At 69.0% G+C, this 48,334-nt stretch carries 21 protein-coding genes and 3 pseudogenes (1 of these 24 only partly in view); 12 read left to right on the top strand and 12 right to left on the bottom strand.

All coding sequences use genetic code 11. From position 1 onward, the window contains the following. Window positions 1–237: 237 nt before the first annotated feature. The 7 genes and pseudogenes from A7X12_RS15335 to A7X12_RS15310 form a co-directional block, all read right to left on the bottom strand. A complete protein-coding gene (locus A7X12_RS15335; RefSeq protein ID WP_064312444.1) occupies window positions 238–1,215 on the bottom strand; it encodes an ExeA family protein in 978 nt (325 codons plus the stop codon). Between the two features lie 10 nt (window positions 1,216–1,225). Continuing rightward, window positions 1,226–2,863 (bottom strand): annotated as a pseudogene (locus A7X12_RS15330) (IS481 family transposase); the annotation flags it as partial. Beyond that, window positions 2,856–3,445: pseudogene (locus A7X12_RS15325) on the bottom strand (recombinase family protein). The pseudogenes A7X12_RS15325 and A7X12_RS15330, both read right to left, overlap by 8 nt. Window positions 3,446–3,636: 191 nt before the next feature. Then, window positions 3,637–5,061, bottom strand: coding sequence for an aspartyl protease family protein (locus tag A7X12_RS15320; RefSeq protein WP_064312443.1), 1,425 nt, complete (start codon window positions 5,059–5,061; stop codon window positions 3,637–3,639). A gap of 65 nt (window positions 5,062–5,126) precedes the next feature. Further along, window positions 5,127–5,477 (bottom strand): hypothetical protein, encoded by a 351-nt coding sequence (locus tag A7X12_RS25615; RefSeq protein ID WP_157105614.1) that lies wholly within the window; start codon window positions 5,475–5,477, stop codon window positions 5,127–5,129. 43 nt (window positions 5,478–5,520) lie between these two features. Next, window positions 5,521–7,668, bottom strand: a complete 2,148-nt coding sequence (locus tag A7X12_RS15315) for a peptidase domain-containing ABC transporter (protein ID WP_064312442.1) — start codon at window positions 7,666–7,668, stop codon at window positions 5,521–5,523. Next, a complete protein-coding gene (locus tag A7X12_RS15310) occupies window positions 7,665–8,966 on the bottom strand; it encodes an HlyD family secretion protein (protein ID WP_198162043.1) in 1,302 nt (433 codons plus the stop codon). Before A7X12_RS15310 ends, A7X12_RS15315 begins: the two co-directional genes overlap by 4 nt. A 627-nt stretch (window positions 8,967–9,593) precedes the next feature. On the opposite strand from A7X12_RS15310, the pseudogene A7X12_RS25610 reads away from it, so the two are divergent. From A7X12_RS25610 to A7X12_RS15290, 4 genes and pseudogenes are all read left to right on the top strand, one after another. Then, window positions 9,594–10,165, top strand: a pseudogene (locus tag A7X12_RS25610) (integrase core domain-containing protein); the annotation flags it as partial. Window positions 10,166–10,472: 307 nt separating this feature from the next. After that, window positions 10,473–11,315: a SapC family protein gene (locus A7X12_RS15300; RefSeq protein ID WP_064312439.1), complete on the top strand. Its 843-nt coding sequence runs from the start codon at window positions 10,473–10,475 to the stop codon at window positions 11,313–11,315. Window positions 11,316–11,543: 228 nt separating this feature from the next. Then, the gene (locus A7X12_RS15295) at window positions 11,544–29,876 is read left to right on the top strand and encodes an autotransporter outer membrane beta-barrel domain-containing protein (protein WP_198162042.1); all 18,333 of its coding nucleotides are present in this window, start codon (window positions 11,544–11,546) and stop codon (window positions 29,874–29,876) included. Between the two features lie 76 nt (window positions 29,877–29,952). Then, the gene (locus A7X12_RS15290) at window positions 29,953–35,685 is read left to right on the top strand and encodes a hypothetical protein (protein ID WP_064312437.1); all 5,733 of its coding nucleotides are present in this window, start codon (window positions 29,953–29,955) and stop codon (window positions 35,683–35,685) included. 360 nt (window positions 35,686–36,045) lie between these two features. On the opposite strand, the gene A7X12_RS15285 is transcribed toward A7X12_RS15290, so the two are convergent. Continuing rightward, a complete protein-coding gene (locus A7X12_RS15285; protein ID WP_064312436.1) occupies window positions 36,046–36,684 on the bottom strand; it encodes a TetR/AcrR family transcriptional regulator in 639 nt (212 codons plus the stop codon). 137 nt (window positions 36,685–36,821) lie between these two features. Between A7X12_RS15285 and A7X12_RS15280 the strand changes: the two genes are divergently transcribed. The 4 genes from A7X12_RS15280 (at window position 36,822) to A7X12_RS15265 (ending at window position 39,627) form a co-directional block, all read left to right on the top strand. Next, window positions 36,822–38,048, top strand: coding sequence for an FAD-dependent oxidoreductase (locus A7X12_RS15280; RefSeq protein ID WP_064312435.1), 1,227 nt, complete (start codon window positions 36,822–36,824; stop codon window positions 38,046–38,048). After that, window positions 38,045–38,962: a sugar phosphate isomerase/epimerase family protein gene (locus A7X12_RS15275; protein ID WP_064312434.1), complete on the top strand. Its 918-nt coding sequence runs from the start codon at window positions 38,045–38,047 to the stop codon at window positions 38,960–38,962. Before A7X12_RS15280 ends, A7X12_RS15275 begins: the two co-directional genes overlap by 4 nt. Further along, window positions 38,955–39,356: a C-glycoside deglycosidase beta subunit domain-containing protein gene (locus A7X12_RS15270; RefSeq protein WP_064312433.1), complete on the top strand. Its 402-nt coding sequence runs from the start codon at window positions 38,955–38,957 to the stop codon at window positions 39,354–39,356. Before A7X12_RS15275 ends, A7X12_RS15270 begins: the two co-directional genes overlap by 8 nt. A 76-nt stretch (window positions 39,357–39,432) precedes the next feature. Continuing rightward, complete coding sequence (locus A7X12_RS15265; RefSeq protein WP_064312432.1) at window positions 39,433–39,627, top strand: hypothetical protein; 195 nt, start codon at window positions 39,433–39,435, stop codon at window positions 39,625–39,627. Window positions 39,628–39,636: 9 nt separating this feature from the next. Here the strand turns inward: A7X12_RS15265 and A7X12_RS15260 are convergent, their stop codons facing one another. From A7X12_RS15260 to A7X12_RS15245, 4 genes are all read right to left on the bottom strand, one after another. Then, on the bottom strand, window positions 39,637–40,542 hold the full coding sequence (locus A7X12_RS15260; RefSeq protein WP_064312431.1) for a LysR family transcriptional regulator: 906 nt from the start codon (window positions 40,540–40,542) through the stop codon (window positions 39,637–39,639). 76 nt (window positions 40,543–40,618) lie between these two features. Next, on the bottom strand, window positions 40,619–42,253 hold the full coding sequence (locus tag A7X12_RS15255) for a GMC family oxidoreductase (protein ID WP_064312430.1): 1,635 nt from the start codon (window positions 42,251–42,253) through the stop codon (window positions 40,619–40,621). A gap of 13 nt (window positions 42,254–42,266) precedes the next feature. After that, complete coding sequence (locus tag A7X12_RS15250; RefSeq protein ID WP_084445521.1) at window positions 42,267–43,457, bottom strand: MFS transporter; 1,191 nt, start codon at window positions 43,455–43,457, stop codon at window positions 42,267–42,269. Continuing rightward, on the bottom strand, window positions 43,454–44,593 hold the full coding sequence (locus A7X12_RS15245; protein WP_064312429.1) for a Gfo/Idh/MocA family protein: 1,140 nt from the start codon (window positions 44,591–44,593) through the stop codon (window positions 43,454–43,456). Before A7X12_RS15245 ends, A7X12_RS15250 begins: the two co-directional genes overlap by 4 nt. A 477-nt stretch (window positions 44,594–45,070) precedes the next feature. Between A7X12_RS15245 and A7X12_RS15240 the strand changes: the two genes are divergently transcribed. The 4 genes in view from A7X12_RS15240 to A7X12_RS15225 are tightly spaced (at most 10 nt apart) and all read left to right on the top strand, a layout consistent with a single transcriptional unit that may run on beyond the window. Further along, window positions 45,071–46,087, top strand: a complete 1,017-nt coding sequence (locus A7X12_RS15240; RefSeq protein WP_084445517.1) for a sugar phosphate isomerase/epimerase family protein — start codon at window positions 45,071–45,073, stop codon at window positions 46,085–46,087. Next, window positions 46,087–46,497, top strand: coding sequence for a C-glycoside deglycosidase beta subunit domain-containing protein (locus tag A7X12_RS15235; RefSeq protein ID WP_064312428.1), 411 nt, complete (start codon window positions 46,087–46,089; stop codon window positions 46,495–46,497). Before A7X12_RS15240 ends, A7X12_RS15235 begins: the two co-directional genes overlap by 1 nt. Continuing rightward, window positions 46,484–47,599, top strand: coding sequence for an FAD-dependent oxidoreductase (locus A7X12_RS15230; RefSeq protein ID WP_064312427.1), 1,116 nt, complete (start codon window positions 46,484–46,486; stop codon window positions 47,597–47,599). Before A7X12_RS15235 ends, A7X12_RS15230 begins: the two co-directional genes overlap by 14 nt. A 10-nt stretch (window positions 47,600–47,609) precedes the next feature. Beyond that, on the top strand, window positions 47,610–48,334 hold the 5' portion of the coding sequence (locus A7X12_RS15225; RefSeq protein ID WP_064312426.1) for a VOC family protein. The gene runs 178 nt beyond the window's last position; the window shows 725 of its 903 coding nt (coding positions 1–725); its start codon is at window positions 47,610–47,612; its stop codon lies off the right edge, out of view.

Here is a 48,334-nt window from a genome sequence, read left to right as displayed (position 1 = left end):
TGACGGACGCCTATGAATCACACGACAACCGAAAAGGGAATCCCTCGCGATTCCGCCCATCGTGAAGATGCTCTAGCAGCCTTTGCTCGCAATCAGAGCCGTTTTTTGCTCGAATTATCTGACAGTGGAGCGGCGCGTCTGCTCACGCTCTTTGACACTGGACTTGCAATCATCCCGCCGTGCTCGCAATCGGAGCGGCCTGCTCGCGCTTTGCGCCAATGAGAACTGGACCGTCGATCATAAAGGGACGCCGGCTTCGCGCAGCTGCTCTGTCAGCTCGCGGGTATGCTCGGGATCAAGCATGCCTGCGAGGAACGCCCGGACATCGGACGGCCGGGCACCCAGGTGGCTGGCGAGCAGGCCGGCGTCGTACCCGTTGCGCGTCAGCGTCGGCTCCAGATCGTCGATCGCGCGCGACAGCACCTGTTCGACGATCTCAACGGTGATCGGTTTGGTGTCGAAGCGAAACCCCTGCTCGAAGGCGAGCGTCAGGTGCATCTCGATCTGCAGCGGTGTTCGTAGCCGATCGGCGATGAGGTCGATCGCGTCGTCCTCCATCAGCTCCGATAGCTTCACGCCCTCGGCAGCGCAGGCACCCAGCAGCCAGGTGACGTAGTCACGCCGTTCCGCCCCGATGCCCTCATAGTCGAAGATCGTGGTGCGGTACCCGATCTCCTCCATCTGCGGGCGCCGCAGGTCGTTGCGCAACCGCGGATGACCCACCAGCAGGACGGACAGCAGCACGCCGGCGTCGGCTACTACCTCCATCAATCGCTTGAGGCCGGTGAGCGTCTTGTGGTGGAGGTCATGTGCCTCGTCGACCACCAGCACGATCGGCCGCTTGCCCTTGCGCATCAAGTCGCGGAGATCGCGTTCGCGCCGCTCCGCCTGCTTGGGAATCTTCACCTGTGCACGATCGCCAGGGGACAGGTCATAGAACAGCGCCTCGATCAGCGAGGACAGCGACGTGCGCTTCTTGTCGACCGCGAGCGACTTGGCCACAGCCACCCTGCCGGCTCTGGCAAGTTCATCCTCGATCCGGCGCAACAGATGGGTTTTGCCCGAGCCGACCAATCCTGAAACCACGATCAGCCTGCCGGTCTGGACGGCGGCACAGACCTGACGGACGATGGTGCGCTGGTGCTCCGTCTCGAAGTTGCCCGCCCCCTGGAAGGGGCGGGCGAGCCCATAGGTGGATTGCACATCTGCCAGCATCAACCTTCCTTCGCGCGTGAAACCGATCGCGGACGCGATCGGCGATCGTGGTTTTGTCGAGCGTTTCGCCCAGCAGGGTGTCTATGAACGCGCGATCTTCCTCGGGCAGCGCCCCGAGCGGGTGGCGGAGTTGCTCGACGATCGCCCGTCGCGCAGCAAGGCTCGACGCATACGTCGTCTCAACGACGGGTTCGGGGAACGGCATTCTACGAACCGCAAGACCTGCGGTGGACCGTGGCAGCGACGGCAACGGCCGATCGCCGCCCGTGACCGTCGCGCGAGGCAAGCCGAGCTGGTCGGCAAGGCGCACGACCTTGTCCAGCCGCTCCTCGGCCCGGCTCTTCTGATATTTCCGGTAGCGATACAGCGGTATCGCGCCGCGCGATGGCTCGAAAGGGCCGAACCGCTTGCCGTCATGTTCGATGAACAGAGCTTGGTCAAACAGCCCCCACAGCACCGTGACCGTCTCACCGGCGAGATGTGGCTCGACCTCGTAGGAGGCGCCTTCGACCGAGATGGTCGCATCGCCGCCGACGGTGCGATGCTCCGGCTCGCGCACAAAGGCGCAGAACCGCTCCCATGAGCACATCGCCCGCACGCCCTCAGCAGGGAGATGCCGCAGCCAATCCTCGATGCGGGCATGCGGTTCGGAGCGGTGATCGGCGTTGTTGTAGGTGACGAGCGCGCGGCGCAACCACTGGTTCGCCTCGGCTTCATCCTTGGGCTTGTGGAAATGGTAGAGGGTTTCGTGCACTTCCTTGATCGTACGGAACGGCCGCTAGACCTTGCCTTTCGCGCGCGCCGCAGTGTGCCGATCGCCAGGCTTGGGCGGCAGATGGGTTTGGACGCGGACGCCGAGACTTCCCATCACCGATTGAAAAACGCGCGAGCGGCTGACCGGACCGTTGTCCATATATATGGTGATGGGCAGCCCCTGGAACGGCAGCTCGGGCTCAGGCTTGGCGGCGAAGGCGTTGAACAGAAAGCGCAGCGCCGATTCCGCATCCTCGCCGTAGACGCAGCGATATTCCTGATAGACGACGCCCGACCGGTCATCGACGACGGAGAACAGCATCAACGTCGGTTTGCCACGGCCTTGCTCGGCCCAGAGCGGCGCCTCGACCTGCTTCAGATCCGAAGGGCTCATATCGAAATGCCACAATTCGTTCGCGCGCCGCGCTTGGAAGCGAACTGCGGCCCCGGGCCTTGTAACACGGGCCGAGTCCAGTCCGGATGACCGCAGCAGCCGGTCGATCGTCGCGCGTTTCAATAGGCCTGGTGGCACCTTCACCAATCCCTCTGGCGTCTCGACACCCTCTGTTTCGAGGAATTGGATGGCGCGCGCCGCGGAAACATGGCGGCCCTTGTTGTTCGTGGTCCTGATCTTCAGCGCAGCGATGATATCGGCGTACCGCTCCATCTCCGCCTGCGGCGCGACACGCGTCTTGCCGTGATCGCTGCGTCGGATCGCCTTCGGTCGGTTCAGTTCGCGCAAGGCGCGGTACATGGTGGTGATCGAGATCCCATAGGCAGACGCCGCGCGGGCGACGATCTCCGAGCGACCAGGATCGCGAGGGGACAGAAGCGACAATCGTCGGGACAAGTCGACCAGCGCCTCACTGGGCGGCCGCTTCGCCCGATCAGGCATGTGCGGTTGCAGACTCCTGTGCGGCAGGGCCGCGCTTGCCAGCGTATCGGTAGAGCGTGGCTACGGAAACGCCCATACGCTTCGCGATATCACGGACTGGCAGCGACCCGTCTGCCATCATCGCGCGGGCGGCCGCCACGTCGCCGGCACGCATTACCGGCGGCCGCCCGCCTTTCCGCCCCTGACGCCGTGCCTCGATCAGCCCCGCGGTTGTCCCTCGCGGATCAACGCGCGCTCGAACTGTGCGATGGCGCCGAACACATGGAAGGTCAGCATGCCGCCGGGGGTCGTGGTGTCGATGCTCTAGGTCAGCGACACGAACCCGACCTGGCTGCGCTCAAGCTCCTCGGCCGTCGCGATCAGCTTCTTCAGCGACCGCGCGAGGCGATCCAACTTCCACACGACCAGCGTGTCGCCGGCGCGCAGAACGTCGTCCAGGATGCGCTTGAGTTCGGGGCGATCATCCCGCGCGCCCGATGCCTTTTCGGTGAAGACCTTCTCGCAGCCGGCGCGGCGCAGCGCCTCGAGCTGAAGCTCGGGGTTCTGATCACTGGTACTGACCCTGGCATAACCAACCCGCATCGCCCGATCTTCTCTAAACTCGTCGCGAGCATAGCGTTTTGCGACGCTGGTTTCCAGAACAGTTTTGATAAACTGGCAGCGTCGGAAATGCGTCGCACTCGGTCCAGCACGCCACACGCGTCAGAAACGTTCGTTTATTGAAAGCCGATTTCACCGACGTGTGCTGGGTCAAAATCCAGTATCTCCGCGAGCTAATGGCTCCCCGGGGTCACAACACCTGGAAGTGCTGCGGCGCGCTTCATGCGCGCGACGTCCTTCCAGAAATTCGCCACCCCCGGTGCATTGAGCACCACCGAACAAGCCTTCGCCGTTTCGGCGCCAGGTTCGCCCTGGCAACGAGCGAAAGCCTCGGTAACGTCGCCCACGCCCGTAGGTTCGACTATCGGCAGCGTCCCCTCTGGGAAGGCCTTATCACGAACGCCGGGGAGCGCCATGAAGTCTTGTGCGACAATCGTGATCGTCGGTCCTCCGCATACACCCACCCGAACCGACGTACCTGCAGGCGGACTTATGGAGTCATACACGCCGTCCAGAGACGCTATGGTTCTGCCATTTAGCGAACAGATCCGGTCGCCGGCTTTGAGGCCAGAAGCCGCAGCTGGCGAATTCAGCATCAGGTGTGTGATCAGTAGCCCGTTCCCGTCCTCGCGATACTGGATTCCCACGCGCGGGCGGTAGATGACCTTGGGTGCCCGATCCGGCCCATAAAAAAGCATTGCGCGATTGCCGATGTCGAGCACGAAATTCGAACGCCGGAGCACTCCTAACCCTATTGATGTTGAAATATTGTCTCTCGTGAGCGGTCCAGATTCCGTATCTATATTCGCGATTACGGGGCCAAACGGACGCGTCCCTACGCTCAAAGCAGGGATGGCGGCCAATCCTTTTATTGTTGCGCCGCCATCTCCAGTGCCGCGAATGTCGCTACGCTCCTTACCCGCACAGCGTTGGAGTTCGGGCCTCTCGGGAACTATGTGCATGTCGCTGTCAGTGCCGCTGTCGAGCACAGCTTTGACGGCAACGTCGCAGATTGTCGCATCCAACGTGAGGAGCCTCGACCGTTCATCTAACGCTAAACTGATCACGCTTGTAGTTTTTGGGAGATCGCCGCCTAGGATGAAGCGGGCTCGATGATGCTCCCAATCTACTTGAAGTGTAACGCCTGATAGGAGGTTCAGGCCAATCGACACCCCCACCCTCGAATCCCGCTGCAAGCGCATATCGGTTACAGTGACAGGCTGGTTCGTGAGGACGATGCCGCCGAGCACGAACGAGCCTACCTGTCCTCGAGCAAAATGGGCGGTCCCGCCATAGGCACGTGCTGTGACGACGTGATCACCTGTCTTCTCCTCATCCGCCAAGAGCTTCGACGAAATCAAGGCCACTCCTGGGAGCGTCGATCCGGTGTCGATATCAGCGAAGGTCGCATGGCCGTTCACGGTTACCGGAATGATGATCCCGTCCTCCTCAGCCCCCGCCAGTTGTATCCATTGTGTTGCCTTGCCCGCGTCGAAGCTAAAACCAGCCTTTGGTTCCTGCTGTTGCTGCGCGGACGCAACGAAAGGGAAAATAGCGATAGCAAACATGCCGCTGGTAAGAAGGTACTCAAGCCTCATCTGACCCAACCATTTGCAAAGCGGCGGGCGGTGGTAGGCCGCCCGCACAAAACAGAAAGACGTTATCAGTCGGGAGAGTTGCCCGATTTGGTTTGGCCGCTATCGCGGTCATTTTGATCTTGAAGGCGGCGTGCTTCCGAGTCCCAGTCGGTGCCGCCGCCGCCGCCGCCGCTGCTGCCACCACCGCCTGAGCTTCCGCCCCAGGTAATGGTTCCCGTGACGGTCCCGCCACTAGGTGGGAAACCGCCGGTGGTCCCTACCGAAACCGATCCGCCGCCGCCGCTATAGACGGTCACGCCGCCACCACTGCTGCCGCCGGTGCCGACAGTGCCAGGGCCGGTGGGTTGAGGCCGGGGGCTTGAGGTCTGGCCGCCGGACACAAAGCCGATTTCGTCCATCGAAAGTTCGCGAAGCATAGTGATATCCTTCTTTCAGACTGATGAAATTCCTTGGTGACGTTCAGGCGGCATTGATCAGATCATGCTCTCCTCCTCCCTGCTCTATCGGTGGGGCCGTTGCGATCCGCCCTTGCTCGAGGACGAGCACGCGATCAGCATTGGCGATGGTGGATTGTCGGTGTGCGACGACCACGCAGGTGATCCCCATTCCCTTGAGTGAAGCATTGACCTTGGCTTCGGTCGGCCCATCCAGATGCGCAGTGGCCTTGTCCATGACGAGAAGCCTCGGCGAGCGATACAAGGCGCGCGCCAGCAGAACGCGCTGCTTCTGGCCGCCTGAAAGCGCGGAGCCCATGTCACCGACCAGCGATTCATACCCCATCGGCATGGTCGCTATGTCGTCATGAATTACTGCCAGCCGGGCCGCTTCCACGACTCGTTCCAGATCAATCTCGGGATCGAAGAAGGAGATATTCTCCGCGATCGAGCCGGCAAAAAGCTGGTCGTCCTGCATGACCGAGGACACCTGCTCGCGATAGCCGCCGAGCATCGCCGGCGTCAGGCGCTTGCCATTGACCAGAACATGGCCTTCGCTCGGCTGGGCGAGCCCCAGGAGCATCTTCAGCAACGTCGTCTTGCCGCTTCCCGACGCACCGACAATTGCGACGGTTTCACCGTGATGAATGGAAAGATCGATACCTCGGAGGATCTCCGGATCTCCGGCGGCATACGCGAACCGGACACCCTCGAACGCGATCGTTTCGATAGCACCAAGGCCGCCCGCCAATGGCTGTGGCTCAGGCGCGGTCAACGCGATGTCGCCGATCCGGCCGAGCTGCACATCGAGCATGCGATAATCGATGACGCGCCCCACCACGTTCAGGCTCGAGGCCAGGAACTGCTGTTTATAGGCGGCGAAGGCCATGATCATGCCGACAGTGAAGGCGTTGGCGATGCTCAGACGGATGGCGAGATAGACGAATAGGATGTTCTCAAGCACAACAATTGTGCCGTTCGCGGCTCCGAAAATGGCCTGCATCCGCGCAATCCTGACGCCAGCATTAACTACCTGCACCCTGCGCGTCTGCCATACGCGCAGCCGCTCGCTCTCGCGCCCGAACAGACGAATGGGTACAATTCCGCGGATTGTTTCGATAAGTACCGACTGTTCTGCGGCTTGCGCTTGGATGATGTTGATATTGCCTGCCTTGAGTGCGCCGAACCAGGCAAGACGCATGAGGATGTATATCCCCAGGGCGCAAAGGGTAACCAGGCTAAGCATCGGCGAATACAGAAACATGAGCGCCAGGGTCAACACCGATAGGCAGGCGTCGATTACAGCTTGAATAAGCCCTCCGCCCAGCAGGTCCGTGATTGGCTGGACTGCGTTGAAGCGCGTGAGGACATCGCCGACCGTGCGCCGCTCGAACCAAGGCACGGGTAAGCGCGCCATATGCCGGAAGAGATTGGAAGCGAGACGGTAGCCGAGTTCATTCGACAGTCCCACCACGGACCAGGAACGAACGAGAGCGGTTACCTGGCTCAGTACCGCAACTGCGCCGAAGCCGAGCGCCAATGCCGCAAGGAAGTCCAGATCCTGCGCCGGGATTACGCTGTCGATGCCGATCTGAAGGTAGAAGGGCGCCGCCAGCACAAACATTTCGATCAGGAACGACAGCACTAGGATACGTCCCAATGCCGGCGCCAGACCTGAGGCATTGGTCCATAGCTGCCAGAATGCCAGTCGGGCACGCTCTCGGCGGCGCTCGAAAGCAATAGCGGGCCGCAACTCGATAACCACGCCGGTGAAGAGCCGAGAAAGCTCCTCGCCGGTCACGGCGCGCACCCCGAGCGCCGGATCGTTGAGCAGATAGCGGGTCATCCCGCCGCGCCGTTTGATCGCGGTCAGCACGACGAAATGATTGAGGCCCCAGTGCAGGATTGCTGGCAGCGCGACCTCTCGCAGGTCCTCCGGGTCCGCGCGCAACGGCCTCGCGTCAAGTTTCAATTTGTCCGCGACCTGCAATAGCGTCGCGAGCGTCATGCCCTTTATGCTCGCGCCAAATCGTACACGCAGCGACAGCATGTCGATTTCGTGCCCATAATGGCCAGCAACCATGGCGAGGCATGCAAGGCCGCACTCCGCCGCCTCATCTTGATAGACCATCGGCACGCCGCGCCGCCCAAGCAGGAGCCCGATGTCGCTCATGCCCGCGACTGCACCGCGCGGATTGGTTCGAGGAGCCAGTCCAGGAAGCTGCGGCGATCGAGCGCGATGTCGGCCTGAAGCGTCATCCCAGGCTCCAGAGGCATATCCTGGCCAAACGCGCTGATACGCTGCTGATCCAAACGGACACGCAATGTGTAGACAGGTTCGCCGAACTTGAGCGCCGAGTCCACTTCCTCAGGCGCCAACGCCGAGCGCGAGATAGCAATGATCCGACCGCTAAAGGTGCCAAAGCGCTGATAGGGAAAGGCGTCGTAGCGCAGGCGAACGCTCTGCCCGACACGCGCCAAACCGATTGCTCGGCTAGGTGCGAACAGCGTGACCTCCATTCGGCTGTCCAAGGGCACGATCGCCAACAACGGCAACCGCCCGTCGCTTGTGCGGCCAGCGACCGCCTGAAGCGCGGTAACACGCCCACCCACGGGCGCGGTAATTACAAAGCCTCGCGCGCTCTCGGCGTCGATGCGGCGCCCATCCAGATCTGCAAGCGATCGTCGGAATTCAGCATCGCGCGTCGAATGGTCGCCAGGCAATTTCGACAGTTCCGCCTGCGCAGTGCCACGCCGCTCCGACAGTTGCGACATCTGCTGAACCGTGGCTTGGTATTGGGCAGCCGCACCCAACCACGCCTGTCGGCGGCGCTCCTGCTCCGTCTGCGAGACGAAGCCCTTGGCGCCAAGCGCACCTAGCACCTCGAACGAGCGCTTCGTTGATTCTACGGCGGCTTTCTGGAACTCGATCTGCGTCCCAAGCTGAGCCTTCTCTTCATCCAGATCCTTTATTAGACGTGCCAAGCGTACCTGCTCAGCTGCAGCGCGGGCATCCTCGTTGACAATCTGGCGTCGAATAGCATCTGCTTGCTGTCCCAAGGATGCGGCATGCGCGTCGCTCGGCAGGCTACCATCAGAAAGCGGTTGCTCTACCCTAACTCGAGCCAAAGCCTGTCCAGCACGGACATAATCGCCTTCCTTCACGCCTAGCCAGAGAATGCGCCCCGGCCGCTCCGCATAGACTTTCGAGAGCGCACCCGCGGTAACGACCTGCCCAATAACATGCTCGGTGCGCGCATAGCGTCCGACCGCAACCCATGTGACGAGCACACACCCTATAAATGCCAATAATAATGTGATCAGCGTTAGGGAGGGCGCTCGTGTAATCACCACGTCTCCTTCGAGACGATACGCATACTTAATCGCCTCAGCGCGAAAAAGCGTCGAGCTGCCTACTGCGCTTCCCGTTCTGAAATTTTTCGGGGCGAAAGTATATTCATCAGACTTCAAGTCCGAATTGGGTTGGGCGCCACCGCTGTTGTTACTCGCGCAATCCATATCAGACGCAACGCAATGACGCACGAGAATCCCCTAACCCGGACCCTTCTTAAGGACTCACTTGCTGTTCAAATACATACAAGAACATCCTTTTATGTACCAAAGTTTGCAGGTCGTTTCACCCCTGTCAAGATGCTTGGTCGGGAGGGACAACATTGAACGCCAGTCTCCGGTTGCCTGCGATTGGTCGCCAGACCCGGGCCGACTTATGCTCGATCACGTGTTTGATCCTGTGCACACCCGGCATCGAGGGCCTGCCCGACTTTATGGATGCTTGGCACCGGATCAATCAGTCAGCCGCCCGCCCAACATTCGTGCTTTCATCGCGGTCACGCTTGACCCGAGCACGCCAGCGAGCTGACCGACCAGCCTCGCGGAGCTGGCGTCCCCGTATGATCGACCGTCCCATTCTCATTGCCACAAAGCGTGAGCAGGCAATTCTGATTGCGAGTACGGTCGGATGATCGCAAGTCCAGTGTCAACGAGCGTGAGCAGCCGCGCCGCTCCGGTGCCAGATAATGAGCAGAAATCGGCTCTGATTGCGAGCAATGGCTGCTAGGATTGCAGGCGCCTACAGTTAAGCTTCACCTGCTTCACCCATTTGCCGGCAGCCGGATGCTGCGACCTGCTCCGGCAGGAGGGCATGGCGGTAGGCCGGCTGCATGTCGCCACGCTGATGAAGCGGATGGGACTGGAGGCACTGTACCGCCGGCCGAACACGTCGAAGCCGGCACCCGAGAACAAGGTCTATCCCTATCTGCTGCGCAATCTAGCGGCGACCCGGCCGAACCAGGTCTGAGCGAGCGGCATCATCTATGTGCCGATGGCGCGCGGTTTCGTGTACCTCGTCGCCATCGTTGACTGGTTCAGCCGACGGGCGCTGGCGTGGCGGCTATCAATCTCGCTCGATGCTACGTTCTGCGTCGAGGCGCTGGAGGGGGCGCTGGCGCGACAATGTGTTCGTGGAGCGCCTCTGGCGCTCGGTGAAATACGAGGAGGTCTACCTCCGCGCCTACATCTCCGTCCCCGAGGCTCGCGCTGGTATCGGCCGCTATCCCGGCTTCTACAATGCCGTCAGACCACACTCCACGCTTGGCGGTCGCACGCCGGACCAGATATACTTCGACCAGCCGCTTCTCGCAGCGGCATGAGCAACCAGCGGCCATCCACTTATCTAAGCCGCGAGTCTGTGCAGACCAACCGAGCCGCCTCTCGCGGAACGCGGCTAGAAAACTAGGGGCTATTCGATCATTCGGCTGCTGCAGGTGCACACGAGTTTCAACAGAGTGCAAATGCTAATCCCCTCAATGGCATAAAATGGGAATCTTCAGAAAGTTTTCGCCGATTTAACCATAAGTTCGGCAGGGCGCCTAAAATGGGAGGAGCAGGGTTTACGGGTCCCGCAGCGCCTCCAAGGTGCCAGCGGGATCATGGAACTGCAGCCATCCAGTTGCGATCATGGGCTGCCAGCACGCGATCGCAGGCTTCGAGCTGGAAAAACGATCAAGCGCCGGGGTTCCGATGAAAAGTGCTACGAAGACCAAGAAGCCGCCTACCGAAGAGCAGGGCGCGCAGGTGAATGGCGCTATGCCGCTTTATGATGCTCCTCAAGCTGTACACAGTGTGACGCATCGCGAAATTTCGGTTCGTACGGGTGAGGGTAGCTTCTCTTTTGCAGAAAAAGCACCGATCATCGAAGTGACCGTGGATGAATTTGAGCGTGCGGCACTCGACTTTCCGATTGTTTTTGTGGGTGAAAGTCTCCAGCCTTTTGTCATCATGGGCCTTGAAGCCGATCAAAATCAGTTCGTCAGCGCGGGGAGCTATCGTCCGGGGGTGTATGTTCCTGCTTACCTGCGTCGCCATCCGTTCGTCTTTGCCCGGGATGAGGGTAGCGATGCCCTGATCCTGTGCCTCGACCATGCTTCCGACCGCGTGGTGAAGGCAGGTGATACCGGGGCCATGCCGTTGTTCGACGGCGGCGAGCCGACGGCGCTTACCCGGCAAGCACTCCAGTTTTGCGAGAACTATGAAGCAGCGCGTGCGCGCACGTTGGTTCTCATCGGGCTGCTGCGCGAACTCGATCTGCTTGAGGCGCGTCAGGCGACTCGCGCGGGTGCCGAAGGCGAGGACGCTACGCTGCTGCTCGAATATCAGACAATCGATGTAGCGAAGCTTGATGCGCTGGATCCGGATGGCTTCCAGCGGCTGCGCGCAGCCGGTGCGCTACCAGCAATCTACGCGCAGCTTGCTTCTCAGGCCAATTGGCAGGTGCTTGCGGTGACGCGCCCGGCTGCGTGAAACTCGATCGGAACTTTACTTCCTGCGGATCAATACCGCGGCTGTAAGTTAATCCTATAAAGCATTGAAAATTGAGAATTATGCCGCGCGGACCTAACGCGCGCGGCGTAGCCGATACAAACTAGGCGTGTGCGTGGTCGTCCCGTCGGGGATGGCCTGCGCCCTCGTGGGCCGCGCCTGCCGATTTGGGGGAAAACGGTGGTAGCAGCAGTTGGTGGGGCGCCCGGAGTGCACTTCGGACGCACGGCGGTCGTCAAGTCTTGGCGCTCGGGCACGTCGGTCGCAGCCGTTGCTGCGGCTCTCATGTTGAGCGGCTATGCATCGGCGCCCGCCGCCGCCGGGCAGTCCACCCCAACGCCTTCTCCAGCGCCGACGCCGACGCCTGCGCCGCCCCCTGCGATCGTGCTGCCGCCGGTTGGGTCGCAGGTGCTTAATCCGGCGACGGGAGTCTACGAGACTGTCACCCAGGTCCAGCCGCCGATGATGGTGACGACGGACCAGAACAACGTGATCGTCGTCGCCAACCAGGTCGGCCAGACGTTCAGCGTCACCGACGACAGCGGCACCACCAACTACACCGTCACGGCCGTGACGCTCGACAGCAACGGCCGCACCACCGCCGTCGACCTCACCAACGCAGCCGACGGCAAGGTCAGCACGACCGACATCGTGACCTCCATCGCGCCCGCCACGGACGCGACGAGCGCCGACCCGGTCAGCTTCCCGTCCGCGGGCAGCGGCGAGCGCCTGTATCGATACGTCTCCCGGGGCGGCAATGGCGGCAACGGCCATATCGGCGCGCTGTTCATCAAGGCCGGCAACGGCGGCGGGGGCGCGAATGGCGGCGCGGTCAACCAGACGCTCAATACGAGCTATGGCGACATCGTCTCGCATGGCGCCAACACCGCCGGCGTGATCGTCCAGAGCATCGGCGGCGATGGCGGCAAGGGCGGCAACGGCTATCTCGGCTCGAACGGCGGACGCGGCGGTACGGCCGGGGTGGGCGGCAATGTCGACTTCACCAGCAACGCGAAGGTCACGACCGACGGCACCAAGAGCTACGGCATTCTCGTCACCAGCTCGAGCGGCAAGGGCGGCAATGGCGGCAGCGGCTTCCTGTCGAGCGGCGGCAGCGGCGGCGGTTCGCCGGGCCGCGGCGGCAACGCGACCGCCACCAACAACGGCCAGGTCGCCACGGCCGGCGACGGCTCGGTCGGCATCTATGCACAGAGCCTGGGCGGCTCCGCCGGCAACGGCGGCGGCAGCCTGGGCATCGTCGCATCGGCCGGCGGCGGCAGCTTCGGCGGCATCGGCGGCAATGCCCAGGTCAACCAGAACGGCGCGGTGCAGACGGGCGGCGTCGGTTCGCACGGCGTCTATGCACAATCCATCGGCGGTTCGGGCGGCGACGGCGGCGGCGGCGGCGGCCTGTTCGCCAGCGGCAGCAACGGCGGCGCGGGCGGCGCCGGCGGCACGGCCATCATCACGGCCGGCAGCGCCTCCTCGACCTGGACCCAGGGCGATTATTCGCATGGCCTGTTCGCCCAATCGGTGGGCGGCGGCGGCGGCAATGGCGGTGTCACCGCCGGCGCCATCGCGCTCGGCAGCACCGGCAGCCAGGGCAGCAACGCCGGGACGGTGCGCATTACCGCCGCGGACGGCGCCTATGTCCAGACCGACGGCCTCGGTTCCTACGGGATCATGGCCCAGTCGATCGGCGGCGGCGGCGGCAGCGCCGGCGTCACGGCGGGGCTTGCGAGCCTCGGCGGCGGCGGCGCGGGCGGTGGCAATGGCGGCAGCGTGACGGTGGATACCGGCGCGACGATCGTTACCAACGGCATCGACGGCAAGGGCATTTTCGCGCAGTCGGTGGGCGGCGGCGGCGGCTCCGCATCGGGCACGGGCGGCCTCGTCTCGCTGGGCGGATCGGGTGCCGGCGGCGGCGACGGCGGTAGCGTCAACGTGACGCAGTCGGGCGCCGGGTCGATCACCACCAACAAGGACTGGGCCGACGCGGTCTTCGCCCAGTCGGTCGGCGGGGGCGGCGGCAACGGCTCGGGCGCGGCGGGCCTGGCAGCACTGGGCGGCAGCGGCGGCAGCGGCGGACGCGGCGGCCTTGTCTCGATATCCAATGCCGGCGAGCTGCGCACCCGCGGCAACGACGCGCGCGGCATCTTCGCCCAATCGGTGGGCGGCGGCGGCGGCAATGGCGGCAGCGGTGGCGGGATCGTCGGCATCGGCGGCAGCGGCGCGGGCACCAGCCCGGGCGGCACGGTCGCCGTCGACAACGCTGGCGCGATCTTCACGCGCGGCATCAATTCCACCGGCATCGTCGCGCAGTCGATCGGCGGCGGCGGCGGCAATGGCGGCACCTCGTCCGGCCTGATTTCGATCGGCGGCGGCGGCGGCGGCGGCGGTGCGGGCGGCGCGGTCAGCGTCGCCAACAGCGGGACGATCACCACCAGCGGCAAGAATGCGCTTGGCATCATCGCCCAATCGGTGGGCGGCGGCGGCGGCAATGGCGGCACCAGCGGCGGCGTCCTCGCGATCGGCGGCGCAGGCGGCGACGGTGGCGTCGGCGGCAAGGTCAACGTCAACCAGACCGGTCTCGTCTCGACCTCGGGCGACGATGCGATCGGCATCTTCGCGCAGTCGATCGGCGGCGGCGGCGGCAATGGTGGCGGCGCGGTTTCGGCCGGTGCCTTCGTCAGCGCTGCCTTTGGTGGCTCGGGCGGCGGCGGCGGCGCGGCAGGCGCGGTCTGCGTCAACACCGACCCCAGCTGCTCGGTCGCTTCCTCCAGTGCGGGCGCGGCCTATATCCAGACCTTCGGCGACCGTTCGACCGGGCTGTTCGCCCAGTCGGTGGGCGGCGGTGGCGGCAATGGCGGCTTCGCAATTTCGTCCTCGGTCGGAATCGGCGCATCGGCGTCGATGTCGTTCGGCGGTTCCGGCGGCGCGGGCGGCAGTGCCGACAAGGTGGTGATCGGCCTGCAGGGCAGCATCGCGACCGCAGGCAAGCTCTCCAACGGCATCTTCGCGAGCTCGGTGGGCGGCGGCGGCGGCAATGGCGGCTTCTCGGTGGCGGCCAATGCGTCGCTCGGCGGCGCGATGTCGATGAGCTATGGCGGCGCCGGCGGCGTCGGCGGCGCCGGCAATCTGGTGACGATCAACAGCGCGACCGACATCACCACGGGCGACGACCAGTCGCGCGGCATCTTTGCCCAGTCGATCGGCGGCGGCGGCGGCAACGGCGGCTTTGCCGCCAGCGCCGGGCTGGGCGGCCTGGGCGGCGTGACCAGCACGTTCGGCGGCGCCGGCGGCGCAGGCTCGGACGGTGCGGCGGTCAACGTCGCCTCGGTGGGCGCCATCGCGACCAAGGGGACCCAGTCCGACGCGATCTTTGCCGAGAGCATCGGCGGTGGCGGCGGCAATGGCGGCTTTGCGGTCGGCCTGGCCGGGGGCGGCGTCGCGGGTGCGGCCTTCACCTTTGGCGGCGGCGGCGGCAATGGCGGCAAGGCCGGCATCGTCACCGTATCGTCGCAGGGCGCGCTCTCGACGGACGGGCTCGACGCCAAGGGTATCTTCGCCCAGTCGGTGGGCGGCGGCGGCGGCAATGGGGGCTTTGCGGTCTCGGCGGCGGGCGGCGGCGCCGGCGGCATCTCGGCGGCGTTCGGCGGCAGCGGTGCCAATGGCGGCAGCAGCGCGGCGGTGATCGTCGGCAACAATGGCGGCATCCGCACCAATGGAAGCCTTTCCTACGGCATCCTCGCCCAGTCGGTGGGCGGCGGCGGCGGTAATGGCGGTTTCGCCGCCAGCCTTGCCGGCGGCGGCATCGGCGCGGCGGCGCTGTCGATGGGCGGGAGCGGTGCCAATGGCGGCCGCGGCGACACGGTCCGCGTAGATTCGACCGGCAGCATCGCGACGAACGGCGTCTCGGCGGCAGGCATCCTTGCCCAGTCCGTAGGCGGCGGCGGCGGCAATGGCGGCATGGCACTCTCGGCCAGCGGCGGCTGGGCGGGTGGCGTCTCGCTCGCCTTTGGCGGCGGCGGCGGGAATGGCGGCTCGGCGAGCGGCGTCACGCTCAACAGCCGTGGCGACGTGACGACCAATGGCGCCAGCTCGCAGGGGCTGTTTGCGCAGTCGCTGGGCGGCGGCGGCGGCAATGGCGGCGGCACGTTCACCGCAGCCGGTGGCCAGGGCGGTGGCGCCGCGCTGAGCTTCGGCGGTTCGGGCGGCAATGGCGGCGCGGCCGGCGCGGTCGCGCTCGCCTCGACCGGCAATATCAAGACGAACGGCACCAATGCCGATGCGATCTTCGCCCAGTCGCTGGGCGGCGGCGGCGGCAATGGCGGCTTTGCCATCTCGATCGCGGGGGGCCAATTCGGCGCGCTGAGCGCCGCGATGGGCGGCAAGGGCGGCGCGGGCGGCACCGCCTCGAACGTGGGCGTGCAATCCGCCGGCGATCTCACCTCGTCCGGCGATTTCGCTACCGGCGTCCGTGCGCAGTCGATCGGCGGCGGCGGCGGCAATGGCGGATTCGCGATCAGCGCCTCGGGCGCGCAGTTCGGCGCGGTGTCGCTGAGCTTTGGCGGATCGGGCGGCAGCGGCGGCACGGCGGGCAACGTCACGCTCGCTTCGACCGGTCTGGTTCAGACCGATGGCAGCAATGCGCAGGGCCTGTTCGCCCAGTCGGTGGGCGGCGGCGGCGGCAATGGCGGCTTCTCGGTCAGCGCTTCGGGCGCGCAATATGGCGCGGCGTCGCTCAGCTTCGGCGGATCGGCCGGCAATGGCGCGCGCGCGGGCAGCGCGAGCCTGACCAATAGCGGCGGCATCCTCACCCGTGGCGATTTCAGCGCAGGTGCGCAGGTTCAGTCGATCGGCGGCGGCGGCGGCAATGGCGGCTGGTCGGCAAGCGCTGCCGGCGGCCAATATGGCGCGGTGGGCCTCGCCTTTGGCGGCGCGGGCGGCGGCGGCGGCGCGGCGGGCAATGTCAGCCTCGCCTCGATCGGCCCGATCGGCACGATGGGCGCGCAGTCGAACGGCCTGTTCGCGCAGTCGATCGGCGGCGGCGGCGGCAATGGCGGCTTCGCGGCAAGCGCGGCGGGCGCGCAATATGGCGCGGCGTCGCTTTCCTTCGGCGGCGGTGCCGGCAGCGGCAGCGACGCGGGCAGCGTCACCCTGGCCAATAGCGGCGCGATCCAGACCCTGGGCGCGCTCTCCAACGGCATTCTCGCCCAGTCGCTGGGCGGCGGCGGCGGTAACGGCGGCTTCTCGGTCGCGGTTTCCGGCGCGCAATATGCGGCGCCGGCGCTGGCATTGGGCGGCGCGGGCGGCAATGGCGGCAAGGGCAGCGCGGTTTCGGTCGATTCGACCGGCGCGATCCAGACCGCGGGCGCCATGGCCTATGGTATCCTCGCCCAGTCGCTGGGCGGCGGCGGCGGCAATGGCGGCTTTGCGATTTCGGGCTCGCTGACCGCGAGCGGCAACGGCCTGTCCGCGGCGATCGCGGTGGGCGGCAAGGGCGGCCTTGGCGCGACTGCGGGCAATGTTCATCTGGGCAGCACCGGCGACATCGTGACCAGCGGTGCGGCGGCGGTTGGCCTGTTCGCCCAATCGGTCGGCGGCGGCGGCGGCAATGGCGGGTTCGCCGGGGCGCTTTCGGCGTCGCAGGGCAACGCGGTGGGCGTCGGGATCGGCGGTTCTGGCGGCAGCGGCAACGCGGCGGGCAATGTTCAGCTCGCTTCGATCGGGAATGTCGCCACCCTCGGCGACAATGCGGCGGGTATCCAGGCCCAGTCGATCGGCGGCGGTGGCGGCAATGGCGGCTTCAGCCTGACCCTCAGCGCGACGATGAAGGGGCAGTCGATCGGCCGCAACGCGGGCGGCACCGGCGGCAGCGGCGGCACGGCCGGCACGGTCGATCTTGCCAGCACGGGCACGGTGCAGACCAGCGGCAATCTTTCCAACGGCATCTTCGCCCAGTCGGTGGGCGGCGGTGGCGGTTCGGGTGGCTTCTCGGTCGCGCTCGGCGTGTCGATGAAGGGCAGCGCCGATACCCAGGGCATCGGCGGCAATGGCGGCAGCGGCAACGACGCCGCGGCGGTGACCGTACGGGCCGACACCGGCGCGACGCCGGCGATCGCCGGCTATTCGGTGGTCACGCGCGGCGTCGGGGCCAATGGTATCTTCGCCCAGTCGGTGGGCGGCGGCGGCGGTTCGGGCGGCTTCGCGGTGGGCGGCGCCTTCTCGGCCGATGACGATGCGACCTCGAACCAGGTCGGCGGCGGCGGCGGCGCGGCGGGCAATGCCTCGACCGTCCGCGTCACCAACACCGGCCAGATCGCGACGATGGGCGCGACGGCCAACGGCATCTTCGCGCAGTCGGTCGGCGGCGGTGGCGGCAATGGCGGCTTTGCCGTCGGTGCGGCGGTCTCGATCAAGAAGAATGCGAGCTCCTCGGTGGGCGGCGGTGCGGGGGGTGCTGCGGGCCAGGCGGACGCGGTGCAGGTCGACACGACCGGCCTCATCACCACGCTGGGCGATGCGGCCAATGGCGTGCTCGCCCAGTCGGTGGGCGGCGGCGGCGGCGCGGGTGGGTTCACCGTAAGCGCGTCGTTCAGCTCCGAAGGCGATGCGGCGAGCGACAGCGTCGGCGGTGCCGGCGGCTCGGGCGGCAATGCCGGCAGCGTCACGGTCTCGGCGCGGAACGGCATCACCACCAAGGGCAAGAATGCGAACGGCGTGTTCGCCCAGTCGGTGGGCGGCGGCGGCGGCTCGGGCGGCTTCGCGGTCGGCGCGGGCTTCTCGCTCAAGGGCAATTCGGAATCGAAGGTGGGCGGCGGCGCCGGCTCGCTCGGCGGCCTTGCCGGCGATGTGCGCGTCACCACCAGCGGCGCGATCTCCACCGATGGCGCGACCGCCAACGGCATCTTCGCGCAATCGGTCGGCGGCGGCGGCGGCGTCGGCGGCTTTGCCGTGGGCGCGGGCTTCAGCCTCGAAGGCGATTCCAGCTCCTCGGTGGGCGGCGGCGCGGGCGGCGGCGGCGGCAATGCCGGCGCGGTCGACGTGGCCGGCAGCGGCGTGATCGTCACCAAGGGCAGCTCGGCCAATGGCGTGTTCGCCCAGTCGGTGGGCGGCGGCGGCGGTTCGGGCGGTTTCGCGGTGGGCGCGAACTTCTCGTCCAAGGGATCGGCGGCGAACGAGACGACCGGCGGCAGCGGCGGCGGCGGCGGGCGCGGCGGCACCGTCACGATCGATCGCAGCGGCGGCATCTCGACGCTGGGCGACAGCGCCAACGGCATCTTCGCCCAGTCGGTGGGCGGCGGCGGCGGCAATGGCGGCTTCGCGGTCGGCCTGGGCTTCAGCCTCGAAAGCGATGCGGAATCGAAGGTCGGCGGCGGCGGCGGCGGTGCCGGCAACACCGCGGCGGCCGTTTCGGTCACCCAGAACGGCGCGATCCTCACCAACGGCGTCAGCGCCAATGGCATCTTCGCGCAATCGGTGGGCGGCGGCGGCGGCGCGGGCGGCTTCTCGGTCGGCGCAGCCTTCTCGTCGAAGGGCGCCGCATCGAGCAGCAGCGTCGGCGGCGCAGGCGGCGTCGGCGGCACCTCGGGCGACGTGACCGTCGTGCAGACCGGCGACATCGCCACGGTGGGCGTGCTCGCCAATGCGATCCTCGCCCAGTCGATCGGCGGCGGCGGCGGCAAGGGCGGCTTCGCGGTCGGCCTCGGCGCGTCGATCAGCGGCGCGGCGGACTCGACGGTCGGCGGCGGCGGTGGCGGCACCGGCGGCGATTCCGGCGCGGTCAGCGTCACCGCGAACGGCGTGTTCACCACCAAGGGCTTCAACGCCGCAGGCATCTTCGCCCAGTCGGTGGGCGGCGGTGGCGGCGTCGGCGGCTTCGCCGTAGGCGCGGGCCTTTCGTCGGACGGCGGCGCCGCGAGCGCGAGCGTCGGCGGCGCCGGCGGCGCGGGCGGCAGCGCCGCCAGCGTCACCATCGGACACACGGGCGGCATTCGCACCGAGGGCGTGCAGGCCAACGGCATCTTCGCGCAATCGGTGGGCGGCGGCGGCGGCGTCGGCGGCTTCGCGGTCGGCGCGGGGGCGTCGCTCAAGGCGGACGCGACCTCCAGCGTCGGCGGCGGCGCCGGCGGTGCGGCGGGCGCCGCTTCGAACGTGACCGTCACGCAGAAGGGCGTCGTCGTCACCAAGGGCGATAGCGCCAATGGCGTGCTCGCCCAGTCGGTGGGCGGCGGCGGCGGCGTCGGCGGCTTCTCGGTTTCGGCGGCACTGTCGTCGGACGGCGGCGCGTCTTCGGATTCGACCGGGGGTGCCGGCGGCTCCTCGGGCAATGCCGGCAAGGTCGAGGTCAGCGTCGAAGGCGATATCCAGACCGACGGCGCGCATGCACGCGGCGTGTTCGCCCAGTCGGTGGGCGGCGGCGGCGGTGCCGGCGGCTTCGCGGTCGGCGCGGGTGCCTCGGTCTCCGGCGACGCCAGCTCGGCGACCGGTGGCGGTGCCGGCGGCTCCTCGGGCAATGCCGAGTCCGTCGCGGTGTCCGTGACCGGCGACATCATCACCAAGGGGCTGGCCTCCAGCGCGATCATCGCCCAGTCGGTGGGCGGCGGCGGCGGCGCCGGTGGCTTCGCGGTCGGCGCGGCGCTGTCCTCGCAGGGCGGCACCTCGTCCGAAAGCACCGGCGGCGGTGGCGGCTCGGCCGGCAATGCCGGCGCGGTGGCGGTGACCCACACGGGCGGCATCGAGACCTTCGGCGACCAGTCGGGCGCGCTGCTGGCGCAGTCGATCGGCGGCGGCGGCGGCGCGGGCGGCTTCGGCGTGGGCGGCGCGCTCAGCGTGAAGGGCGCGGCCAATTCCAGCGTCGGCGGCGGCGCGGGCGGTTCGGCGGGCGATGCCGATACGGTCGCGGTGGAAAATACCGGCGATATTCGGACGCATGGCGCGAATGCGGCGGCGGTCACCGCGCAGTCGATCGGCGGCGGCGGCGGCCAGGGCGGGTTCTCCGTCTCGGCAGGCGCAGCGCTGGCCGGTGCGGACGCGGTATCCAGCGCGACCGGCGGTGCCGGCGGCTCGGCCGGCAAGGGCGAGGCGGTTACCGTCACCCAGCTCGGCAATATCGAAGTGCTCGGCGACCACAGCCGCGGCATCGTCGCGCAGTCGATCGGCGGCGGTGGCGGCGCGGGCGGCTTCTCGGTCACCGGCGCGATCGCAACCAAGGGTTCGGGCGCTTCGGACAGCGTCGGCGGCAGCGGCGGCGCGGGCAATGCGGCCGGCGCGGTGTCGGTCACCGCGCGCGGCGAGATCCTGACGCGCGGCGACGCCTCCAACGCGGTGCTGGCGCAGTCGATCGGCGGCGGCGGCGGCGCGGGCGGCTTCTCGGGCAGCCTGTCGGCAGCGGCGGGCGGCGGCTCGGCGAACAGCGCGGTCGGCGGCAATGGCGGCATCGGATCCGATGCGGGCGCCGTGTCGCTGGTCCTCAGCGGTGCGATCGGCACGCTCGGCAACAATTCGGCGGCAGTCGTCGCCCAGTCGATCGGCGGCGGCGGTGGCGTCGGCGGCTTCGCGGTCGGCGCATCCTTCGCGTCGAACGGCGCGGGCGCCTCGGACGTGACCGGCGGCGCCGGCGGCGATGGCGGCGTGGGTGCGGAAGTCTCGGTGCAGAACAGTGCGCTGGTGCAGACCCATGGTGCGCTTTCGGCCGGCATTCTCGCCCAGTCGGTGGGCGGCGGCGGCGGCGCTGGCGGCTTCGCGGCCTCGGGCACGCTGGCACTTGGCGAGGACGCGGCGTCCAGCGCCACGGGCGGCGCGGGCGGCAGCGGGCAGAACGCCGGCAAGGTCACGGTGATGAACGCCGGATCGGTCTATACCTTCGCGGCGGCCTCGAACGGCATTGTCGCGCAGTCGATCGGCGGCGGCGGCGGCCAGGGCGGCTTTGCCGGCTCGTTCACCATCTCCTCGACCAGCAAGGCCGTGAACAACAGCCTGGGTGGCGCCGGCGGCGTCGGCGGGGACGCGGGCGCGGTGAAGGTCGTCAACAATGGCGACGTGCTGGTGAACGGCGATCGTTCGGTGGCGATCATCGCCCAGTCGATCGGCGGCGGCGGCGGTGCGGGCGGCTTCTCGCTCGGCGCCGGAGCCTCGAAGGCAGCATCGGCAAGCGACACGGTGGGCGGTTCGGGCGGCGCGGGCGGCAATGCCGGCGCAGTGGAAGTGGCGAACGGTGCGGTCGGCACGGTCGTGACCACCGGGCGCTTCGGCTATGCGGTGTTCGCCCAGTCGATCGGTGGTGGCGGCGGTGCCGGCGGCTTCGCGGCGGGCGGTGCCCTGTCGCTGAACGACGGCGCGACGTCCGCCATCGGCGGCGGCGCGGGCGGTGCAGCCGGCAACGGCAACGACGTCAGCGTCAACAACTATAGCGGCATCCAGACGAGCGGCATCGGTGCGACGGCAGTGTTCGCCCAGTCGATCGGCGGCGGCGGCGGTGCCGGTGGCTTCGCGGCCGGCGGCGGCATCGGCGGCGGTACGGCCTCGACTCTGTCCAACGCGATCGGCGGCGGTGCGGGCACCGGCGGATCGGCGGGCAAGGTCTCGCTGGTCAACGACGGCACGATCCTGACCGAAGGCGCGAATGCAACGGCGGTGCTGCTCCAGTCGATCGGCGGCGGCGGCGGCAAGGGCGCCTTCGCGGTCGGCGGCGCGCTGTCGCGGGGCGGCGCGGCGAGCGACAATGTCGGCGGCGACGGTGGCGCGGCGGGTTCGGCGGGCGACGTGACGCTGACCAACACCGCGGCTTCGACGATCGTGACGCACGGCGCGATGGCGATCGCCATCCAGGCGCAGTCGATCGGCGGCGGCGGCGGTGCCGGCGGCTTCTCGGTCGGCGCGGGCCTGGCGCTCGACGGCAAGGCGAGCTCCAAGGTGGGCGCAGGCTCGGGCGGCGCGGGCGGTTCGTCCGGCGCGGTGACGATCACCAATGCCGGTGCGGTGGGCACCGAGGGCGACAATGCGCTGGCGATCCTCGCCCAGTCGGTCGGCGGCGGCGGCGGCAGCGGCGGCTTCGCGGTCTCGGGCGGCCTCACGGCCAAGGGCGGCGCGGCCAGCAACGCGATCGGCGGCAGTGGCGCCGGCGGCGGCACCGGTGGCCTAGTGGCGATTGCCAATGCGGGCATCGTTCAGACGCTGGGTGCCAATGCAACGGCGGTCTTCGCCCAGTCGGTGGGCGGCGGCGGCGGCGTCGGCGGCTTCTCGGCCGGCGCGGCCGGCGGCAAGGCCGATGCGGCCTCGAACCTGGTCGGCGGCGATGGCGGCGCGGCCGGTGCGGGCGGCGACGTGACGATCGACAATGCCGAAGGCGGCACGATCCAGACGGCGGGCGCCTTCTCCAACGCGCTCTATGCCCAGTCGATCGGCGGCGGCGGCGGTGCAGGCGGCTTCGCGGCAGGCGGTGCGCTTGGCCTTGAAGGCGACGTCAAGTCGGGTGTCGGCGCGGGTGCCGGCGGCGGCGGCGGTGCGGGCGGCGCGATCACCATCACCAATGGCGGGTCCTTGCTGACGGCGGGCGACAACGCGATGGCGGTGTTCGCCCAGTCGGTCGGCGGCGGCGGCGGCCATGGCGGCTTCGCGGCCGGTGGGGGCATCAGCGCGCAGGGCGGCGCGGCGTCCGACTCGGTCGGCGGCGCGGGTGCCGGCGCGGGCAGCGGCGGCGTGGTGTCGGTCCGCTCGACGGGTTCGATCGGGACGCTGGGCGCCAATGCGACGGCGATCTTCGCCCAGTCGATCGGCGGCGGCGGCGGTGCCGGCGGCTTCTCGGTCGGCGCGGCTGGGGCCAAGACCGACAGCGCCTCGAGCGCGGTCGGCGGTACCGGCGGCGGCGGCGGCGCGGGCGGCGACGTGACGGTGGCGAACGGCACCGGCACGATCACCACCGCGGGTGCGCTGGCGTACGGCGTCTATGCGCAGTCGGTAGGCGGCGGCGGCGGCAAGGGCGGCTTCGCGGCCGGCGGTGCCATCGGCCTGACCGGCGATGCGGAATCGAACGTCGGCGGCGGGATCGGCGCGGGCGGCGGGGCCGGCGGGCTCGTGTCGCTCGACAACCAGGGCACGATCGCCACGAGCGGCATCGGCGCCATGGCGGTATTCGCCCAGTCGGTGGGCGGCGGCGGCGGTGCCGGCGGCTTCGCGGCGGGCGCAGGCCTGTCCGCGCAGGGCGGTTCGGCCTCCGACGCGGTCGGCGGGTCGGGTGGCGCTGGCGGTGCGGGCGGCACGGTGGCCATCACCACCAACGGCCATGTTCAGACCGAAGGCGACAATACCGGGGCGATCTTCGCCCAGTCGGTCGGCGGCGGTGGCGGCAAGGGCGGCTTCTCGGTCGGGGCGAGCGCGTCCCAGGCGAAAAGCGCGTCCTCGCAGGTCGGCGGCGCGGGCGGCGCCGGCGGTGACGGCGGTGACGTGACCATCGCCAATGGCAGCAGCGGCTCGGTCGCGACGCTGGGTGCGCTGTCCTATGCGGTGTTCGCCCAGTCGGTGGGCGGCGGCGGCGGTGCGGGCGGCTTCACGGCCGGCGGCGCGCTGGCGCTCGAAGGCAATGCCTCGGCGGCGATCGGTGCCGGTGCCGGCGCCGGCGGCGGCAAGGGCGGTCTGGTGTCGGTGCAGAGCGACGGTTCGATCGGCACGGCCGGCGACGGCGCGGTGGCAGTGTTCGCGCAGTCGGTGGGCGGCGGCGGCGGTGCCGGCGGCTTCGCGGCCGGCGGTGGCCTGACGCTCAAGGGCGCGGCCGCCTCGCAGACGGTCGGCGGTGCCGGCGGTGCCGGTGGTGCCGGCGGCCTGGTCGACATCACCAATGGCGGCCTGGTGCAGACCGAGGGCGACAACGCGATGGCGATCTTCGCGCAGTCGGTCGGCGGTGGCGGCGGCAAGGGCGGCTTCTCGGTCGGTGCGGCCGGCGGCGAAGCGGGTGCCGTGTCGAACGTGGTCGGCGGATCGGGCGGCGCGGGCGGCGACGGCGGCGCGGTTTCGCTCGCCAATGCAGCCGGGGGCAAGGTGCTGACCAAGGGCGCGCTTTCCTATGCGGTGTTCGCCCAGTCGGTCGGTGCGGGCGGCGGCCAGGGCGGTTTCGCGGCCGGCGGCGCGCTGACGGTGAGCGGCGACGCGACATCCTCGGTGGGGGCAGGCTCGGGTGCCGGCGGCGGCATCGGCGGCGCGGTGACGCTCGCCAACCTCGGCACGATCGGCACGACCGGGGACGGATCGCTGGCGGTCTTCGCGCAGTCGGTGGGCGGTGGCGGCGGTGCCGGCGGCTTTGCGGCCGGTGGCGGCCTCACGGCGAAGGGCGGCGCGACCTCCGACAGCATCGGCGGTGCCGGTGGTGCGGGGGGTGCCGGCGGCACGATCGCGCTCGACAATGGCGGCCTGATCGCGACGACCGGCGCCAACGCGACGGCGCTCTTCGCCCAGTCGATCGGCGGCGGCGGCGGTACCGGCGGCTTCGCGGTCGGCGGCACCGGCTCGCGGCTGGGTGCCGCGTCGCAGCTGCTGGGCGGCACCGGTGGCGACGGCGGTCTTGGCGGCGACATCACCATTGCCAACAGCGCGGCCGGCGCGATCCAGACCCGGGGTGCGCTCGCCTATGCGGTGTTCGCCCAGTCGGTCGGCGGCGGCGGCGGCAAGGGCGGCTTCGCGGCCGGCGGCGCCGTGGCGGTGGACGGCGATGCGACGTCGTTCGTCGGCGCGGGCGCCGGCGGGGGCGGGGGCCAGGGCGGCACGATCCGCTTGACCAACGACGGCGCCATCGAGACGCTGGGCGCAGGCGCGATCGCGGTGTTCGCCCAGTCGGTGGGCGGCGGCGGCGGCGCGGGCGGCTTCGCCGGCAACCTGACCGGTTCGGGCGGCAGCAGCTTCGCCTCGACGATCGGTGCGGCCGGCGGCAGCGCCAGCTTCGGCGGCGCGCTGACCCTGAGCAATACCGGCCAGATCCATGCGGCGGGCGACAACGGCGCGGGCGTGTTCGCCCAGTCGATCGGCGGCGGCGGCGGTGCCGGCGGCTTCGCCCTCTCGGCCAGCGGCGGCGTCTCCAGCCTGTCCAACACGCTGGGCGGGGCCGGCGGGGCCGGCGGCGATGGCGGCGCGATCGGCCTCCTCAACGCCAGGGGTGCGACGGTCCTCGTCGATGGCCAGCTGGCATACGGCGTGTTCGCGCAGTCGGTCGGCGGCGGCGGCGGCAAGGGCGGCTTCGCCATTGGCGGCGCGCTCTCCGCAGGCGGTGCGGTCGACCAGCGCCTCGGCGCGGGCGCCGGTGCCGGTGGCGGCAATGGTGGACAGATCACCCTGGGCAACGCGGGCAACGTGCTGGCCAAGGGCCTCGGTTCGGTCGCCGTGTTCGCCCAGTCGGTGGGCGGCGGCGGCGGTGCCGGCGGCTTCGCGGGCGGCCTTTCGGTGGGCCAGGGCGGATCGATCGCGCAGAGCATCGGCGGTGCCGGTGCCGGCGGCGGCGACGGCGGCGCGATCCGGCTCGACAACAGCGGCGTGGTGCAGGTGCTCGGCGCCAATTCGATCGGGGTGTTCGCCCAGTCGATCGGCGGCGGCGGCGGCCTTGGCGGGCTCTCCATCGCCGGTTCGGGCAGCGGCGGTTCGACCACGGCGAGCAGCCTTGGCGGCAGCGGCGGCGCGGGCGGCGACGGCGGCAGGATCACCATTGCCAATAGCGGCGTGATCAATGCGAAGGGCGACCTGTCCTACGGCGTGTTCGCCCAATCGGTGGGCGGTGGCGGCGGTGTGGCCGGCATGGCGGTGGCGGGCGCGCTCGGCACCGGCAGCGGCGGCCTCACCTCGGCGGTCGGCGGCAGCGGCGGCGCAGGCGGCAATGGCGGCGTCATCACCGTCACCAACAGCGGCGACATCGTCGTCGAGGGGGCTGCATCGGTGGGCGTGCTCGCCCAGTCGATCGGCGGCGGCGGTGGTGCCGGCGGCTTTGCGGGTGCGCTGGGCGTCTCCGGCGGCACGCTCGGCAACAAGGTCGGCAGCACCGGCGGCAAGGGCGGCGACGGCGGCGATGTCACGGTCACCTCGACCGGCAACATCGTCACGCTGAAGGACGACTCGGTGGGCGTGCTCGCCCAGTCGATCGCGGGCGGCGGCGGCCAGTCGGCCTTTGCCATCTCGGCCCAGGCCGGGCGGTTCGACAATGTCGACCTGCGCCTCGGCGCCCAGGCGGACGGCATTGCCGGCAAGCAGGGCAAGGTGGTCGTCAACCTTTCCGGCGGCGCGATCCAGAGCGCGGGGGCGCTGTCCTACGGCATGCTGGCGCAGGCGATCGGCGGCGGCGGCGGCAACGCGGCCATCTCCGTGCCGGATCCGCTGGAAGTCGGCTCGGGCGGCCTCACCCTCGCGCTCGGCAGCGACGGCGCGGTCACCGGCGACGGCAATGTCGTGCAGGTGACCAACGCCAACGCGATCCTGACGCTGGGTGCCGGTGCGGTGGGCTTCTCGGCCCAGTCGATCGGCGGCGGCGGCGGCATGGAAGGCGTGACCGGCGACGTCCACCTGGGCGCAGGCGACGCGACCTGGGCAACCCGCATCGGCGCGCGCGGCGCAGCGGCGGGTAACGGCCAGGCCGTGACCATCGCCAATAGCGCGTCCATCGCGACCAAGGGCAACAGCGCCATCGGCCTGCTCGCCCAGTCGATCGGCGGCGGCGGCGGCGACGGCATGCTCGCGGTCGGCAAGGCCGATGGCGCGCTGCATGCGCTGTCGCTCCAGGTGGGCGGCACGCAGCGCGCGGCGGCCAATGGCGGCGACGTGACCTTCACCACCGCGACCGGCGCGATCCAGACCGAAGGCAAGCTCGCCTCGGGTCTGGTCGTCCAGTCGATCGGCGGCGGCGGCGGCGTCACCGGCTTCACCTCGGAAACCGGCGCGAAGATCGGGGCGGGCGGCATCACGCTGGCGGCCGGCGGCGCGTCGGGCAATGGCGGCAACATCACGCTCGCGCAGAAGGCCAATGTCATCACCACCGGGGCGGGTGCCAATGGCGTGGTGCTCCAGTCGATCGGCGGCGGCGGCGGCTATGCCGGCATCGACAATGCCGGCGGCTCCGGCGCGCTCACCGGGCTGCGGCTCGGCGGCGGCAACGGTTCGGGCGGCGCGATCGACTTCACCCTCGACGCGAACATCCAGACCGGCGGCGTCGGCGCGGCGGGCCTCGTCGTGCAGTCGATCGGCGGCGGTGGCGGCTTCGTCAGCAGCGTCGGCGCGGCGGTGGCGGCACCGCTCGTCACGGGCGCGGCAAACGGCGCGACGGGCAACGGCGGCGCGATCAAGCTCGTCACCAACGGCACGATCCGCACGACGGGCGCAGGCGCCACGGCGCTGATCGTCCAGTCGATCGGCGGCGGCGGCGGTGCCGCGGTGGCAGTCGATGCCGCAGGGGTGCCCCAGGCGATCACCACGCAGCCGTTCGCACAGCCGATCGCCAGCAGTCGACCGGCGCAGGACGGGATCCGCGCGATGGCGACGGCACAGGCGATCGGCGGCACCGGCGACGGCGGCGCGATGGACATCACCATCGGTGCGGCGGTGCTCGCCACCGGCGCGAACGCCAATGGCGTCGTGATCCAGTCGATCGGCGGCGGCGGCGCCAATGGTGGCGATGCCCCGGGCACGCTTCAGGGCAACGGCGCAGGCGCGCCGGTGAAGCTGACGGTCAATGCCGATATCGGCGCGACCGGCGCCGGCGGCACGGCACTGAAGGTGGAGAGCTCGGGCGGCACCGGCGCGGCGCCGATCGTGCTCGACATCGGGGCGGTGAAGCTGGCCGGCGGCACCGGCGGGCATGCGCTGTCGCTGCTCGGCGGCGGGAACAACAGCATCCGCACGGCGGCCACGCTGTCCACCGCGGACGGCAAGAACGGCATGGTGATCTTCGCCGAGGGCGGCAACAACCGCATCCTCAACGCAGGCGTCATCCAGGGATCGGTCGATCTCGGCGAGGGCAACAACAGCTTCACCAATGTCGAAGGCGGCGTGTTCCTGGCGGGGCCGACGGTCAATGTGGGGGCGGGCAGCTTCCTCAACTCCGGCCTGATCAATCCAGGCACGGTGGGCGGGATCGCCGACCTGGCGGTGCGCGGCGGGCTGACCCTTGCTTCGACCAGCGTGTTCAGCGCGGATGTCGACTTCAAGACGAATACGGCCGACCATCTCTCGGTAACGGGAGCGGCGGTGCTGAACGGCACGGTGGCGCTCAACCTGCAGAACTTCGGCTTCGCGGCCACCGGCAGCCACGACATGGCGCTGCTGGATGCGGCGGGCGGCGTGATCGGTGGGCAGAATGTCAAACTGATCGCGCCGACCTCGGCGATCGCCACGTTCGAGCTCGCCTATCCGACCGCCAATCGCCAGGCATTGCGCACCACCATCGAATTCGCTCCTGCAGGGCTTTCCGCCCGCCAGGCGCAGATCGGCGGCGTGCTCAATCGCATCCAGGCGACGCCGACCGCGGCGTTCGCGCCGACGGCGGAGGCACTGTTCGCGCTGCCGACCGTCGCCGCGCTGGCGCCGATCTACGACAGCCTGACCGGCGAGGGTACGACGGCGGCGCAGACCGCCACGCTGGCCGGGATCGCCGGCGCGCACGAACTGGCCGATGGGCAGATCGCCATGCGCGTCGGGCCGTTCGCTGCCCCCTATCGCTCCGAGCGGCTCGGTGCGCTGTGGATCGCGATGAAGGGCGGCAACCAGCACCTGAACGGCACCCAGGGCGCGCACGACATGCGCGGCCATGGGCTGGCGGTGCAGGGCGGCTGGGACTATCGCCCCTCGGCGGAAACGCTGGTGGGGGCCACCCTGGGCTATGATCGCGAGACGTTCGCCGTCTCCGCGCTCAGCACCTCGGGCCGGGCAGCGGTGGTCAGCGGCGGCGTCTATGCCGGCTATGCACCGGGCGCGTGGACGCTCAGCGGCTCGCTGCTCTACAGCGGTGCCGATACGCGCCACACGCGGTTCCTGTCGGCACCGGGCAAGGGCAGCCTCAACGCCTATGGCGATTACGAGATGCACGCCTGGTCCAGCCGGGTGCAGCTGGGGCGGCACGTCGCGGCCGGTCCGGTTCGCTTCCAGCCATATGGCGCGGTGGAGTATACCCGCCTGAAGCTGCCGGCGTACAGCGAGACGTCCGGTCTCGCCGGGGGCGGTGCGGGTGCGTTCGGCCTGGCCTTTGCCGAGAAGCAGCTGAACCGCACGCGCACCTTCCTGGGCACGAACGTGTCGGGGCAGGCGCAACTGTCCAACCAGCTCACCCTGGTGACGACGCTGCGCGGCGCCTGGGTGCATGATTTCGATCCGGCACGGACGGTACGGGCAAGCTTCGCCAATGCCGCCAGCGAATGGTTCGAAACCAGCGGCGCCGCGGCGCGCAAGAATACCGGTCAGCTCGACCTCCGCGCCGCGCTGCGCAGCGACCGTCTGGAGTTCCAGGCCGGGGGCGGCGTCAAGTTCGGCCAGGGGTATCGCGACCTCAGTGCCACCGCCGGCATCCGGATCCGCATGTGATGCGGCTCCGGCGCCAGCTCCTCCTCTCATCCTGCAATCACGAAGCGCGCCGTTGCGCGCGAACGGGAGAATAATTGTGAAGACGACGCTCCTGGTCGGCGCATCGGCGCTGGCTTTCATCCTCGCGACCCCCGGCGCGGCGTTTGCCGATGGCGAGTGCGGCAATCCCGACGTCTCGTCGGACCCGAACATCGTCTCGTGCGTCTCCGATCCGGGCCGCTACCCGAACGGCATCACCTATAATCAGGCGAATTACGCCACGCCTGCCGGCCTTCGGCTGGACCTTTACGGAACGTTGATCGTCAACGCGACGAGCGGCAGCAACGCCGTCAGCGTGATCGGTTCCCCGAACCAGGCTGCGCTCATCACCGCGCGCACCGGGTCGCGCTTCACCGCGGGCAACACCGGTCTCTCGTCGACCAGCACCGGCAGCGGTCTGGCGAGCGTCGACAATCGCGGCATCGTCTCGGCCGGCCTGAACGGGTTGGTGGCGACCGCCGATCTCGTCGGCGGCAACGGGCTTGGCTCGGTGCGCAACCAGAGCGACGGCACCGTCACGCTCACGCAGACGAACGTCAGCGGCAACAGCGCCGGCCTGCTTGCGCGCGGCGGATCGGCGAGCGCCACCAACAATGGTGCGATCACCGCGACGAGTGCGACCGGCGGGAGCGGCACCATCTATGGCATCGCGGGCGAAACCCATGCCGCGGGCGGCACGATGATGCTCGCCAATACCGGCACGGTGACGCTGCGCGGCGCGTCCAACCTGGTCGGCATGGGCAGCACCGGCAGCACCGGCGCCGTTTCGATCAGCAACACCGGCGCAATCGGCGTCACCAGCCAGAGCGGCAGCGCCGCCGGCTTCCTGGTCGCGGCGAGCGGCACGCCCGGGGCGGTGACGGCCACCCATACCGGCACCCTGACCGTCAGCACCAGCGGCACCGCCGCCGGCATGGCGGTGCTGCAGGGCAGCAGCGTCGCGTTGGTCGCCCAGCGCACCGGTGCGACCGGCGGCATGAGCGTGAGCGGCGGCACCGCGGCCGGCTTCTTCGTCAACAACGCCACCGCCGCGGTAAGCGTGCAGAATAGCGGCTTCGTGCAGCAGGTGACCGCCACCGCCGGCATGGGCCAGGGCGTGGCGATCAGCGGCGGGACCGACCAGAGCGTGCGCTTCGCCGACGCGGTGATCGGGGGGACGACCTTCAAGGGCGACCTCACCGTCGGCGCCACCAGCGCCGCCCAGGGCGTGACGCTGTCCGGCGGGACCGGTGCGGCGTCGGTCAATTTCACCGGGGCCGCGCTGACCGCGACCAGCACCGGCGCGGACGCCAGCGGCATCCGCGTGGCGAACGGCACCGACGTGACGATCGTGACGGCCGCCAACGCCACCACCGGCAACGGCGCCGCGATCACCGTGAACGCCGCCGGCGGCAATGCGATGGGGGTGGACGTGTCAGCCGCGAGCGGCGCGGAATCGGTGACGCTGGGCGATAGCCTCACCGTCGCCAACAGCGCCGGCAGCGCCACGGGCGTCTCCCTCCGGAACGGGTCCAGCCAGACCGTGTCGCTCGCCAAGGGGGCCGGCGTGACCGGCATCGGCGCCACGGGCGCGACGCTGACCGGCAGCAGCGGCGCGGTGCGCCTCACCAGCGCGGCGGCGCTCGCGGTCGACGGCGCCGCCGGTGGCGCGGCGGGCGTGGTGCTGGGTGACGGCACCACCCAGACCGTCGACGCGGCGGCGGCGATCACGGTTCGCGCCAATGGCGGCGCGGCAAGCGGCATCGCGAGCAGCGGCGCCGCGAGCGACGTCCAGCTCACCGCGCGCGACGTGCTGAGCGTGCGCAACGGAGCGGGCAGCGCTACCGGCATTGCGATCGGTACAGGGGCGGCGGAGACGGTTTCACTCGCCCGCGGCATCGACGTGCAGGGCAGCACCGCCGCGACCGGCGCGAGCCTCACCGGCACGGGTGCGCTCGGCCTGACCGCGGCGCAGGATTTCGTGGTGAGCAGCAGCGCGGGCAATGCCACCGGCGCGCGCCTTTCCGGCGGAACCAGCCAGGCGGCGACCTTCTCGGCGGGGCTCCAGGTCACGGGTGCGGGCAACGCGCTCGGCGTCCGCCAGACCGGCGGTTCGGGTGCGCTGTCGACCACCGTGGCGGGCGACGTGGCGGTGGCGGGCGGTCCCGGCGGCGCAACGGCAATCGCGCTCGCCAATGGTTCGACCCAGACGGTACAGCTGGGCGGCACCCTTGCGGTCTCGGCAACCGACGCCGCCGCCAACGGTGTGATCCAGAGCGGCGCCAGCGGCGCGGTCTCGACCATCGTCAACGGCGCGGTGACGGTACAGGGCGGCACCGGCGGCGCGACCGGCGTGTCGGTGAGCGGCGGCAGCACCCAGGCGCTTCAGCTTGGCAGCACGGTTTCCGTGAAGGCCAATGACGGGACCGTCGTCGGCCTGGCCCAATCGGGCGCGTCGGGAGCGGTCAGCACCGGGGCAACCGGCGCCGTCACCGTCGGCGGCGGCACCGGCGGCGCGACCGGCCTCTCGATCGCGGGCGGCAGCACCCAGGCGGTCGAGCTTGGCAGCACGCTTGCCGTGACTGCCTCCGGCGGCACCGTTCTCGGCCTCGGCCAGTCGGGCGCTTCGGATGCAGTTCGCACGACGCTTGGGGCGGTCACCGTCACCGGCGGTACCGGCGGGGCGACGGGCCTCGCGGTTGCGGACGGCACCAGCCAGACCGTGCAGCTGGGCGGCGCGTTCAGCGTGTCGGCCGGCGGCGGCACCGCGCTGGGCGTGCAGCTCCAAGGCGGCCAGTCGGCGGCGCTCACCGCAGCGGACCTTACCGTTTCGAACCGTGCCGGCGCCGCGACCGGCATCGCCAGCAGCGGCCCGGCGACGAGCCTGCAGCTCGCCAAGGGCGCGACGGTCTCGGCAAGCGATGTCGCCATCGGCGTGCAGGCGCGGGGCGGCACTACCGTATCGACCGCGGGCGCGCTGTCGGTAACCTCGACCAGCGGCGAAGCGCACGGCATCGACTTCGACACCGCGACGGCGGCCACCACCGTTCATCTGCCGACCGCGTTGACCGTACGCAGCACGACTGCCGATGCCTTTGGCGTCGTCGGGCGGACCGGCACCGGCCTGACGCTGGACGGTGCGGGCGCGATCGACGTGCGCGCGGCGGGCAACGCGGCGGGCATCGTCACCCTTGCCCAGAGCGGTGCGCAGACCGTGACCACCGGCACGGTAACCGTCACGTCGACCGGTCAGCAGGCCACCGGCATCGCGCTCGGCGGCAATGCCGCGATCCAGCTGACGGCGGGCGCCGTCGCGGTTACCGGTGCGACCGGCGGCGCGGGTGTGTCGCTGGCGGGTACCGGTGCGACCGGCGACGTGCAGGCAACGCTCGGCACGGTCAGCTTCACCGGCGCCAGCGGAGCAGGCGTCACCCTGGCGCAGAGCGGCGGCGCGAACGTCCGGGCGGCGATCAACGCCGTTTCCACCAGCGGCGACGGCAGCGCAGGCGTTGTCGCCAGCGCGGTCGGCACGGGAACGGTCGCGCTGACGATCGGCCGGGCGTCAACCACCGGCGCCGCTTCCGCCCAGGCAGTGGCGATCAACGGCGTCACGACGACCGGCGCGAACGCCGACGGCATCCGCATCACCGTGGCGGATGGCGCTGGCAGCGTCGTCAACAACGGCACCATCGCCACCACCGGCGCCAACGCGATCGGCATCGCCGGCACGGCGACCGGCACGGGCTCGCTCGCCGTGACCAGCGCGACCGTGACGACGAGCGGCAACGCCGCGCACGGTATCGCGCTCACCGGCGGCAATGGGGCACAGACGATCGTCGCCCAGTCGGTGACCGTGGCCGGGGCGGGGGCACAGGCGATCAGCGCCACCACCACCGGCGGTGCGATCGCGGTGCAGAGCGGCACGCTCGTTGCCCAGCAGGGCGCGGGCTATGCGATCGGCGCGAGCAGCGGCAGCGGCGCGATCACGGTGGCGGCGGGGAACAGCAGCAGCGCCAGCGCCGACGCGATTCGCCTGACGTCGACCAGCGGCACCATCACGACCACGCTGGCCGATGGCGGCACGACCCGTTCGGGCGCGGGGGTGGGCTTGTCGGTCGATACCGGCGGCACCGCGACGATCAACCTGGGTGCGACGGCCACCACGGCCACGCTGCAGGGCGCGACCGCCGGCCTGTCCTCGCGCGCGGCCGGCGGCCAGACGGTCACCCTGTCGGGTACGGTCGGCGGGGACAGCGGCATGGCCGTCCGTCTGGCCGGCGGTGCCGCAACGCTCGTCAATCGGGGCGTGATCAACGGCAGCCTCGCGGTGACCAGCAGCCGCCTTGCATTCAGCAATGCCGGAACCTGGAACGTGTCCGGCACGCCAAGCTTCGGCGGCAATGCGGTGCTTGCCAACAGCGGCACGATCAACGTCGCTGCCGGTACCACCCAGTTCGCGGGGCTGACCAGCCTCCAGAACAGCGGCACGATCAGCCTCGGCAACGGCAAGGTGGGCGACGTGCTCGACCTGGGCGGCGCGAGCTTCGTCGGTGCGGCCGGTTCGCGGGTGGTGCTCGACGCCAATCTTGGCGGCATGGCGGTGAACGGCGCCCCGGCGCAGAGCGCCGACCTGCTGCGGGTCGGTGCTGCTTCCGGCACGACCACGCTGGTCGTCCGCGACGTGAGTGGAACCGCAGGGTCGCAGTTCAACTTCACGGGCGTGCGGCTCGTGAATGCGACCTCGGCCAGCGCCAATGCGTTCGTGCTGGACGGCGGCAGCATCAACAAGGGCTTCGCCCAGTACCAGTTGATCACCGACGCAGCGGGCAACATCAACCTGGTCGGCCTGCCGACGGCCCAGGCCTTTGCGCTCGTGCGCACCGGTGCGGAAACCCGTCGTTTCTGGCGCCGCTCGGGCGATGCCTGGAGCGAGCAGATGCGTGCCGCTTCGCCGAAGCGGGGAATCGCGGTTTGGGGGCAGCTATATGGTGGGGAGGAAACCAACCGTTCGCGGCCGGTCTATACCGAAACCGTGCTCGGCACGCCGACCCGCTTCACGCCGAACCTCGATGTGCGCGACAGCTGGGGCGGTGGGCAGCTCGGTCTCGATTGGGGCCAGGGTGACTGGAGCGTCGGCGTGACCGCCGGCTATCTCAGCCAGCAGGGGCGTCTGACCGCGGCTGGCGACCAGCTGAAGCTGAACGGCGGCAACCTCGGCGTCTACCTCCGGTATCGTGCGGCCGGCGGCTTTTTCGCCCATGCGCTGGGCAAGGTCGATCGCTATTCGGTCAAATACCAGCTGAACGGTGTGGCGGGGACGCCGAAGGTGGACGGCACCAGCTATGGCTTCCAGCTGGAGGCCGGCTATCATGTGCGGGCGGGTGCGCTGTTCTTCGAACCTGCGGCGAGCATCGCGGTGTCGCACGGTGATGTCGATACCCTGCAGGGCGCCACGAGCGGCATGTCCGCCGCCTTCGACAAGACGGACGGAGCCTATGGCCGCGCTGGCCTGCGCGCGGGCGTGGAGACGGCATCGGGGGATTGGTCGGTCAAGCCGTACCTGGGTGCGGCCTGGGAAGGCGACTTGGCGGGGCGCCCCGGTGCGACGCTTGGGTCGGGCGGTACCAGCCTGCGCTTCGAGGACCAGAACGAGCGCGGTCGCGCGCGCATCGAGGCGGGCGTCGAGGGCGGCAGCAGCCGCGGGCTGGCAGCTTTCGCCAAGGTCGAGGCGGTCAGCGGCGCAAAGGCCAAGGGCTTTGGCGGCCGCGCCGGCGTGGCGCTTCGCTGGTGAGATGAGCGGACGGCGAGCCTGGATCGGGCTCGCCGTCGCTCGCGAACCAGCGGCCTCGGTGCCGCCATTCGATCGGGCGGCCTGTTGCGGGCGTGCTGGAGTACCGTCTGTCGTTCTTCCGCGAGGCAGCGTTTCTGCCGCGCATCTGGTCACCGCAATCAGCGCCCGCAACCGTCGCAACCATTGCCGTCTACGGACCATCAGTCCGCTCCCGGTAGATCGTCACGCGCTCGATCAGACGCGCGACGCGCTTCCAGACGGTGGAAGACAGCCGCACCTTATCGGGTCAGGGAATTGCCGAAGGCCAGTGGCAGTTGGAGAAGGGCGCGTCGAACGGCAACGGCCCCGCAGCCGGGCAGATCAAGGCGCAACCGCACCCGGTGGCTGACGTAATGCCGCGTCGACGGCGAGGCTCAACGTGCCGCGCGCAACCGCGTCGGGGTTGCTCGTCGCCGGCTCGAACGGATCGATCAAACGCTTGTTGCGGAGCGAGGCGAAGCCGTAGACCGTGGACCACAAGGAGAGCAGCCGCAGCGTGCGCGCTTCTTCGCTCAGCGCCGGGAGCGCCGATTCCAACTGGGTCTGCAGCGCCGCGCGACCGGCATGCTGGTGCTCCAGCAGTGCCGGATTGGGCGTCGGGCTCGTCAGTTCGCTTTCGTACATCAGTTCGAGAAGCCGCGGATTGAGCTGGGCGAAATCGACGAAGGAGATGCAGAGCGCGAGCAGCCGCTCCCTCGCGCTCGAGGCGGAGGCCGTAGCCTGCGCGGCTGCGGCGCCAAGCGCCTCATAGCCGTGCAGGGCGATCGCCAGCAGCAACTCGCGACGGTCCTTGAAATGATGATAGGGCGCCCCGGGCGAGACGCCGACCGCCTGCGCCAGGGTGCGGACGGACAGGCCATGATGACCATGGTCGCGCACATGGGCCAGCGCCGCCTCGAGCAACTCGCGGCGCAGATCCTCGCGATGATAGGGCCGCCGCTCGGCGGGCTCGGCAGACATGGCTTCGAAACCTCCGGGCCTCGCTTACCCGCACGGATGCCGCTTGCCAACAATCTAATCGGTGCTTAGAACGCAATCTAAGCACGAATCAGATTGGATCGCGGCGGCAGATCGCGATGGGATGAGGAGCAGGGCCGATGGTAGCAGGTCGTATCGCGGTGATCGGCGCGGGTCCGGGCGGCATGGCGGCCGCGCTGGCGGCGATCCGCGTCGGGTTCGACGTGACGCTCTACGAGCGCGCGGGCGAGGTGAAGGCGGCGGGGAACATCCTGAACCTGTGGCCGCCGCCCCAGAAGGTCCTCAAGCTGATCGGCGTCGATACCGACGATCTCGGCGCGCCGTGCCAGGTTTTCTTCCGCAATGCCAAGGGCAGGAACCGCGCGGTGGTGCACCTGCCGGACGCGGTGGTGCGTGACTATGGCGGCGGCTTTATCGGCCTGCTGCGCTGGGGCCTCTATCAGCGGATGCTTGCGGCGCTCCCGCCCGGCGTCCTGAAGCTGGGGCACGAACTGCGGGAAATGCGCGACACCGGCAATGCCGTCCGGCTCGAGTTCGCCAACGGCGCCGCCGCCGACGCCGATGTGGTGATCGGCGCGGACGGCCTGCGATCCATGGTGCGCACGCAGCTCTGGGGCGATCAGCCGATCCGGCACCAGCGGCTGCACCTGGTGGGCGGCTATCTGTTCGTGGACGAGGTACCGGACGGGATCGGTGTCCTTTCGCACAACCGCACGACCCAGGTGAGCTACACACCGATCCGTCACGAGGGAAAGTCGGGCTATGAATGGTGGGTGCTGGAGGCCTGCGATCCCGAGGCGCCGCCGCCGGCCGACCTGATCGGCTTTTGCCGCGCGCGTGCGGCGGGCTTCCCGGCCAAGGTGCAGGAACTGATCGCCGCGACCCCGCTGGCGCATATGCAGCGCTGGGAAATCCGCGATCGGCCGCCGCTGCCGCAATGGTCGAAGGGGCGGGTGACGCTGGTTGGCGATGCCGCGCATCCGACCTCTCCCTATGCCGCGTACGGCGCGGGCATGTCGATCGAGGACGGCTATTTCCTGGCGCGGGAACTGGCGGCGGTGGACTTGGCCGATACGGCGGCGGTGCAGGGCGCGCTCCAGCGCTATGAAGACCGCCGCAAGCCGCACACCGCGCAGGTGACGCAGGGCGCCTATCACACCGGCCGCATGTTCCACCATCTGCCGGCACCGCTGCGGCCGATCCGCGACCTGGTGTTCGACCATACGCCGTTCCTGCAGAAGATGGTCGGCGACGACATGCCCGCGCATATCGTGGCGCAGCTCGCCGAGATCGAGGACGCGGCGCCCTATGTTCCCGCCCATCGGCGCAAGGAGGCCGCGGCATGACGTTTCAATATGGGGTATCGCTCTACAGCTATACCGACGATTTCGGCACGGCGCTGACGCTCGACGATGCCTTCTATCATGTCGCCGAGGCAGGGGCGGGGGGCATCGAGATCCTGGGCGAGACGCATCTCGCCGAGTATCCGGCGCCGCCTTCCCAGTGGTTCGATCGCTGGTTCGGGCTGGTCGAGCGCTACGGGCTGCAGCCGACCAACTATGGCTGCTGGGTGGATACCTGCGTGCAGAAGCAGCGCGTCCTCACCGCCGAGGAAGCCGGCGCGCTGCTGGCGCGGGACCTGCAGCTGGCGCACCGGCTCGGCTTTCGCTTCGTGCGGCCGAAGTTCGGGGTCATCGACGATGAATTGACGCCGCATCCCGTCTGGGAAGGCGCGGTCGAGCGCGTGCTGGATCTGGCGGCCAAGCTCGATGTGGTGATCTGCCCGGAGATCCATGCGCCGACGCCGATCCGTCACCCGGTGGTGGAAGGCTATGTGGACTTCATCCAGCGCACCGGCACCAAGCATTTCGGCCTGCTGATCGACACCGGCATCTTCCAGGACCGCCCCTTGCCCTATTGGCCCGGCGAGACGCCGGAGATGCGCGAGGAGGCGATGAGCTTCCTCAACGGCATCAAGGTGCCGGTGGAGCATCTGGCGGAGGTGATCGACCATGTCGTCTTCATCCAGGCCAAGTTCCACCATATCGACGCGCAGCTGCACGACCATCACATTCCGTGGGAGCGGATCGTGCCCGCGCTGAAGCAGCTTAATTATACCGGCTGGCTGTCCAGCGAATATGAAGGCGTGCGCGATCCGTGGCTCGCCATCGACCAGGTGCGGCGCCAGCACGCGCTGATCCGCACCCTCGAACGCGCCTATGACGCACAGACCCAGGGCGGGGAGCAGACCCATGCTTGAACGCGGCACGATCCAGAGCAGCGGCTTTTCCAATCTCGGGCCGGCGGGTGCGCGCACCGGCTTCCGCCTGCGGCTGCGGCAGCCCAATTATCGCGGCATGCGCCTTTCGCTGATCGAGGGCGTGGATGTGGTGGTGGACGGCGAGCCATATCCGGCGGCCGGCAACCGGCTGCTGTTCCAGGGGCAGACCTACGGCCTTGCCGATCTCGACGCGGCGACCGAGACGCGCTGGGCGGTGGGCGAGACCATCGACGTGCTGATCGACCGTCCCGGCGGCCTGATCCCCGGCGTGCATCGGGTGGAGACGATCGTCTGGATGCGGCACCCCTATTTCCCGCCGCGCTTCTGGCCCGTGCCGATGCGCGATGCGCGGGAAGCGACGATCGTGCTGTAGGCGGCGGCACGCGGCGATCGATTTGTCGCATGGATCGGTTCGATCCAAAGCATCGATTTTCCTGAAACCTCGCACAATGGCACACACGGCGCGCAAGGCCGCCAAGGGCCCGCAGGGAGGATGCCGTCATCGTGAATGCCCGGTGGCCAATCTGTGGGTCAACCGGCTGATCGGCACGTCCAGGGGTGGCCCGCAGGACGTCTATCGCCCCGACGCCCCGCTGCGTCCCTCGGGGCTGATCGGACCGGTGCGGCTGCTCGTCGCGCGCTAGCCCGGCCGGTCAGGCGAGCGCCGCCGGTTCGCGGAGGCGTTCGATCATCCAGCGCAGCCCTTCGTCGTTCTTGCGGCTGCTGTGATACTGGATCATCTCGCGCATCGGCTGGAACGGGAAGGGGATCGGCGCCATGCGCAGCGGGAAGGTGGTCACCACGCGGCGGGCGAGGCTTTCCTGCATCAGCGTCAGACGCTGCGAACCGACGAGCAGCCAGGGGACCACCGTGAAGGACGGGGCCTCCACCTCGATCCGCCGCTCGATCCCCAATTGCCGGACCTGGCGATCGGCGAAGGAATAGTCGCGGGGCCCGCCCAGCCGCACGGCGACATGCCCGGCGGCGCTGAAGTCTTCGAGGGTCAGCACATCGTCGAATAGCGGGTTTTCGGCCCAGCCGACCATCACATAGCGCTCCTCGCAAAGCAATTCGCTGGGGTGGTCGCTGAAGATGAACTGCTCTGGCGCGACGAACAGGTCGGCACGGCCTTCCCGCAATTCCGTGCCCGCCTCGGGGCTGGGCAGGGTGATTTCCAGCCGAATGCCGGGAGCAGTCGCCGCCACCGTCTGCAGTGCGGGGGCGAGAACGGCGGTCATCACATAGTCGGACAGGATCAGGCGGAATCGGCGCTGGCTCGTCGCCGGATCGAAGCGCCCCGAGGTGACCAGCATCGACTCCACCGCGTGCAGGCACTCGCGCACCTGCGGCACCAGCGCCTCGGCATAGGCGGTGGGGTACATGCGCTTCCCCTGCGCGATGAGCAGCTCGTCCCCGAAAAAGGCACGCAGCCGCATCAACGCGGCACTCATCGCTGGCTGGCTGAGGTTCAGCTGGCGCGCGGCGGCCGAGACACTGCGGGTTTCCAGCAGCGCATCGAACGCGCCGAGCAGATTCAGATCCAGACCCTTGAACCGCATTACATTCCTCTCCGCAGGGCATTCTTGTCGTTTTGATCGATGCTATCGATCGATGGCGCTCCCTGCAAATCGAGGATCAGCCGGCATGATCCTCCCGGATCAGTTCGGCCGCGCGCCAGCCGATCACCATCGCCGGGCCGTTGGTGTTCCCGGCAGGCTGAAGCGGCATCACCGAGCAATCGGCGATACGGAGGCCCCGGATGCCGTGCACCCGCAGCCGCCCGTCAACGACGCCGGTTTCGGGCGTGCCCATGCGACAGGTGCCGGTGCTGTGCAGGCCCGGGCTGGCGAGCCATTCCATCTGCCTGGCGATATCCTCGTCGCTCTGGAAGCGTTCGCCGGGCACGCGCTCCTCGCCGACAAAGTTCTTCAGCGCCGGCTGGCGCATATAGCGGCGGGCCAGGCGGACCATCTTGACGAGGAAGGCCTTGTCAGCGGGATCGCCCCACCAATTGGCATGAACCTCGACCGGATCGGCGACATCTGCCGAGCGGATGGCGACGGTACCGCGGCTCTTCGGGCGGAGGGCGATGCCGTTGACGCTGATGCCCGGCTTGTCCTCCAGCGCGCCGCGGCCGGGATCGGCCTTCATCTCCTCCGTTGTCCGCAGCGAATACGGGCCTACCCCGAACTGGGCGTCCGGCCATTCGGGCGGAGAGTCGATCGAGAGCAGCGCGGTGACCTCGGGCGAGGTATAGGCCATCATGCCCGTGCGGGTCAGATAGTAGCGCAGCACGTGGCTGGTCAGCCGCCAGCCGGAAAACTCACGGTTCGCCCCCGGATCCTTGTGCAGCCGCCACGACATGGTGAACATCAGGTGATCGGCGAGGTTGCGGCCGACCTGCGGCAAGAGCTGCACCACCGGCACGCCGGCGCGTTCGAGTACCGCCGTGGGGCCGATGCCCGAAAGCTGCAGCAGCTTGGGGCTTTGCAGCGCGCCGGCGGACAAGATCACTTCGCGGGTCGCGACGATCGAGCGACCGCCATCGGCATCGCGGACACGGACCCCGGTCGCCCGGCCGTCCGCGATCTCGACGCGCTCGACCAGCGTATCGAGCAGCACGGTCAGGTTCGGGCGGTGCATGGCGGGCTTCAGAAAGGCCTGGTAGCTGGAGGCGCGGCGGCCGCGCCGCGACACGGTCGCCTGGGTATAGCCGATGCGGCCGGTGCCCGGCGTGTTGATGTCCGCCACCTTCTTGAGGCCGATCTGGGCGCCGGCCTCGATCGCGGCATCGATCGCCGGCGAGCGGAAGGGAAGCTGGGTGATCTGGAGGGGGCCGTCACGGCCGCGACCGGCATCGGCACCGGCGCCGCGATAGCTCTCCATCGCCTGGAAGCAGCGCTGGATCTCGCTCCATCGCCACTCGCCGAAGCCCAGTGCGGCCCATCCGTCATAGTCGCCCGGCTCGCCGCGCAGATACCAGGTGCCGTTGGTCGAGCTCGATCCGCCAAGGCCGCGGCCATAGGACCAGGTCTCGCCCGAAGGCCGGCCTTCCTGTTCGGTGATCGGGAAGTGCCAGAAATAGGTCGGGTTGCCGAACATTTTCATGAAGGCGCGCGGCATGTTGACCAGTTCGGTCTCGTTGTCGCCGCCGGCCTCGATCAGCAGCACGCGCGCCTGGCCGTCCGCGCTCAGGCGATCGGCGAGCACGCAGCCCGCGGAGCCTGCGCCGACGATGATATAGTCGAAGATGGTCTGGGTATCGGTCATGGGTCAGGTCTCGTCAGTGGCGCGCGGCGCTGGTGCGGAAGAACAGCGCGGAGACTAGGGAAAGCACGAGGGTGATCGCGGCGAACAGCAGCAGCGCCTGGTCGAGGCCGCCGACCGCGCGCTGGCCGAGGCCGACCAGCGGCGGACAGACGAACAGCCCGGCGAAGAAGGCGGTCGCCCAGATGCCCATGCCGCGGCCGCGCTGCTCGAGCGGCAGCATCGCCTGGCCCCAGGCCATCAGCGCGGGAATCACCAGCCCCGATCCGAATTGCTGGATCGCGGCGCCCGCAACCGCCAGCGGATACCGGGTGGCGAGACCGATCATGGTGAGGCCGATCGCGGTGAGGATCCCGGCCAGACCGAGAAGGACGCCCACCGGCTGGGCATGGATCCGCCGGTAGAGAAACGCGCCGGCGATATAGGCGAGCGACGTACCGGCCTGGATCAGCCCGACCGCGGTGGAGGAGCCGACACCCTTGGCCATCAGCACGCTCGCGACGTGGAGGGGCTCGACATAATAGAGGATCGAGGTCGCCATGGTGACGGCGCCGATGACCAGCGCCGGGCCCCAGGGAAAACCGAGCGGCGCGGCCTTGGCGGTATCGCGGCGCGTAGGCTCGTCGATGTAGACCAGCGCGAGCAGCAGGGTGGGGATCGCCAGCGCGTAGATGGCGAAGGGGCCGCGCCAGCTGACGTCGGCCAGCGCGCCGCCCGCGGCGACCAGCAGCGTGCCCGCGATCGAGATCGACACGCCGACCCACGACACCCAGCGATGCCGCTGCGATCCGAAATAGTCGCCGATCAGCGCACTGGAATTGGTGACGATCACCGCTTCGGCAAGGCCGAGGACGCCGCGGCTCGCCACCACCAGATACAGGTCATCGAGAAGCAGCGGCGCCAGGCCCGCGAGGGCATAGACGGCCAGCGCGAGCAGAAAGCTCGGGCGCCGGCCGAACCGATCCGCGATCGCGCCGGCGAACGGTGCGAACAGCGCGACGCAAAGCGACGGCATGGTGACGATCATCGGCACCAGCAGGCCTGCCTGGGGGTGCCCGCCGAACTGCGCGAACAGTCGCGGAATGGCCGGGAACAGCGAGACCACCGCCATCACCGGCAGGATCTGCGCTGCAATCAGCGTGATGCCCTTGCCCGTTTCGCCCCGGATCGGAGCGGCGTGCGGCGCAGGCGCGGCGATGCTCGTCATGCGTATTCCTTCGCTTCGTCAAGCGGCACCCAGCCGCGGTTGTCGCGGCTCGCCGCAACGGCCTGTTCGATGAACTGGAGTGATCGCACCCCGTCTTCCATGCCGGGGAGATCGGGTGCGGGCCGGCCGCGCAGGCGGCGCGCAAAATCGCGGTAGAGGTTGGCGAAGGCTTCCAGATAGCCTTCCGGATGTCCCGCGGGCAGCCGTGCTGCCGCCGTGGCGGCAGGCAGCATGCCCGCACCGCCCGCGGTAAGCATTTCGCTTCGCCCCGAAAGATGGTGGATCAACAGCTGGTTTGGGCTTTCCTGGCGCCAGGCGAGCGAGGCCTTGTCGCCATAGACACGCAGCGTGAGGCCATTGGCTTCGCCGATCGCGATCTGCGAAGCGAGCAGCACCCCGCGGGCGCCGCCGGCGAAGCGGAGCAGCACGCTGCAGTCGTCGTCAAGCGCGCGCCCCGGCACGACGGCGGCGAGATCCGCGTTGATCGCTTCCACCGCCAGACCGGTTACGAATTCGGCGAGATGAAAGGCATGGACGCCGATATCGCCGATGGCACCGCCGACACCGGATTTGCCCGCGTCGGTACGCCATTCCGCCTGCTTGTTTCCGGCACGCTCGATCGGCGCGGCCAGCCAGCCCTGGAGATATTCGACGACCACCTTGCGCACCGTGCCGAGCCCGCCCGACGCGATCAGCGCACGGGCGTGGCGCACCAGCGGATAGCCGCTATAGGTGTAGCTCAGTGCATAGGGGCGATCGGCTTCGCGGACGATCTCGGCCAGCTCCCGCGCCTGGGCAAGCGTGGCGGTAGCCGGCTTGTCGCTCATCACGGCGATGCCTGCCGCAAGCGCCGCGCGCGCGATCGGCAGATGCGTATCGTTCGGTGTCGCAATGGTCAGAAAGTCAATGCCGTCTGGCCGCGTGCGCTCCTGCTCGATCAGCGCCATCCAGCTCGGATAGCTCCGGTCTTCGGCGATGCCGTAGGCTTTGCCGGCCTGTCGGGAACGTTCGGGCGCGCGACTGAATGCACCGGCGACCAGTTCGATCTCGCTGTCCAGTGTCGCGGCAATCCGGTGTACCGGGCCGATGAACGCGCCGGGACCCCCGCCGATCAGCCCCATCCGCAGCCGTCGCATCAGGCGCCGCCTCGGGATCCATCGGGGTTGGCGCGTCGGGCTCGCAGCGGGCGTGCGTGCATGTCCTCTCTCCAAACAAAGCCTCTTGTCGGGCTCTCCCGTTTTCTGGCGCCATTCCAGAAATTTTGGAAATCTATTGTATGGATGATTGTTTATTCAAATCGCGAATATGTAATCCGTTTCCAATAAGAATTATGGATCGTTCGCTATCAAAACAATCGATTTCCAGCATTCAGCATTTGCAGCGTACACAATCGGCAAGAAGCGGCGGGTCGCGGTTGACGCGGACCAACAGACCGCTCTGCACGAGAGGAGCTTCGACATGCTGCACGCACATCCACGTACGCAGTCTGCATCAGCACCTGCCGCGGCGCGTCCGACGTCACTCCCGACTTTCGCAGCTGCCGATTCCCGCGCCTGGACCTTTGCCATGGCGCAGGGGGCCGCCCTTTGCCGCCTGTAATTCACGGAGCCATCGTGTCCAAAATCCAGCGGGGCGTGAGCCTCTACAGCTACCAGGAAGAGATGTTTCTTGGCCAGATGACGGTCGAGGCCGCGATCGCCCATGCCGTGTCGATCGGCGCCCGGGGCATCGAGATCCTCCCCGAGCAAAACATGCCGAACTTTCCGAATATCGACGATGCGGAGGTCGCACGGTGGCAGGAGATGCTGGCCCGGCATGGCGCGCACTTCACCTGTTACGACATGTTCCTCGATACCAAGCTACGCAAGGGCGCGCTGCTCTCCGACGACGAGCAGGTCGCCAGCATCCGCCGCGATCTGCTGCTGTGCAATCGGCTGGGCATCAAGAACATGCGGGTGCTGGTGTTCGTGCGGCCCGATATCCTCGAGCGCTGCGTGCCCCATGCCGAGGAGCTGGACGTGCATATGGGCGTGGAAGTCCACGCGCCCTGGCATCTCGAACATGCCTGGATCCTGCGCACGATCGAGGTCGCCGACCGGCTGAATACCCGCCATCTCGGCATTCTGCCCGACATGGGCATCTTCATGAAACATTATCCGCCCGCCTTCCGCGCCCGCTTCGAGCGCCAGGGCGCCCGGCCGGAAATCACCCAGTTCATCGTCGACCAGCACGAGGAAAAGGTGATGGCCGAATACACGATCTACGAAGTCGCGGTGAAGCGCGGCGGCAACAAGGCCGAGATCGCGATGGCCGAGACGCTGCGCCACGCACCCTATGCCAATCCGAAACGGCTGAAGGACTATGCTCCTTACTTCCGGCACATCCAGGCCAAGTTCTACGAAATGACCGAAGACTGCACCGATCCGGCGATCGCCTATGACGAGGTCATCCCGGAGCTGGTGAAGTGCGGTTGGGAAGGCACGCTCTCCAGCGAGTATGAGGGCAATCGCTGGATCCAGGACGTGATGGAGGTGGACAGCCGCGAGCAGGTCCGCCGCCAACACGTGATGTTCGATCGCCTGATCGCCCAGGCCGACGCTGCGCTCGGCGCCGAGAAGGAGCCCGCCTGATGTTCGACAAATACCTGATCCAGGCCGACAGCCTGCGCAACACCGGCCCGGCCGAGGCGCCGACCGGCTTCGCCTTCGACGCCAAGCTCGGTTATTATCGCGGCATCGGCCTGTCGATGATCGAGAAGCTCGACGTGTCGATCGACGGCACGCTGCTGCCGCGCGAAGCGGTGCGGTTCGACGAGGGGCGGGGCCCGCTAACCCTTGCGGCGATGGAAACCGCCTATGACCGGCGCTGGGCGTTCGGCGCGAAGGCGACGATCCTGGTCGCGCATCCGGGCGGCTTTCCGGCCGGCGAGCACGAGCTGTCGCTGACCGAGCAGCTTCGCGTCTCCTATTTGCCGTTCCCGTCGATCAACAGTGACACCAAGCGCGTATCGCTGGGCGAGGCAGCCGATGCCGCCGCTTGACATCCTGATTATCGGCGGCGGGATCGGTGGGCTGACCGCGGCGATCGCGCTGGCGCCGCAGGGCCACCGGCTGACGGTGGTGGAGCGGGATCCGACCTGGTCGGTCTACGGCGTGGGGATCATCCAGCAGGCCAATGTCGTGCGCGCGGTGGCGCAGCTGGGCGTGATCGACGCGTACATCGCCGCCGGGGTCGGGTTCGACGCGGTGGAGATCTTCGCGCCCGATGGCACCAAGGCCGCCCGCGTGCCCGCGCCCAAGCTGGCCGAGGGCTATCCCGCCAATGTCGGCATCGGCCGCCCGGCGCTCCACAAGGTGCTGGGGGACCGCGTGCTGGCCGACGGCGCGGAGGTTCGCCTCGGTATCACGGTCGAGACGATGGTCGATGACGGCGAGCGGGTCGCGGTGACCTTCTCGGACGGCACCAGCGGCATCTACGACATGGTGATCGGGGCGGACGGCGTCTATTCGCAGACGCGCGCCGCGATCCTGCCCGATGCCGAGAAGCCCGACTATACCGGCCAGGCGGTATGGCGGTACAATTTCGCGCGCCCCGCCGGCATGGATGCGCTCCAGGTCTATAACGGTCGCACCGGGCTCGGCCTCGTGCCGATCAGCGAAGAGCTGATGTACATGTTCGTGACCACGCCGGAGCCCGGCAATCCCCGCTATCCGCGCGAGGGACTCGCCGCGGCGATGCGCGCCAAGCTCACCGATTGCGCGCCCGCGATCCGCGATCTGGCCGAGCAGATCACCGACGACGACGGCGTGGTCTATCGCCCGCTCGAAGGCATGCTGGTCACCGGGCCATGGCACAAGGGGCGGATCGGCCTGCTCGGCGACGCGGTCCACGCCACCACGCCGCATCTGGGGCAGGGCGCCGGCATGGCGATCGAGGACAGCCTGGTGCTCGCCGACGAGCTGGCCAGGGCCGACAGCGTCGACGCCGCCTTCACCGCCTATCGCGCCCGCCGCTACGAGCGCTGCGCGTATATCGTGAACGCCAGCCTGGCGATCTGCATGGGCCAGCTCGGCACGGGGCCGGCGGTCGATAACCACAAGGCGACGGCCGAGATGTTCGCCGTCACCGCCCAGCCGATCTGAGGAAACCGAAATGAGCCGTGTCACCGAAATCCGCTATGTCGGCTATGGCGTGCAGAACCTCGATGCCGAACGCGCCTTCTATACCGAGCAATGGGGCCTGGAGCCGGTGCCGAGCGAGGACGGCATGGCCTGGTTCAAGACCCAGGGGCATGACGAGCATCATGTCGTTCGCCTGCGTGCGGCCGATGAGAACCGCGTCGACGTGATCGCGCTCGCCGCAGACAGCCGCGGCGATGTCGATGCGCTTCACGCCAAGGTCGGCGCGGCGGGCTGCCGTATCGTCGGCGCGCCCGCGGAACTGACCGGCCCCGGCGGCGGCTATGGCTTCCGGTTCTTCTCGCCCGACGGGCTGTTGTTCGAGGTGTCGAGCGACGTCGCCCGCAGCCCGAAGCGCGATCTGGCGCGCTGGGAAGGCGTGCCGCTCAAGATCAGCCACATCGTGCTGCACTCGCCAGACCACCAGGCGGCGGTGCGGTTCTTCACCGAGGTGCTCGGCTTCAAGGTGTCCGACTGGCTGGGCGACTTCATGTGCTTCCTGCGCTGCAACTCGGCGCATCACCGCATCGCGCTGCTGCCGGGGCCGCCCTGCCTCAACCATGTCGCCTATGACATGCCGAGCGTCGACGACATGATGCGGGGGGCGCACCGGCTGAAGCTCAACGGCACCGGCATCGGCTGGGGTCCCGGCCGCCACACCGCCGGCAACAACACCTTCAGCTATTTCGTCACGCCGAA

The sequence above is a fragment of the Sphingomonas sp. TDK1 genome (assembly GCF_001650735.1).
Classification (GTDB): Bacteria; Pseudomonadota; Alphaproteobacteria; order Sphingomonadales; family Sphingomonadaceae; genus Sphingomonas.
The sequence above is the reverse complement of the archived record's forward strand: the minus strand, read 5'-3'. Positions and strand labels throughout refer to the sequence as shown.

Excerpts from the sequence above, each read along its gene's own strand:
- A7X12_RS15335 (WP_064312444.1), bottom strand. The coding sequence starts at position 1,215 with ATGCTGGCAGATGTGCAATCCACCTATGGGCTCGCCCGCCCCTTCCAG.
- A7X12_RS15320 (WP_064312443.1), bottom strand. The coding sequence starts at position 5,061 with ATGAGGCTTGAGTACCTTCTTACCAGCGGCATGTTTGCTATCGCTATT.
- A7X12_RS25615 (WP_157105614.1), bottom strand. The coding sequence starts at position 5,477 with ATGCTTCGCGAACTTTCGATGGACGAAATCGGCTTTGTGTCCGGCGGC.
- A7X12_RS15315 (WP_064312442.1), bottom strand. The coding sequence starts at position 7,668 with ATGAGCGACATCGGGCTCCTGCTTGGGCGGCGCGGCGTGCCGATGGTC.
- A7X12_RS15300 (WP_064312439.1), top strand. The coding sequence starts at position 10,473 with ATGGGCTGCCAGCACGCGATCGCAGGCTTCGAGCTGGAAAAACGATCA.
- A7X12_RS15285 (WP_064312436.1), bottom strand. The coding sequence starts at position 36,684 with ATGTCTGCCGAGCCCGCCGAGCGGCGGCCCTATCATCGCGAGGATCTG.
- A7X12_RS15280 (WP_064312435.1), top strand. The coding sequence starts at position 36,822 with ATGGTAGCAGGTCGTATCGCGGTGATCGGCGCGGGTCCGGGCGGCATG.
- A7X12_RS15275 (WP_064312434.1), top strand. The coding sequence starts at position 38,045 with ATGACGTTTCAATATGGGGTATCGCTCTACAGCTATACCGACGATTTC.
- A7X12_RS15270 (WP_064312433.1), top strand. The coding sequence starts at position 38,955 with ATGCTTGAACGCGGCACGATCCAGAGCAGCGGCTTTTCCAATCTCGGG.
- A7X12_RS15265 (WP_064312432.1), top strand. The coding sequence starts at position 39,433 with ATGGCACACACGGCGCGCAAGGCCGCCAAGGGCCCGCAGGGAGGATGC.
- A7X12_RS15260 (WP_064312431.1), bottom strand. The coding sequence starts at position 40,542 with ATGCGGTTCAAGGGTCTGGATCTGAATCTGCTCGGCGCGTTCGATGCG.
- A7X12_RS15255 (WP_064312430.1), bottom strand. The coding sequence starts at position 42,253 with ATGACCGATACCCAGACCATCTTCGACTATATCATCGTCGGCGCAGGC.
- A7X12_RS15250 (WP_084445521.1), bottom strand. The coding sequence starts at position 43,457 with ATGACGAGCATCGCCGCGCCTGCGCCGCACGCCGCTCCGATCCGGGGC.
- A7X12_RS15245 (WP_064312429.1), bottom strand. The coding sequence starts at position 44,593 with ATGCGACGGCTGCGGATGGGGCTGATCGGCGGGGGTCCCGGCGCGTTC.
- A7X12_RS15235 (WP_064312428.1), top strand. The coding sequence starts at position 46,087 with ATGTTCGACAAATACCTGATCCAGGCCGACAGCCTGCGCAACACCGGC.
- A7X12_RS15230 (WP_064312427.1), top strand. The coding sequence starts at position 46,484 with ATGCCGCCGCTTGACATCCTGATTATCGGCGGCGGGATCGGTGGGCTG.